Source organism: Streptomyces sp. NPDC050211 (assembly GCF_040656035.1).
GTDB lineage: Bacteria > Actinomycetota > Actinomycetes > Streptomycetales > Streptomycetaceae > Streptomyces.
In genome coordinates this window covers 1-56,969 of the sequence record NZ_JBFALC010000008.1, presented here as the reverse complement: position 1 = coordinate 56,969, position 56,969 = coordinate 1, and the positions used below count along the sequence as shown (strand labels likewise).

The 56,969-nt window shown below is 69.1% G+C and carries 53 protein-coding genes, 1 tRNA gene and 2 pseudogenes (1 of these 56 running past the window's edge); 42 read left to right on the top strand and 14 right to left on the bottom strand.

Annotated features, from left to right (window positions below; translation table 11 throughout):
• The 9 genes and pseudogenes from AB0I98_RS10860 to AB0I98_RS10820 form a co-directional block, all read left to right on the top strand.
• Positions 1-1,018 carry the 3' portion of an AAA family ATPase gene (locus AB0I98_RS10860; RefSeq protein WP_362938474.1) on the top strand. It extends 1,736 nt beyond the left edge of the window, so 1,018 of the gene's 2,754 nt are visible here — the last part of the coding sequence; its start codon lies beyond the left edge, outside the window; it ends in the stop codon at positions 1,016-1,018.
• Positions 1,019-1,272: 254 nt separating this feature from the next.
• Positions 1,273-1,791, top strand: a complete 519-nt coding sequence (locus tag AB0I98_RS10855) for a (2Fe-2S)-binding protein (RefSeq protein ID WP_362938471.1) — start codon at positions 1,273-1,275, stop codon at positions 1,789-1,791.
• 2 nt (positions 1,792-1,793) lie between these two features.
• Complete coding sequence (locus AB0I98_RS10850; protein WP_362938468.1) at positions 1,794-2,783, top strand: xanthine dehydrogenase family protein subunit M; 990 nt, start codon at positions 1,794-1,796, stop codon at positions 2,781-2,783.
• Entirely contained in the window at positions 2,780-4,990 is a 2,211-nt protein-coding gene (locus tag AB0I98_RS10845; protein WP_362938465.1) for a xanthine dehydrogenase family protein molybdopterin-binding subunit, read from the top strand. The genes AB0I98_RS10850 and AB0I98_RS10845 overlap by 4 nt, the downstream gene beginning before the upstream one ends.
• 57 nt (positions 4,991-5,047) lie before the next feature.
• Positions 5,048-6,019, top strand: coding sequence for an alpha/beta hydrolase (locus AB0I98_RS10840; RefSeq protein WP_362938462.1), 972 nt, complete (start codon positions 5,048-5,050; stop codon positions 6,017-6,019).
• A 139-nt stretch (positions 6,020-6,158) separates the two neighbouring features.
• Entirely contained in the window at positions 6,159-6,953 is a 795-nt protein-coding gene (locus AB0I98_RS10835) for an alpha/beta hydrolase (RefSeq protein WP_362938459.1), read from the top strand.
• A gap of 52 nt (positions 6,954-7,005) precedes the next feature.
• Complete coding sequence (locus AB0I98_RS10830; protein ID WP_362938456.1) at positions 7,006-8,151, top strand: XdhC family protein; 1,146 nt, start codon at positions 7,006-7,008, stop codon at positions 8,149-8,151.
• A gap of 148 nt (positions 8,152-8,299) precedes the next feature.
• The gene (locus tag AB0I98_RS10825) at positions 8,300-9,412 is read left to right on the top strand and encodes a low temperature requirement protein A (RefSeq protein WP_362938453.1); all 1,113 of its coding nucleotides are present in this window, start codon (positions 8,300-8,302) and stop codon (positions 9,410-9,412) included.
• Between the two features lie 156 nt (positions 9,413-9,568).
• Positions 9,569-9,640, top strand: a pseudogene (locus AB0I98_RS10820) (hypothetical protein); the annotation flags it as partial.
• 125 nt (positions 9,641-9,765) lie between these two features.
• Here AB0I98_RS10820 and AB0I98_RS10815 read toward each other — a convergent pair.
• The 4 genes and pseudogenes from AB0I98_RS10815 to AB0I98_RS10800 form a co-directional block, all read right to left on the bottom strand.
• A pseudogene (locus AB0I98_RS10815) lies at positions 9,766-9,864 on the bottom strand (IS5/IS1182 family transposase); the annotation flags it as partial.
• Between the two features lie 182 nt (positions 9,865-10,046).
• Complete coding sequence (locus tag AB0I98_RS10810; RefSeq protein WP_362938450.1) at positions 10,047-10,697, bottom strand: NAD(P)H-dependent oxidoreductase; 651 nt, start codon at positions 10,695-10,697, stop codon at positions 10,047-10,049.
• A gap of 91 nt (positions 10,698-10,788) precedes the next feature.
• Entirely contained in the window at positions 10,789-12,099 is a 1,311-nt protein-coding gene (locus AB0I98_RS10805; RefSeq protein WP_362938447.1) for an FAD-dependent oxidoreductase, read from the bottom strand.
• Positions 12,096-12,995 carry an LLM class flavin-dependent oxidoreductase gene (locus tag AB0I98_RS10800; protein WP_362938444.1) on the bottom strand — a complete coding sequence of 300 codons (900 nt, stop codon included), beginning with the start codon at positions 12,993-12,995 and terminating at the stop codon, positions 12,096-12,098. The genes AB0I98_RS10805 and AB0I98_RS10800 overlap by 4 nt, the downstream gene beginning before the upstream one ends.
• A 64-nt stretch (positions 12,996-13,059) precedes the next feature.
• On the opposite strand from AB0I98_RS10800, the gene AB0I98_RS10795 reads away from it, so the two are divergent.
• Positions 13,060-13,410: a helix-turn-helix domain-containing protein gene (locus tag AB0I98_RS10795; RefSeq protein WP_362938441.1), complete on the top strand. Its 351-nt coding sequence runs from the start codon at positions 13,060-13,062 to the stop codon at positions 13,408-13,410.
• Here the strand turns inward: AB0I98_RS10795 and AB0I98_RS10790 are convergent.
• The 3 genes from AB0I98_RS10790 to AB0I98_RS10780 all read right to left on the bottom strand — a co-directional run bounded on the left by AB0I98_RS10790 (position 13,299) and on the right by AB0I98_RS10780 (position 15,543).
• The gene (locus tag AB0I98_RS10790; RefSeq protein ID WP_362938438.1) at positions 13,299-13,751 is read right to left on the bottom strand and encodes an Imm7 family immunity protein; all 453 of its coding nucleotides are present in this window, start codon (positions 13,749-13,751) and stop codon (positions 13,299-13,301) included. The two genes, AB0I98_RS10795 and AB0I98_RS10790, sit on opposite strands and share 112 nt — an antisense overlap.
• Positions 13,752-14,313: 562 nt before the next feature.
• On the bottom strand, positions 14,314-15,069 hold the full coding sequence (locus AB0I98_RS10785) for a hypothetical protein (RefSeq protein WP_362938436.1): 756 nt from the start codon (positions 15,067-15,069) through the stop codon (positions 14,314-14,316).
• Positions 15,070-15,471: 402 nt separating this feature from the next.
• Positions 15,472-15,543: transfer RNA gene (locus AB0I98_RS10780), tRNA-Arg, on the bottom strand.
• 103 nt (positions 15,544-15,646) lie between these two features.
• Here AB0I98_RS10780 and AB0I98_RS10775 point away from each other — a divergent pair.
• The 26 genes from AB0I98_RS10775 (at position 15,647) to AB0I98_RS10650 (ending at position 43,533) form a co-directional block, all read left to right on the top strand.
• Positions 15,647-16,162, top strand: coding sequence for a response regulator (locus AB0I98_RS10775; protein WP_307840858.1), 516 nt, complete (start codon positions 15,647-15,649; stop codon positions 16,160-16,162).
• A 173-nt stretch (positions 16,163-16,335) separates the two neighbouring features.
• Positions 16,336-17,415 carry an ArgS-related anticodon-binding protein NrtL gene (nrtL, locus tag AB0I98_RS10770; protein WP_362938433.1) on the top strand — a complete coding sequence of 360 codons (1,080 nt, stop codon included), beginning with the start codon at positions 16,336-16,338 and terminating at the stop codon, positions 17,413-17,415.
• 13 nt (positions 17,416-17,428) lie between these two features.
• Positions 17,429-18,820 carry a diaminopimelate decarboxylase gene (lysA, locus tag AB0I98_RS10765; protein WP_362938430.1) on the top strand — a complete coding sequence of 464 codons (1,392 nt, stop codon included), beginning with the start codon at positions 17,429-17,431 and terminating at the stop codon, positions 18,818-18,820.
• Positions 18,821-18,974: 154 nt separating this feature from the next.
• The gene (locus tag AB0I98_RS10760; protein WP_362938427.1) at positions 18,975-20,267 is read left to right on the top strand and encodes a homoserine dehydrogenase; all 1,293 of its coding nucleotides are present in this window, start codon (positions 18,975-18,977) and stop codon (positions 20,265-20,267) included.
• 6 nt (positions 20,268-20,273) lie between these two features.
• Entirely contained in the window at positions 20,274-21,332 is a 1,059-nt protein-coding gene (gene thrC, locus AB0I98_RS10755) for a threonine synthase (protein ID WP_362938424.1), read from the top strand.
• Positions 21,333-21,614: 282 nt separating this feature from the next.
• A complete protein-coding gene (thrB, locus tag AB0I98_RS10750; RefSeq protein ID WP_210572561.1) occupies positions 21,615-22,532 on the top strand; it encodes a homoserine kinase in 918 nt (305 codons plus the stop codon).
• 405 nt (positions 22,533-22,937) lie between these two features.
• The gene (rho, locus tag AB0I98_RS10745) at positions 22,938-24,950 is read left to right on the top strand and encodes a transcription termination factor Rho (protein WP_362938421.1); all 2,013 of its coding nucleotides are present in this window, start codon (positions 22,938-22,940) and stop codon (positions 24,948-24,950) included.
• 146 nt (positions 24,951-25,096) lie between these two features.
• Positions 25,097-26,875: a trypsin-like serine protease gene (locus AB0I98_RS10740; RefSeq protein ID WP_362938418.1), complete on the top strand. Its 1,779-nt coding sequence runs from the start codon at positions 25,097-25,099 to the stop codon at positions 26,873-26,875.
• Positions 26,876-27,081: 206 nt separating this feature from the next.
• The gene (locus tag AB0I98_RS10735; protein WP_362938415.1) at positions 27,082-28,218 is read left to right on the top strand and encodes an LCP family protein; all 1,137 of its coding nucleotides are present in this window, start codon (positions 27,082-27,084) and stop codon (positions 28,216-28,218) included.
• Between the two features lie 140 nt (positions 28,219-28,358).
• Positions 28,359-28,580, top strand: coding sequence for a 50S ribosomal protein L31 (rpmE, locus tag AB0I98_RS10730; RefSeq protein ID WP_301984298.1), 222 nt, complete (start codon positions 28,359-28,361; stop codon positions 28,578-28,580).
• A 105-nt stretch (positions 28,581-28,685) separates the two neighbouring features.
• Positions 28,686-29,762, top strand: a complete 1,077-nt coding sequence (gene prfA / locus AB0I98_RS10725) for a peptide chain release factor 1 (protein WP_362938412.1) — start codon at positions 28,686-28,688, stop codon at positions 29,760-29,762.
• Between the two features lie 88 nt (positions 29,763-29,850).
• Positions 29,851-30,690: a peptide chain release factor N(5)-glutamine methyltransferase gene (gene prmC, locus AB0I98_RS10720; protein WP_210572573.1), complete on the top strand. Its 840-nt coding sequence runs from the start codon at positions 29,851-29,853 to the stop codon at positions 30,688-30,690.
• Between the two features lie 61 nt (positions 30,691-30,751).
• Positions 30,752-31,399, top strand: coding sequence for an L-threonylcarbamoyladenylate synthase (locus tag AB0I98_RS10715; protein WP_301984300.1), 648 nt, complete (start codon positions 30,752-30,754; stop codon positions 31,397-31,399).
• Positions 31,396-32,064, top strand: a complete 669-nt coding sequence (locus AB0I98_RS10710) for a protein-tyrosine-phosphatase (RefSeq protein ID WP_362938409.1) — start codon at positions 31,396-31,398, stop codon at positions 32,062-32,064. Before AB0I98_RS10715 ends, AB0I98_RS10710 begins: the two co-directional genes overlap by 4 nt.
• Before the next feature lie 69 nt (positions 32,065-32,133).
• On the top strand, positions 32,134-33,372 hold the full coding sequence (glyA, locus tag AB0I98_RS10705) for a serine hydroxymethyltransferase (protein ID WP_362938406.1): 1,239 nt from the start codon (positions 32,134-32,136) through the stop codon (positions 33,370-33,372).
• Between the two features lie 140 nt (positions 33,373-33,512).
• A complete protein-coding gene (locus AB0I98_RS10700) occupies positions 33,513-34,877 on the top strand; it encodes an MraY family glycosyltransferase (protein ID WP_362938403.1) in 1,365 nt (454 codons plus the stop codon).
• Positions 34,878-35,177: 300 nt separating this feature from the next.
• Positions 35,178-35,624, top strand: coding sequence for a hypothetical protein (locus AB0I98_RS10695; protein WP_301987601.1), 447 nt, complete (start codon positions 35,178-35,180; stop codon positions 35,622-35,624).
• A 210-nt stretch (positions 35,625-35,834) separates the two neighbouring features.
• On the top strand, positions 35,835-36,680 hold the full coding sequence (gene atpB / locus AB0I98_RS10690) for a F0F1 ATP synthase subunit A (RefSeq protein ID WP_301984304.1): 846 nt from the start codon (positions 35,835-35,837) through the stop codon (positions 36,678-36,680).
• Positions 36,681-36,755: 75 nt separating this feature from the next.
• A complete protein-coding gene (gene atpE / locus AB0I98_RS10685; RefSeq protein WP_004925497.1) occupies positions 36,756-36,977 on the top strand; it encodes an ATP synthase F0 subunit C in 222 nt (73 codons plus the stop codon).
• A 42-nt stretch (positions 36,978-37,019) separates the two neighbouring features.
• A complete protein-coding gene (locus AB0I98_RS10680; RefSeq protein WP_328356878.1) occupies positions 37,020-37,571 on the top strand; it encodes a F0F1 ATP synthase subunit B in 552 nt (183 codons plus the stop codon).
• A complete protein-coding gene (locus tag AB0I98_RS10675) occupies positions 37,568-38,383 on the top strand; it encodes a F0F1 ATP synthase subunit delta (RefSeq protein ID WP_362938400.1) in 816 nt (271 codons plus the stop codon). Before AB0I98_RS10680 ends, AB0I98_RS10675 begins: the two co-directional genes overlap by 4 nt.
• A 123-nt stretch (positions 38,384-38,506) precedes the next feature.
• Complete coding sequence (atpA, locus tag AB0I98_RS10670) at positions 38,507-40,099, top strand: F0F1 ATP synthase subunit alpha (RefSeq protein ID WP_362938397.1); 1,593 nt, start codon at positions 38,507-38,509, stop codon at positions 40,097-40,099.
• A 21-nt stretch (positions 40,100-40,120) separates the two neighbouring features.
• Positions 40,121-41,035 (top strand): F0F1 ATP synthase subunit gamma, encoded by a 915-nt coding sequence (locus AB0I98_RS10665; RefSeq protein WP_362938394.1) that lies wholly within the window; start codon positions 40,121-40,123, stop codon positions 41,033-41,035.
• Complete coding sequence (atpD, locus tag AB0I98_RS10660) at positions 41,035-42,471, top strand: F0F1 ATP synthase subunit beta (protein ID WP_362938391.1); 1,437 nt, start codon at positions 41,035-41,037, stop codon at positions 42,469-42,471. Before AB0I98_RS10665 ends, atpD begins: the two co-directional genes overlap by 1 nt.
• A gap of 111 nt (positions 42,472-42,582) precedes the next feature.
• Positions 42,583-42,957, top strand: coding sequence for a F0F1 ATP synthase subunit epsilon (locus AB0I98_RS10655; protein ID WP_189942660.1), 375 nt, complete (start codon positions 42,583-42,585; stop codon positions 42,955-42,957).
• Between the two features lie 129 nt (positions 42,958-43,086).
• A complete protein-coding gene (locus AB0I98_RS10650) occupies positions 43,087-43,533 on the top strand; it encodes a DUF2550 domain-containing protein (protein ID WP_301984312.1) in 447 nt (148 codons plus the stop codon).
• Between the two features lie 8 nt (positions 43,534-43,541).
• Here the strand turns inward: AB0I98_RS10650 and AB0I98_RS10645 are convergent, their stop codons facing one another.
• From AB0I98_RS10645 to AB0I98_RS10635, 3 genes are all read right to left on the bottom strand, one after another.
• A complete protein-coding gene (locus AB0I98_RS10645) occupies positions 43,542-45,368 on the bottom strand; it encodes a glycoside hydrolase family 18 chitinase (protein ID WP_362938388.1) in 1,827 nt (608 codons plus the stop codon).
• Between the two features lie 152 nt (positions 45,369-45,520).
• Positions 45,521-46,162, bottom strand: coding sequence for a response regulator transcription factor (locus tag AB0I98_RS10640; protein ID WP_362938385.1), 642 nt, complete (start codon positions 46,160-46,162; stop codon positions 45,521-45,523).
• Positions 46,159-47,355 carry a histidine kinase gene (locus AB0I98_RS10635; RefSeq protein WP_362938382.1) on the bottom strand — a complete coding sequence of 399 codons (1,197 nt, stop codon included), beginning with the start codon at positions 47,353-47,355 and terminating at the stop codon, positions 46,159-46,161. The genes AB0I98_RS10640 and AB0I98_RS10635 overlap by 4 nt, the downstream gene beginning before the upstream one ends.
• Before the next feature lie 152 nt (positions 47,356-47,507).
• Between AB0I98_RS10635 and AB0I98_RS10630 the strand changes: the two genes are divergently transcribed.
• Entirely contained in the window at positions 47,508-48,125 is a 618-nt protein-coding gene (locus tag AB0I98_RS10630) for a hypothetical protein (RefSeq protein WP_362938379.1), read from the top strand.
• On the opposite strand, the gene AB0I98_RS10625 is transcribed toward AB0I98_RS10630, so the two are convergent.
• A complete protein-coding gene (locus tag AB0I98_RS10625; protein WP_362938376.1) occupies positions 48,042-48,614 on the bottom strand; it encodes a cob(I)yrinic acid a,c-diamide adenosyltransferase in 573 nt (190 codons plus the stop codon). The genes AB0I98_RS10630 and AB0I98_RS10625 overlap by 84 nt on opposite strands.
• 163 nt (positions 48,615-48,777) lie before the next feature.
• Between AB0I98_RS10625 and AB0I98_RS10620 the strand changes: the two genes are divergently transcribed.
• The 3 genes from AB0I98_RS10620 to AB0I98_RS10610 all read left to right on the top strand — a co-directional run bounded on the left by AB0I98_RS10620 (position 48,778) and on the right by AB0I98_RS10610 (position 52,902).
• Entirely contained in the window at positions 48,778-49,626 is an 849-nt protein-coding gene (locus tag AB0I98_RS10620; RefSeq protein WP_301984318.1) for a 3-hydroxyacyl-CoA dehydrogenase family protein, read from the top strand.
• Between the two features lie 150 nt (positions 49,627-49,776).
• Positions 49,777-50,100, top strand: coding sequence for an STAS domain-containing protein (locus AB0I98_RS10615; RefSeq protein WP_155060612.1), 324 nt, complete (start codon positions 49,777-49,779; stop codon positions 50,098-50,100).
• A 258-nt stretch (positions 50,101-50,358) separates the two neighbouring features.
• Positions 50,359-52,902, top strand: coding sequence for an ATP-binding protein (locus AB0I98_RS10610; protein ID WP_362938373.1), 2,544 nt, complete (start codon positions 50,359-50,361; stop codon positions 52,900-52,902).
• Between the two features lie 69 nt (positions 52,903-52,971).
• Here AB0I98_RS10610 and nucS read toward each other — a convergent pair whose 3' ends face one another.
• On the bottom strand, positions 52,972-53,643 hold the full coding sequence (nucS, locus tag AB0I98_RS10605) for an endonuclease NucS (RefSeq protein WP_210572626.1): 672 nt from the start codon (positions 53,641-53,643) through the stop codon (positions 52,972-52,974).
• Positions 53,644-53,887: 244 nt separating this feature from the next.
• On the opposite strand from nucS, the gene AB0I98_RS10600 reads away from it, so the two are divergent.
• Positions 53,888-54,280, top strand: a complete 393-nt coding sequence (locus AB0I98_RS10600) for an SCO5389 family protein (RefSeq protein WP_210572627.1) — start codon at positions 53,888-53,890, stop codon at positions 54,278-54,280.
• An 84-nt stretch (positions 54,281-54,364) separates the two neighbouring features.
• Here AB0I98_RS10600 and AB0I98_RS10595 read toward each other — a convergent pair whose 3' ends face one another.
• Positions 54,365-55,393 (bottom strand): LLM class flavin-dependent oxidoreductase, encoded by a 1,029-nt coding sequence (locus AB0I98_RS10595; protein WP_362938370.1) that lies wholly within the window; start codon positions 55,391-55,393, stop codon positions 54,365-54,367.
• A 278-nt stretch (positions 55,394-55,671) separates the two neighbouring features.
• On the opposite strand from AB0I98_RS10595, the gene AB0I98_RS10590 reads away from it, so the two are divergent.
• A complete protein-coding gene (locus AB0I98_RS10590) occupies positions 55,672-56,004 on the top strand; it encodes an ATP/GTP-binding protein (protein ID WP_362938367.1) in 333 nt (110 codons plus the stop codon).
• A 19-nt stretch (positions 56,005-56,023) separates the two neighbouring features.
• Here the strand turns inward: AB0I98_RS10590 and AB0I98_RS10585 are convergent, their stop codons facing one another.
• The gene (locus tag AB0I98_RS10585; protein ID WP_362938364.1) at positions 56,024-56,893 is read right to left on the bottom strand and encodes an ABC transporter permease subunit; all 870 of its coding nucleotides are present in this window, start codon (positions 56,891-56,893) and stop codon (positions 56,024-56,026) included.
• Between the last annotated feature and the right edge of the window lie 76 nt (positions 56,894-56,969).

The following is a 56,969-nucleotide window of genomic DNA, read 5'->3' as shown; positions in this document are numbered from 1 at the left end:
GTGGGACCACGAGACGATGTCCCTGCTGGCTGCCCGCCATCTTGTGCTGGCCAGGGAGGCCGGGCAGGCCGCAGTGCTCCCGTTGGCACTGACCATGCGCTGCGTGGTGCATGTACTCGACGGCGAATTGACGGAAGCCGCGTCGCTGGCGGAGGAGGTACAGACCGTCTCCGAGGCGGTCGGAACGGCTGCACCGATCTACGGCGCACTCTTCGTCGCCGCCTGGCGAGGGCGCGAAGCGGAATGCCTCGAACTGAGCAAGCGTGCCGACGAAGGGGCGAGCCGTCGGGGCGAGGGAGTCGGGCCGGTGGTCAGCGGGTGGGCGAGAGCCGTGCTGTACAACAGCCTCGGCCGGTACGCGGAGGCGGCGGAGGCGGCGGACATGGCCACTCGGGATTACCGCCTCCTGGAGATGGGCATCCCGATCTGGTCCCTTGTCGAGTCCATCGAGGCAGCCGTCCGGCAAGGCACACCCGACCCCGCGCTCGCCGCCCTGGACCGCCTCGTCGAGGTGACCCAGCCGAGCGGCACGGACTGGGCCGCGGGCATCGAAGCCCGCTCCCGTGCCCTCCTCAGCGAAGGTGCAGAGGCCGAAAGCCACTACCTGAACGCGATCGACCGGCTCAGTCGCACCAGCATCCGTGGAGAACTGGCCCGCGCCCACCTCCTCTACGGTGAATGGCTACGCCGCAGCAGACGCCGTCAGGCGGCACGCGAACAGCTACGCATGGCCCATGAACTCTTCGCCGCGATGGGTATGGAGGGCTTCACTCAGCGAGCGGCACGTGAGCTGGCCGCTACCGGTGAAAACGTCAGGAAACGGACCGTCAGTACTAAGAGCGAGCTCACTCCCCACGAGACTCAGATCGTCAGATTCGTTCGTGAAGGTCTCACCAATCCAGAAATCGCAGCCCGGCTTTTCATCAGCCCGCGCACTGTCGAATGGCATATGCGTAAGATTTTTACAAAGCTCGGGATAACTTCCCGTAGGCAACTACAAGCGCATGCCCCGTCGTAGTAGGCATGGTCCCCCGTCGAACGGTGCGGCTTGGTCCTCGTGCCTGCTCCGGCCGTTGCCGCGACCGGTGACGGCCTCCACCCCCAGGGACTCGACCAGTGTCCCACCCGGGTTCGACTGGCCGTCCCGCTCAGGAATAGTTGTCGGCGTCCCAGCGGCAACCGAGATCCTGGGAATGCATGCAATAGCCGCCGGACTTTTGGGTTCTTCTCTCTGTCGTCGACGATGTCTCCTGGATTCAGAATCGAGGCGCTATGAAGCAGAAAGAAACTGAGATACGCCTATCTGGCCAGTCTTCCTCTGAGCCGCCGCAAGTCGATATCACGCTGAATGTCAACGGCATCTCCCGCTCCCTCCGCATCGACGCACGCGTCACGCTGCTCGACGCATTGCGTGACCGCCTGGGCCTCACCGGCGCGAAGAAGGGGTGTGACCAGGGCGCGTGTGGTGCGTGCACGGTGATGGCCGACGGGAAGCGCGTGGTGTCGTGTCTCGCACTGGCCGCCCAGTACGAAGGGCGAGAGATCACCACCGTCGAAGCCCTGGCCGCCGACGGCGAGTTGCACCCCGTCCAAGCGGCCTTCGCCCGACACGACGCGTTCCAGTGCGGCTACTGCACCCCCGGGCAGATCATGTCCGCTGTCTGCCTCATCCGGGAGGGGCGTGCGACCTCTGATGAAGAGATCCGCGAGTTCATGAGCGGCAACATCTGCCGCTGCGGCGCCTACCCGAACATCCGTGCAGCCATTCGCGACGTGACAGCGGAGAGTTGACGATGCAGCCCTTCGAATACGCCCGGGCCACCGATGCCGACCAGGCCGTGGCCGTTGTAACCGCCGATCCGCACACGTCATTCCTCGCCGGCGGCACCACACAGTTGGACCTCATGAAGGACGGGGTTCTCCACCCCGAGCGGCTCGTCGACATCACGGGTCTCCCGCTCGGCGGCATCACGCACACCGACTCGGCCGTCCAGGTCGGCGCATTGACGACGATGGAGGAACTCGCTGCGGATCCCACCGTCGGGGAACGGCTTCCCTTCGTGCGCGAGGCCCTGCTGCTCGGTGCCTCGACGCAACTGCGGAACATGGCCACCATCGGCGGCAACCTGCTCCAGCGCGCACGGTGCCGGTACTTCAGAGACCCCACCGTCGGTGCCTGCAACAAGCGCGATCCGGGCTCAGGGTGTGCGGCCATCACGGGCATACACCGCATGCACGCGATCCTGGGCACGAGCGAGAACTGCATCGCTCTGCACGCCTCGGACGTCGCGGTGCCCTTCACGGCGCTCGACGCGACCGTCCACGTCCAGGGCGCGGACGGCACCCGGTCGATTCCCCTGACCCAGTTCTACCTGCCGCCAGGCGACACGCCGCACGTCGAGAACGTGCTGCAGCACGGTGAGCTGATCACTGCCGTCGAGATCCCGTTCCTTCCCGCGAACGCGCGGTCGCACTATCTGAAAGTCCGGGACCGCGTCTCCTACGAGTTCGCGCTGACCTCGGCCGGTGCGGCACTGGTGATCGAGAACGGTGTCATCCAGGAAGCGCATGTGGCCCTGGGCGGAGTCGGCACCGTCCCCTGGCGGTGCTGGGACGCGGAGGATGTCCTGCGTGGGGCCCAAGCCGGTTCCGCCGTCTTCCGTGCGGCAGCCGAGGCAGCCTTGGAGGGCGCCCGGCCCCTGCCCGGTACCGCGTTCAAGGTGGAGCTGGCCAAGCGCACCCTGGTGCGTACTCTCGAGATCGTTGCAGGAGCGTCGTCATGACCACCCTTGAAACCGGCGGAATCGTTGGTGCGGGCCTCGACCGTGTGGACGCGCCGCTGAAGGTGACCGGATCGGCTCACTACCCCAACGACTTTTCCGTCCCCGGCATGGTGCACGCAGCCCTGGTCGGCAGCACCATCGCCGCGGGGCGCATCACCGAAATCGACGTCTCCCAGGTTCTGGCGGCGCCGGGCGTGCTGGACGTCATCACGCATCTGACCGCGCCGAAGCTGGAGCGCGGCCCGATGACGCTGTTGGGCGGGTCACCTCCGGCTCCGCTGCAGGACGACCGCGTCCTGCACTACGGGCAGCACATCGGGATCGTCGTCGCCGAGAGCGCAGAGCAGGCCAGGCACGCCGCCCGGCTGGTACGGGTCGAATACGAGATGGGCAAGGCAGTGCTCGACGTGGACGACCCCCGGGCAGAGATCGTCGAAAACCCCTGGGGGCTGGACACCGAGCGCGGTGATGTGAAGGCCGGATTCGCCCAGTCCGACGTGGTCGTCGAGGGCACTTACACCACCCCCGACAACACCAACAATCCACTCGGCCTGATGGCCACGCTCGCCTCCTGGCACGGCGACGCGCTCACCGTGCACGACTCCACGCAGTGGCCGCACAACGTGCGTACCTCACTGGCCACGATCTTCAAGGTTCCCGAGAGCGGCATCCGAGTACTCGCCCCCTTCGTCGGCGGCGGCTTCGGCGCCGGCCTCAGGGTGTGGTCCCACGTCATCCTCACCGTGCTGGCCGCCCGCCGGACACGGCGGCCCGTCAAACTGGTCCTGACCCGGCCCGAGATGTTCTCCTCCGTGGGACATCGGCCCAACAGCGTCCAGCAGATCAAGATCGGCGCCACTCGCGACGGGGACCTCGTCGCCATCGAGCACCACGGCATCTCGTCCGTGGCGATGGAGGACGACGACTACGAACCGGTCTCCTACGGATCGGCGTTCTCGTACGCCTGCCCCAACGTGCTGACCCGTGACCGGCAGGCACGCCTGAACATCCCCTGCCCGGGCTCCATGCGCGCGCCGGCCGAGGGCCAGGGCAACTTCGCCCTGGAGTCCGCGATCGACGACGTCGCGTACGCGGTGGGTATGGACCCCCTCGACATCCGCCTGCGCAACTACGCGGAAGTGCACCCGATCCTGGGCCTGCCCTGGTCGAGCAAGGCCCTGAGGGAGTGCTACGTCGAGGGCGCCGAGCGGTTCGGCTGGTCGCGCCGCACACCGGAGCCGGGCTCCATGCGTGACGGCCGCTGGCTCGTCGGCTACGGCCTGGCCGGTGTCTCCTACCCCTTCTACCAGGTGCCGTGTCAGGCACGGGCCTCCGTGCGTCGTGACGGCTCGGCATACGTACGCAGCGCAGCCACCGACATCGGCACTGGCACCTACACGGTCATGACCCAACTGGCGGCAGAGCTGCTCGGCCTCGACGTCACCCGCGTGCGGTTCGACCTCGGCGACTCCGACATGCCGTACTCGCCCCAAGCCGGCGGATCCGGCCTCACCGGTGCCCTCGGCAACGCCGTGCACACCTCCTGCCGGCGCCTGGTGCAGGAATTCCTCGACGTGGTGGGCAACGACATCCAGTCTCCCCTGCGCGGAGCCCTGCTCGATGACGTGACGGTCGTCGACGGGCGCATCCACCGCATTGCGGACCCCGAACAGGGCGAGTCCTACGTCGACATCCTGGCCCGGCACGGCTTGGAGGAACTCAGCGCCGACGGCAGAAGCACACCGCCTCAAGGCGACGAGCTGGGGGTGGCCATCGCCGGCGCTTTCGGCGCGAAGTTCGTCGAGGTCCGCGTCGACCCCGACCTGGGGCTGCTGCGGGTGGCACGGGTGGTGTCCGCCATCGACGGCGGGCGCATCCTCAACGAGAAGACCGCCACCAGCCAGATCGTCGGCGGCACGGTGGGCGGCATCAGCCAGGCGATGTTCGAGGAAACGGCCACCGACCGGGGCACCGGCCGCATCGCCAACGCGACGTTCGGCGACTATCTCATGCCCGTCAACGCGGACGTTCCGGACATGGAGGTGCTCTTCGTCGGCGGTCCCGACCGGGCAACTGCCGTCGGCAGCAAGGGAGTCGGTGAGGTCGGACTGGTCGGCCTGGCCGCTGCCGTCGGCAACGCGGTCTTCCACGCCACAGGACGCCGCATCCGCTCCCTGCCCATCACCATCGACCAGCTGATGCTCTGAACGCCCGAGGGAGGACAACGCGCTGAGCCTAGATGTCGTCACGAGAGGAAGACAGGCATGCCCGAGAAGCACATCCCGACAAGACCCGTTCTGGAGCCGGCCGCGCGGGCCTTCGCCGAGGCCACCGCGAACCCGCCGTACCTGTTCGACCTCGGCCCGGTGGAGGGCCGTAAGACCGTCGACGAGGTGCAGTCCGGTGAGATCGCCAAGCCGGCCGTCGACGAGGAATGGATCACTGTGCCAGGCGGACCCACCGGACAGGTCCGCACCCGCATCGTCCGCCCCGCCGGCGCCACCGGCACCCTGCCCGTGATCCTCTACATCCACGGGGCCGGCTGGGTGTTCGGCAACGCCCACACCCACGACCGCCTCGTCCGTGAACTCGCCGTCGGCGCACACGCCGCCGTGGTCTTCCCCGAGTACGACCTCTCGCCCGAGGCCCGCTACCCGGTCGCCGTCGAGCAGAACTACGCGGTCGCCCGCTGGGTCGTCACCGATGGCACGGACAAGGGACTCAGCACCACCCGCATCGCCGTGGCCGGCGACTCGGTGGGCGGCAACATGAGCGCGGCCCTGACCCTGATGGCCAAGGAACGCGGTGACGTCGCTCTGTGCCTGCAGGTCCTCTTCTACCCCGTCACCGACGCGAACTTCGACACCGACTCCTACCACCAGTTCGCGGAGGGCTACTTCCTGCGCCGCGACGCCATGCAGTGGTTCTGGGACCAGTACACGACCGACGAGAAGCAGCGTGCCGAGGTCACCGCCTCGCCGTTGCGTGCCACCACCGAGCAGCTTGCAGGTCTGCCCCCGGCCCTGGTCATCACCGGCGAGGCCGACGTCCTGCGCGACGAGGGCGAGGCGTACGCGAACAAGCTGCGCGAGGCCGGCGTCCCGGTCACCTCGGTTCGCTTCCAGGGCATCATCCACGACTTCGTGATGCTCAACGCCCTGCGGGAGACCCATGCCGCCGAAGCCGCCATCACCTTGGCCATCGGCGCCCTGCGCGCCGCTCTGCTCAGCAGCTGAGAGCTCCACATCCCGGCAAGCCACGTCCTGCCGCAATCGCCAGCTCGTCTGTCCGGACACGAGTGAAACCTCTGCCTCGAAAGGGCCCCTCATGAACCGTCGTTCGCCTCTCCGACGTGCCCGCACCCCTCTCTCCCTGATGGCAACCGTCGCGGTCGCCGCCGGCCTCCTCGCGGCGTCGGTCGGTCCGGCGAGCGCCGGCAAGGCCACTTCCTCACAGCACCGCAAGCCGACCGTCGTACTCGTCCATGGCGCGTTCGCCGACTCCACCAGCTGGAACGACGTCGTCAAGAAGCTGAAGCGGGACGGCTATCCGGTGGTGGCCGCGGCCAATCCGCTGCGCGGACTGAGCAGCGACGCCGCTTACCTCAAGGATCTCCTGGCGAGCATCGACGGCCCGGTTGTGCTTGCCGGGCACTCCTACGGCGGAGCGGTCATCAGCAACGCCGCCCACGGCGCCGGCAACGTCAAGGCGCTCGTGTACATCGCCGCCTTCATCCCGGAGAAGGGCGAGAGCGCGGTTGAGTTGTCGGGCAAGTTCCCGGGCAGCACCCTCGGCGAAACCCTGCATCCGGTTCCGGTCTCCCTGCCGGACGGCTCACAGGGGACGGACCTCTACATCGAGCAGAGCAAGTTCCACGACCAGTTCGCCGCGGATGTCCCCAAGGCCATCACGGACCTCATGGCGGTCACCCAGCGCCCGGTGACCAGCACTGCCCTGGAGGAGGGTGCCTCCGAGCCGGCCTGGAAGACCATCCCGTCCTGGGTCCTGGTGGCCACCGAGGACCTCAACATTCCGCCGCAGGCGCAGAGGTTCATGGCCGAGCGTGCCAAGGCTCGCACAGTGGAGGTCCGGGCCTCGCACGCCGTGAGCGTGTCCCGTCCCAACGACGTCGCCGACATCATCGAGAAGGCGGCACGGACGGTCCGCTGACCGGCGCAATCAACAGGGGGCGCGGCGGCGAAGACCTCAGACCTGGAGAAACATGCTGGATATCGCTGAAGAGCTGCAGCGGTGGATGGAGCAGGGACGTGACTTCGCCGTCGCAACGGTTGTTGCGGTCAGGGGCAGCGCGCCCCGTTCGCCTGGCGCCGCGCTCGCCGTGAACGACGAGGGGACGGCCATCGGTTCGGTCTCCGGCGGCTGCGTGGAGGGCGCGGTGTACGAACTGTGCCGGCACGCCCTGAAAGACGGCGAAGCCGTTCTGGAGCGTTTTGGTTACAGCGACGAAGATGCCTTCGCCGTCGGTCTGACCTGTGGCGGCGTCATTGACGTTCTCATCACTCCGGTCCGTATCAGTGATCCCGGACGGGAGGTTCTCGCCGCCGCTTTGTCAGCCGCCTGCTCCGGAGAGGCGGCTGCCCTGGCCCGTGTCACTGACGGGCCGGCCGAGCTGATGGGGCGTGGACTGGTAGTCCGGCTCGACGGCTCGTTTGAGGGGACCCTGGGCGATCAGGCTCAGCTGAACCGCGCTGTGGCGGTCGAAGCCCGGGCCATGCTGGAGGTGGGGCGCACCGGGACAATCGTCATCGGCACGGACCGGGCATACTGCCCTCGCCCGCTCGCGCTGCTGGTCGAATCGTGCGTCCCGCCCCCACGCATGATCGTCTTCGGCGCGATCGACTTTGCGGTGGCGCTGGTGCGGCTCGGCAAATACCTCGGTTACCACGTGACCGTGTGCGACGCGCGACCGGTATTCGCCACCCCGGCTCGCTTCCCGGAGGCGGACGAGATCAACGTCGACTGGCCTCACCGCTACCTGGAGACCACGCACGTCGACAACCGAACGGTACTGTGCGTGCTGACGCACGATGTCAAATTCGACGTGCCACTGCTGGAACGCGCGCTGAAGCTGCCGGTCGCCTACGTCGGCGCCATGGGATCCCGGCGCACGCATGAGGACCGCATGTGGCGCTTGCGTCAGTCGGGCGTGACGGATCAGGAACTGGCACGACTGCGCTCACCGATCGGCCTCGACCTCGGCGCGCGCACTCCTGAGGAAACCGCGCTGTCGATCGTCGCCGAACTCGTCGCAGATCGCCGCGGCGGTACCGGCGTACCACTCACAGATATACACACACCCATCCACCACGACAATCCGACTCCACACGGTGTGTCGCGCTGCCCGTGAGCATTCACGCGCGCCGTCAAAGTGTTCATACCGAGGGTCAGTCTCACAAGCGTTTTAGGGGAAGCGATCAGTCATGAGTGGGACCGGAAGGACTGAGGCTTCCTCCGTTCGTCGGAGGCTGTGGCTTTCGGAGAGCAGCCGCGGCCGGGTGACGCCGGCCGAGCTCTTCTTCGATCTGGTATTCGTCTTCGTCATCACCCAGGTGACCCACGCGGTGGAGACGCACCCCGGGTGGGAGGGCCTCCTCAAGGGCCTGTTCCCAATGGTCGTCGTGTGGTGGATGTTCAGTGGGTTCGGGTGGCTCACCAATGCCGTACGGCCCGACGCCGTGCCGGTGCGCCTGCTGCTGACGCTCGCCATGATGGGCTTCTTCATCATGGGTCTCGACGTGCCCTACGCCTTCGAGCCCGAGGGCTGGGCGTTCCCCCTGGCATATCTGGCCGTGGTCGCCATCCACGGTCTGCTCTATCTGACGGCCGATGCCCCGTCGGCCCGGCAGGCCATCCTTCGCAACATGCCGTTCAACGCCGCCGCCGGCGTCCTCGTGCTCGTGGCCCCTCACCTGCCGGACGCGTGGGGCTGGGTGTGCTGGGTCGCCGCGGTGCTCATCCTGTACCTCTCGCCCTTCCTAGGACGTATCCGCGGCTTCGTCATCGAGCCGCACCACTTCGTGGAGCGACATGCACTGCTCCTTCTCGTGGCGCTGGGCGAGTCGGTGGTGGCCATCGGGATCGGCGCCGAAAGCTCGGAGAGCCACGCGGTGGACGCCCCGCTGGCGCTCGGCGTGGCGCTGGGCGTCGCCGTCGCGACGGGAGTCTGGTGGGTGTACTTCGACGGGGACGAGGCGCGGGCCGAGGCGGAGTTCGAGAAGGCCGCCGCGCGTCGGCGGCAGATGCTGGCCTACTACGCGTTCACCGGCGCGCACCTCGTGATGATCATCGGAGTCGTCCTGATCGCCGCGGGCATCACTGACGCCATCCATCACCTGGGTGCCCACACGAACCGCTGGTGGCTGGGCTGTGGCACCGCGACCTTCCTGACCGGGCACGCGATCTACCGGGGCTTGCTCGGCAGCGGCCGGATCGCCGATCGCTTGGTCGGCGCGCTGTGCGCGGTGCCGTTGGGGATCGCCGCGTCCGTCGCCGGCTGGGTCGGCATGACGGTAGTCGTGGTGATCCTGGCGACGGTCGCCACCATCGACCACTCCCTGGCGTTGCGCGGCACTGTCACTGGCATTGACGGCGACACAGCAGCCGACTGACCGGTCTGTCGGTCAAAGGCCACGTGGGTGGGGTTGCTCACCCCACCACTCGCCTCGGCTTCGGGGCGATGCAGCTGACCGGCATCGGTGCTTGGAGCGGCCCCAAGGCCCCGATGAGGCCGTCCGCCTGCTGCGTCGCGCGAGGTCGACTTGGGCGTGAACTTCATTGACACGGCCGACTCCTATGGCCCGTTCACGGCCGAACTCCTGATCAAGAAGGCCCTGAACCTGCACGCCGACGACCTGGTCATCGCCACGCAGGCCGAACTGAGCCGTCAGGGGCCGGACTCCGGACACCGATCGGACGTCCCGAGTACCTGCGCCGGCAGGCCGAAATGGCGGTGGAGCGGGGCCTCGCCCGTCTCGCGACGGTGGGGGATGGCCACGCCGGTACTCCGGCAGCCGCCGTCCTCGATGACTGCGGCCCGGCCGACGGCGTACTCGGTGCCGGACTGCCCCTGACTTTGCGCTCGTTGTGGTCGCCGACACCACCGACCGACCGAGCGGCGGCGATGTGCCGGGTGCCGGCGTCGAAGACGGCCTTCATTCGCGTGGACGCCGGTGGGCGAATCCGGAACGCCGTGCGCCGTCCTGGTGGCAGGGACGCACACGGCGTTCTCGTGATGTCGGCCGCTTACGCGGCGAGGCGTTCGGCGAGGGCCTTGGCCTTGGTGGCCGCGTCCTGCAGGGCGCGCTCGCGGGAGGTTTCGAAGAGCGGGACCAGTTGGGTCATGGCCGGATTGTGCGGGGCCATCGTGAGTTCCGGGACGATGAAGTCGACGTCGAGGGCGAGCATGTCGGCGAGGGTAGCCGTCAGGTAGTTCTGGACGTATTCGAAGGGCTCCTTCGGGGTGCCGGGCGCGTAGGAGCCGCCGCGGCTGGCGACGACGGTGACCGGGGTGCCCTTGGCGGAGGGGGTCTCGCCCGACGTGCGGCCGAAGAGGATCACGTTGTCCAGCCAGGCCTTGAGGGTCGAGGGGATCGTGTAGTTGTACATCGGCGCCCCGATCAGTACCGCGTCCGCCCGCTCCAACTCCTCGATCAGCTTGAGGCGTTCGGCGAAGGCGGCGGCCTGCTCGGGCGTGTGGGCGTCCGGATCGGCGAAGCCCGCGGTGTGTGCGTCGGCGGTGATGTGCGGGACGGGGTCGGCGGAGAGGTCGCGGTAGATCACCGTGCCCTGCGGGTGCTGCTCCTCCCAGGTCTTGCGGAAGGTCTCGGTCACGGCGCGGGAGGCGGAGGCGCCGCCCGGGAACACGGACGAGTCGATGTGCAGCAACGTGGCCATGGAATATCTCCAGTAAGGGTGACATGAACGGGCGGGCTCCCGCGGCGGGTGCCGCGGGGCTCGTGGTCGGTGAGGTTGATGGGGCCGGTGGTCAGGCCGGCGGCCGGGGGCGCAGAACGCTGTCGGGGTCGTAGCGCTTCCACAGGTCGGTGACGCGGGTGCCGGTCGGTCCCGGGTAGGCGCGGGTGAACGTCGCCTCGTCGGGGGCGCTCTCGAAGTTCACGTACGCGCCGTCGGTGTGCGGGGCGAGCGGCGTCCAAGCGGCGGCCAGGGTGGCGGGGGCGTCCGGCGGGAACGCCGAGGCGACGACGAGGGTGTTCTGGTGGCGGTGGGCGAACGCGGTGGCCGAGGGGGCAGGGTCGTGGGTCGCGCCGCCGAGCGAACGCAGCTGGATCAGGACCGGGTGGGGGGCGGCCGACGCGGTGACCAGTGCGCGGGCGGCGTCCGCGGTCATGTCGGTGAGCAGTCCGTTGGTCGTGCTGGACGGCATCTGACCGGAGTTGGCGTGCAGATGGTGCGGTGGGACCAGCTCCGTGTAGGGGACGACGTGGGTCTGCTGGGCCATCACGTCGCCGATGCCGAGCAGCGGTTCGACGGCGTCGCGGATGACGGACGGGCTGTCCGAGGCCACGACCGCGGTGATGAACGCCGCGCTGGTGGCGCCCTGCGAGGACAGCATCACCGCCGTCGACAGCTCGCGCGGCGCCCGCGCCATGACGTCGGCCCAGCGCCGCAGCGTCTCACCGGCCGGGTCGACTGCCGCGACCAGCTGTGCGTAGCCGACATCACGGAGTTCCATGGCCTCGATCTCGAAGGCCACCGCGATTCCGGCGCCCGCGCCGGCCCCGCGCATCACCCACAGCAGGTCGGGGTCGGTTGCGGCATCGGCGCGTACGTACGTCCCGTCGGGCAGGACGACCTCGACGGCACGGATGTGGTCGACGGTGAGCCCGTACCGGCGAACGAGCCAGCCGACGCCGCCCCCGGTGGCGATGCCGCCGACGCCGACGTTGCCGTGGTCGCCCGAGCTGATGGCAAGCCCGTGCGGGGCGAGCGCCTGGGCGACCTGGGCCCAGCGGGCGCCCGCCTCGACGCGGACCAGCCGGGAGCCCCGGTCGAGGACGTCGATGCGGTGCAGTGTGCTCAGGTCGATGACGAGCCCGCCGTCGTTGGTGCCGCTGCCGGACAGGCCGTGCCCGCCGCTGCGGACGGCCACCCGGAGCCCCGTCTCCCGTGCGAGCCGCAGCGCTGCCGCGACGTCGCCCGCGGATTCGGGCAGGACCACGGCGGCCGGGCGGCCGACGGTAGTGTAGGTGGAGCGCAGCAGCCGATAGCGCCGGTCGTCGGGTGTGACCACCTTGCCGGCGAGTTCGGCCGGCAAGGTGCCGAGGATGGTGTTCATCGCCCGCTCCGCATGGCGTCGACGCGCTCGCGCACCGCGGGCACGACCTCGCCGGCGAAGAGCGTGAGCTGCCGCTCGGGGTCGGTGGCGGGCCAGAAGACAAAGGTGTCGAAGCCGAGTTCGACGGTCCACTCGGTGAGGGTGTCCACCCACCGCCGCACGCCGCCGACGAGCCCGGGCCCCTCTCCGTGGTCGCCGATCGTGCCGATCACGTTGTAGACGCGCCGCAGCGTGGCCGGGTCGCGGCCCGCTTCGGCGGCCGCCTGGTCGATGATCCGCTGGCGCGAGGGCACCTCCTGCGGCGGCACGTAGATGTTCAGCGGAGAGATCCAGCCGTCGGCCACCCGGCCGGTGACGGCGAGCATCCGGGGCTTCTGGGCGCCGAGCCAGAGCTCGACGGGCTTCGGGGGCACCGGTCCGGCGCGGTAGCCGTCGACGGAGTGGTACGGGCTGTGCAGCTGTACGACACCTCCGGACAGGGCCGTGCGCAGGAGCCCCAGGGACTCCTCGGCGTACGCCACCATGTCCTGGCCGCGTCGCGCCGGGCCGCCCATCGAGGCGATGGCATCGGGGATGCCGCCCCCGCCGACACCGAGCTGGATCCGTCCGTCGGTGAGCACGCTCAGAGAGGCGGCGGCCTTGGCGAGCATCACCGGCGGGCGCAGCTGCAGGTCCGCGACGTCGGTCAGGAAGGAGATGCGGTGGGTGAGCGCGGACAGGTGGGCGATCAGGGTCCAGGTGTCGAGGTGGCCTGGCTGGTAGGGGTGGTCCTGGACGGCCAGATGGTCCAGGCCGAGGTCCTCCGCTGTCTGCGCGAGGCGCTGGGTCTGCTCCCAGGCCCCGGCGGTGGGGTCGAGGCTCACTCCGAAGGAGAGCGGGCGTCCGTAGTCGGTCATGCGTCCACGGTGCGCCGAACCGCGCCATCGGCAAAACGACGGGTAAGGTGCTAATCTTTTGTAAGTGGACTCCATTCATGATGACACCTGCCCGAGCTTCGAGGGCACCCTCGAACTGATCGGACGCCGCTGGACGGGTTCGATACTGCAGGCCGCCGACCGGGGTGCCCGGCGCTTCGGCGAGTACCGGGCGATGATCGACGGCATCTCCGACCGGCTGCTCTCCCAGCGCCTGAAGGAACTCGAGGCCGCGGGCCTCATCGAGCGCACCGTCATTCCCACGACGCCCGTACAGATCCGCTATCACCTGGCCCCGGACGGCCAGGCACTGGTGGACGCCCTCGCGCCGCTCGCCCAGTGGAGCATGCACCGCTCGGGCCCCAGAGGCGCGGGGCGGGTTCCGTCGTCGACGTAGCCTCCGGATACGCGCGTCCAGGAGGCGCGCGTACTCACTCCGTCCCTATTCTCGTAGCCCGGGCCTTCGTCATCGCGAATATGGCGGAGTCCGTAGGAGCCAGGGGCAACCGCTGCCACATGCTCGAAGAAACCGACGGCATCAGGCGACGAGCGGTGATTGGAATGACCTCCCAGGTGGATGAACGGCTCGCCGTTGATCCACCTGGGATCAAGGAGGTAAGGGCTGGCCATCTGGGAGATGCGAAGCCGAAGCTCATCGACGATCTGCCGCAGCCGGACTTCATCGTCGTCATCAACTGCAGTCTCCCTGACCGTGATCCAGCCGTGGTACTCGAACACACCTCGATCCTGATGAGTTCAGTCGTGCATCACTTGCGGCCTGCCTCCTGGGCCTGCCCGGCGGATCTTGCCCGGGATGCGGCGGCCTGGCACGTACACCTGACCACCGCAAACCAGCTCCGGCAGATGCACAGCCTGGCTGCAGACCACGGGGGAGGGGGGCATAGCTGCCTCACGACGGGAGGCCGTCTGCCAAGCGGTCGCGTACGAAGCCGCCAGAAGGGCACGTGCGTCCTGAACAGGCCGTGTTGCAGAGCGTGACGGAAGTGCTTGCTCCCGGCAACCCCCTGTGGTTCGAACCCGTGCAGGTCGCCAGGCGCGGCCCATCACCGCTGGAGTGTGCCTCTCACCTGCGGCAATGCCATCTGCGGCATGCGAAGAGTGAGAAGTGATCTCCTTGGGCGGCTGACTTTGCACGCACCATCGGTAGTCTCGCAGGTAGGGCCAATATAGGCCCTGACCTGCAAGAACACGGAATGCGATCTGGTGCCCCCCGGCAGGATTCGAACCTGCGCAGACGGCTCCGGCGCCCCTGTCGCCCCGGCGTCCTCGCCCCAGGGAGTCAGAGAGACTCTGTGGGGAGGGTGCCATCCATGTAGAACGAATGGAACTCCTGGTATTCGCGACGGTTGTGCAGTGGCGGGAGACCAGCGGCCACGCTCATGTACCAAACTGCTTCCACCATGAGGCTGGCGGCCTCGTGCCACTGCTCGTCTCCACTGAACCTGACGGCAGATGCGGCGGCCATGGTGCGCGCGGCTTGACGAGCGGCCACGGCGAAAGACGTCTCGGGACCGGAGAGGGAGATGGCGGTCTCGTAGGTGAAGGGAGCGCGGCCGCGGGTGCGAATGACGTCGGAGCACCACAGCGGGTCCGGGCTGATGACGCTGAGCGCAGCGCGCGCGAGATGCCGGCCGTCATGGACAGTTCCAGCTTTCGACAGGCAAAGGAACGCGGCGTGGTACACCTCCGCGTCCGTGTCGAACGAGTGCATCTCGAACCCCGCACGGTTCAGGGCTGCCTCGGCTGCGTCCCAGCACACTGTGCGTGCCCTCTCAACCTTTGCGTAGTCGGTGTCGTAGTACGCGTTCTCGATCGCGCCATACGCTTCGTGCCAAGCTCCGGCCTCGGCGCAGACATGGGCGACGTTGGTCAGGGATGTGGCTGCGTCGGCGAGGCGCACCGTACGAAGTGCGTCGGCAAGGGCCAGCCAGCTCCATGTCGGAGCACACATCTTCAGAACGTCGGTGTATCGGAGGCCAGTGGCGTCCTGGATCTGGCGGGCCAGTTTGGCTGCTCGGGACTGGCGCTTGGGCATCGTGGTCTCGCAGTCCGGCGGGCTCTGCCCACGCCGTACCCGCCCCATTGCTCGATGCACACTCAGTTGAGGGGAACGCGGGCCCTCTGGGACCTTGACCCGTGATCGCCTGCTGCGTGGGAACTGACGACGGGTGGCAGTACGCGCCTTGCCGACCGGCAGAATATCAGTAGGACTTCGCAACGGTCTCGCCTCTGCCAGACCTTGTTTTGGGGTGCGTGAGGACGGCAGTGGACTAACTGGCATGGGCCAGCGATCCACTGGATTTGTGGGTGTGTCGGAGGTGTGTCGCGAACGCTGAGAGACAACGAAAAAGAGCGGGAGTCAGTGAGGCTGACTCCCGCTCTTTCGTGTCGGCATCCGTCCAGGTCACATACCAATTTTGGGAGGTGATCTGGCGAGTGCCCCCGGCAGGATTCGAACCTGCGCACACGGCTCCGGAGGCCGTTGCTCTATCCCCTGAGCTACGGGGGCGTGTCGGGCGCGTTGCGCGGTGACGGGTAGAACCCTACCAGCTCCTTCGGGGTGTTCATGAACGGTTTCTGTGGGGGTAGGACGTCGCCCGCACGGGGTGGAAGTGGGGAAAACCCGGACGCGGTGGCCGGTCCCGACCTACTCTCGAGTTGTGCCAGGCGCGTCGGGCCGGGTGCTTGTTGTCGACGACAACAAGGTCATCCGGCAGCTGATCAGGGTCAATCTCGAGCTGGAGGGCCTCGAGGTCGTGACCGCGGCCGACGGTGCCGAGTGTCTGGATGTCATTCATCAGGTGCGGCCCGATGTGGTCACCCTGGATGTCGTCATGCCGCGACTCGACGGGCTGCGGACCGCCGCACGGCTGCGTGCCGATCCGCGGACCCGTGATCTGCCGCTGGCCATCGTCAGCGCCTGTACACAGTACGAGGTCGACGGCGGCCTCGATATCGGCGTCGACGCCTTCCTTGCCAAACCCTTCGAACCCGCCGAACTCGTAGCGCTCGTACGTCAGTTGATCGAGCGGAAGCGGAGCGGGCGAGCGCAGGGGGAGGACGGGCCCCTGTTCGGGAACGTCCTCGGTATGGGGGAGACCGAGCGGGCCGGGCGGGCCGGCGGCTGATCGAAGGGGCGGCAGGTGGCTCTCGGCTCCGTCTCGACGCCGGCCAACTCCGTCCCGACGCCGGTTCAACGCCGGCAAACTCTGTCCCACCTCCGTCTCAACCCCGTCCACATCCCGGACCCTCCCCTAAACCGCCTCGCATACCCACCCCCCTCCTCCCATACGCTTGTCCCGTGACCCCCGTCGAGCTCTCCCGCACCGTGCTGCGCGCAGTGCGTCGTGCTGTCGATGAGGGGGAACTGAGCGTGACCGTGCCGGAGCGGGCTGTCGTGACGGCTCCCGGGGCCGGTGGCTGTGGTGACTACGCCACCAACATCGCCCTTCAGCTCGCCCGCCCGGCCGGGCAGCCGCCGCTGCGGGTCGCGGAGATCCTTCGGCCGTACCTCATCGATACGGCCGCCGTCTCCGATGTCGTCGTCACCGGGCCCGGGTTTCTCAACATCAGCCTGCGCAGTGCCGCGCCCGTGGCCCTCGTCGAGGAGATCCTGCGGCGCGGGCAGCGGTACGGGCACGCCGAGGGGCCTGACCATCAGCCACTCGTGCCGCTGCACGCCCCGCACGAGGTCCGTGCCGTCGTCGTCATGGACGCCACCGCCCGCATCCTCCGTTCGCAGGGTGCTGTCGTCCGCACCAGCTGCGATGCCCCTCCCGAGCCCGAGTGGACCGACACCCTCGGCGTACGCCTCGACGCCGTCGGCAGCCCCGGGTCACCGGCCTACTTGGTACGCCCCATCCCCGCCCCCGCCAACCCCCTCCCCCTCGGCCCCGACGCCGCCCGCTGGGCGCTGCTGTACCCCGCCGCCCACGACCGGCCCCGGATCACCGACGAGCATCTGGTCCAGCGTGAGGGCAACCCCCTCTTCCGGGTCCGTTACGCGCACGCCCGCACCCGGGCGCTCAGCCGCAACGCCGCCGACCTCGGGTTCAGCGCCGAAGCCGGGCGGACCTCCGGCGTCGGCCTGCCCCAAGTCCTGTCCCAAGCCCCAGGCGACTCCACCCACCTCCTCCGCACGCTCGCGGACCACCCCCGCATCCTCGCCGCAGCCGCCGAGGACCGTGCCCCCGACCGTCTTGCCCGGCACCTCGTCACCGTCGCCGATGCCGTCCTCGCCTTTGTGCCCACCGTGCTGCCGATCGGCGAGGAGAAACCCTCGGCCGCCCACCGTGCCCGGCTCGCGCTTGCCGAAGCCGCCGGGGCGGTGCTGGCCGGCGGCCTGTCCCTGCTCGGTATCGACGCACCCGACCACCTCTGAAAGAACACGCGACATGAGCCGTTCCGCACACCCCGCCGGGCCCCGTCACGCCGACGTCTTCCCCGAGGGCCACTACACCGCGCCGCCCACCGACCTGAACGCCCTCGACTCCAAGGTGTGGGCACAGACCGTCGGACGTAACGCCGAAGGCACCGTCACCGTCGGCGGCATCGATGTGAAGACCCTCGCCGAACAGCACGGCACCCCCGCCTACATCCTCGACGAGGCCGACTTCCGCGCACGCGCGCGTGCCTGGCGTACCGCCTTCGGCCATGACGCCGACGTCTTCTACGCCGGTAAGGCCTTCCTGTCCCGGGCCGTCGTGCGCTGGCTGCACGAGGAGGGGCTCAACCTCGACGTCTGCTCCGGCGGAGAGCTCGCCACGGCCCTCTCCGCCGGCATGCCCGCCGACCGCATCGCCTTCCACGGGAACAACAAGTCCACGGACGAGATCCGCCGGTCCATCGAGGCAGGTGTCGGCCGTATCGTCCTCGACTCCTTCCAGGAGATCGTCCGCGTCGCCCACATCGCGCAGGAACTCGGCAAGCGGCAGCGCGTGCAGATCCGTATCACCGTCGGCGTGGAAGCGCACACGCACGAGTTCATCGCCACCGCACATGAGGACCAGAAGTTCGGGATTCCGCTCGCGGGCGGGCAGGCCGCCGAGGCCGTACGGCGTGCCCTTCAGCTCGACGGGCTCGAACTCATCGGGATTCACAGCCACATCGGGTCGCAGATCTTCGACATGTCCGGCTTCGAGGTCGCCGCGCACCGGGTGGTCGGGCTGCTCAAGGACATTCGTGACGAGCACGGGGTCGAGCTTCCCGAGATCGACCTTGGGGGCGGCCTCGGTATCGCCTACACCAGCGACGACGATCCCCGCGAACCCCACGAGATCGCCAAGGCCCTCACCGAGATCGTCACCCGTGAGTGCGAGGCCGCCCGCCTCAGCACCCCCCGTATCTCCGTCGAGCCCGGGCGGGCCATCGTCGGGCCCACCGCCTTCACGCTCTACGAGGTCGGCACCATCAAGCCCCTCGACAACCTTCGCACCTACGTCTCCGTCGACGGTGGCATGTCCGACAACATCCGTACGGCGCTGTACGACGCGGAGTACAGCGTCGCCCTGGTCTCCCGCACGAGCGACGCCGCGCCCATGCTCGCCCGCGTCGTCGGCAAGCACTGCGAGAGCGGCGACATCGTCGTGAAGGACGCGTTCCTGCCGTCCGATCTGGCACCGGGTGACCTGATCGCCGTACCGGCGACGGGTGCCTACTGCCGGTCCATGGCCAGCAACTACAACCATGTGCTGCGGCCGCCGGTCGTCGCCGTGCAGGACGGGGAGGCCCGGGTGATCGTCCGCCGGGAGACGGAGGAGGACCTCCTGCGTCTCGATGTCGGATGACGGATGACCCGTACACCCCCAGGGGCGGAAGATCTCCTGTCTCCCGCCCCCGCAGAAATGAAATAGACGTCTCAGGATCCGGACGATGGATAGAAACTCCAGTCCGGTGAGTGAGACTGGTCCCACCGAAGACGGTATGAGGAAACGAGGTCGGATGATGCGTACGCGTCCGCTGAAGGTGGCGCTGCTGGGCTGTGGAGTGGTCGGCTCAGAGGTGGCGCGCATCATGACGACGCACGCCGACGACCTCGCCGCCCGCATCGGAGCCCCGGTGGAGCTGGCGGGAGTCGCTGTACGGCGGCCCTCGAAGGTCCGTGAGGGCATCCCCGCCGAGCTGATCACCACGGACGCCACCGCCCTCGTCAAACGCGGGGACATTGATGTCGTCGTCGAGGTGATCGGCGGGATCGAGCCCGCCCGCAGCCTCATCACCACCGCCTTCGAGCACGGTGCCTCCGTCGTCTCCGCCAACAAGGCCCTCCTCGCCCAGGACGGCGCCGACCTGCACGCCGCGGCGGAGGCGAACAACAAGGACCTCTACTACGAGGCCGCCGTCGCCGGTGCCATCCCGCTGATCCGCCCGCTGCGCGAGTCCCTCGCCGGCGACAAGGTCAACCGCGTGCTCGGGATCGTCAACGGCACGACCAACTTCATCCTCGACAAGATGGACTCCACGGGGGCCGGCTATCAGGAGGCCCTCGACGAGGCCACCGCCCTCGGGTACGCCGAGGCCGACCCGACCGCCGACGTCGAGGGCTTCGACGCCGCCGCCAAGGCCGCCATCCTCGCCGGAATCGCCTTCCACACGCGCGTGCGCCTCGACGACGTCTACCGCGAGGGCATGACCGAGGTCACCGCCACCGACTTCGCCGCCGCCAAGCAGATCGGCTGCACCATCAAGCTGCTCGCCATCTGCGAGCGGGCCGCGGACGGCGGCTCGGTCACCGCGCGCGTGCACCCCGCGATGATCCCGCTGACCCACCCGCTCGCCTCCGTGCGCGGCGCGTACAACGCCGTGTTCGTCGAGTCCGACGCCGCCGGGCAGTTGATGTTCTACGGCCCCGGCGCCGGCGGCTCCCCGACCGCCTCCGCCGTCCTCGGCGACCTCGTCGCCGTCTGCCGCAACCGGATCAACGGCGCCACCGGGCCCGGCGAGTCGGCGTACGCGGCACTGCCCGTGTCGTCCATGGGCGAGGTCGTCACGCGCTACCACATCAGCCTCGACGTCGCCGACAAACCGGGTGTTCTCGCCCAGGTGGCCACCGTGTTCGCCGAGCACGGGGTATCGATCGATACGGTTCGGCAGCAGGGGAAGGACGGCGAGGCCTCTCTCGTCGTCGTCACGCACCGTGCGTCCGACGCGGCCCTCGGCGGCACCGTCGAGGCGTTGCGCAAGCTCGACACCGTGCGGGGTGTCGCCAGCATCATGCGGGTTGAAGGAGAGTAACCAGCAATGACCCACCAGTGGCGCGGCATCATCGAGGAGTACCGGGACCGTCTCCCGGTGTCCGACACCACGCCGGTCGTGACGCTCCGTGAGGGCGGCACGCCCCTCGTGCCCGCGCAGGTGCTCTCCGAGCGCACCGGCTGCGAGGTCCACCTCAAGGTGGAGGGCGCGAACCCCACCGGGTCCTTCAAGGACCGCGGTATGACCATGGCCATCAGCAAGGCCAAGGAGGAGGGCGCGAAGGCCGTCATCTGCGCCTCCACGGGCAATACGTCCGCCTCCGCGGCCGCGTACGCCGTACGGGCGGGGATGGTGTCGGCCGTTCTCGTGCCCCAAGGGAAGATCGCGCTCGGCAAGATGGGCCAGGCGCTCGTCCACGGCGCGAAGATCCTCCAGGTCGACGGCAACTTCGACGACTGCTTGACGCTCGCTCGAGCGCTGAGCGAGAACTACCCGGTGGCGCTGGTCAATTCGGTCAACCCGGTGCGGATCGAGGGGCAGAAGACGGCCTCGTTCGAGATCGTGGACATGCTGGGCGACGCCCCCGACATCCACGTCCTGCCGGTGGGCAACGCGGGCAACATCACCGCGTACTGGAAGGGCTACAAGGAGTACGCCGCCGACGGTGTCTCGCGGCGGACCCCGCGCATGTGGGGCTTCCAGGCCTCCGGCTCCGCGCCCATCGTGCGCGGCGAGATCGTCAAGGACCCCTCGACCATCGCCACCGCGATCCGCATCGGCAACCCCGCGTCCTGGCAGTACGCCCTGGCCGCGCGGGACGAGTCGGGCGGGTTCATCGACGAGGTGACGGATCGTGAAATCCTGCGCGCCTACCGGCTGTTGGCCGCTCAGGAGGGCGTTTTCGTCGAGCCCGCCTCGGCCGCGTCCGTGGCCGGCCTGCTGAAGGCGGCAGAGCAGGGCAAGGTCGACCCGGGGCAGACGATCGTCTGCACGGTCACCGGCAACGGTCTGAAGGACCCCGACTGGGCCGTTGCCGGCGCCCCGCAGCCCGTCACCGTCCCGGTCGACGCGGTGGCGGCGGCCGAGCGCCTCGGTCTCGCCTGATCAGCACCCGAAGGGGTAACCCGACAGGGGGTGCACAAGGGGCTTACGACACGCATCGTGCGCCTCCTGTGCGCCCTATGTCGCCACAGAACCTTCCTTCGATAGGCTGTACTGAACCCGCCTGCCGCATATGCCGCCCACCGGCACGGTGCCGCGCCGTCTCCGCGGTCCGACAGCGGCGTCGGAAGCGTCCGTCCGTGAGGCCGGGAGCAGCCCGCAGGGTTCCTCGTACGTCATCGAATGTCTTCGACAATCACGCAGCTCAAGGAGAGTCATCGAGCGATGGCCGGTCCAGCCTTCCGCGCCGCCGCTGTCAGGGTGCGCGTCCCCGCCACCAGCGCCAACCTCGGCCCGGGCTTCGATGCCCTCGGCCTGTCGCTGGGGCTCTATGACGACGTCGTCGTCCGGGTGGCCGACTCCGGGCTGCACATCGACATCGCGGGCGAGGGCGGCGAGACGCTCCCGCGTGACGAGAACCACCTTCTCGTACGGTCCCTGCGCACGGCCTTCGATCTGCTCGGCGGGCAGCCGCGCGGTCTGGAGATCGTCTGCGCCAACCGCATTCCGCACGGCCGTGGCCTGGGCTCCTCGTCGGCCGCCATCTGCGCCGGCATCGTCGCCGCACGCGCCGTGACCATAGGCGGGGACTCCAAGCTCGACGACCCGGCCCTCCTGGAACTCGCCACCGAGATCGAGGGTCACCCCGACAATGTGGCCGCCTGTCTGCTCGGCGGATTCACGCTCTCCTGGATGGAGGCGGGATCCGCGCGCGCGATCAGGATGGAGCCCGCCGATTCCATCGTTCCGGTGGTTTTCGTGCCCGGTAAGCCGGTCCTCACCGAGACCGCGCGCGGCCTGCTCCCGCGCACCGTGCCGCACGTCGACGCCGCCACCAACGCGGGCCGAGCGGCCCTGCTCGTCGAGGCCCTGACCAGGCGCCCCGAGCTGCTGCTGCCCGCCACCGAGGACCGCCTCCACCAGGAGTACCGCGCACCGGCCATGCCGGAGAGCGCGGCGCTGGTGGAGCGGCTGCGGGCCGATGGGATCCCCGCGGTGATCTCCGGAGCGGGCCCCACCGTGCTGGCGCTGGCCGATGACGACAGCGCCGACAAGGTGGCCGATCTGGCAGGCGAGGGCTGGGCCGCGAACCGGCTGGAGCTCGACGCCCAGGGAGCGAGCGTGCTGCCGCTTGCGACCTGACACACGGTTGCCGGATTTCGAGAGGGGGAATGTTTGTTGGATCCGGTAGTGTTAACCTCAAGTCTGCACCCGACCCCACCATGGCGAGGTGCTTCGTGTCCCCGTCCGGGACAGACATCCTTCCGGGAGCCTCCCAAGCCGCACTGTGTTCCGTACGACGTACGCGGGCCGTACCTCGTACGCGGGCACTGAGCGACTGGCCGGGCACGCTCCGGAATAGGTGCGACCAAGCCTTGTGACACCGACACTCAGTGCCACAGCTGCGGGAAGCGCCATCACCCATTTCCTCCGCCTCTTTGGCGGACCACCGCCCCGGCACGGTCCACACAGCAAGGACCGAAGCCGGACAGCACAACCGGTCGCCGAGCCAGACAGGCCGACGTCCGCTCCAGGGAAGGACCCTTCGTGAGCGACACCACCGATCTGATGGGCGCACGTGTCGAGGAGACCGCTGCCGCGCCCGCCACGGACGCCTCCGCGCCTGCCAGCGGTGCCGGCTCCCGGCGGCGCCGCGGTACCGGCCTCGAGGGCATGGTGCTGGCCGAGCTGCAGCAGGTCGCATCCGGCCTCGGTATCAGGGGCACAGGGCGCATGCGCAAGAGCCAGCTGATCGAGGTCATCAAGGAGGCGCAGGCGGGTGGGGGTGCCCCGGCCAAGTCCGCCGAGGCAGCCACCGAGACCAAGCCCAAGCGCCGCGCCACCTCGAAGGCGCGTACCGGCGATGACTCAGCTCCCGCCGAGAAGGCCGAGAAGAAGGCCGAGGCCGCGGCCGAGAAGGCCGTGGCCCAGCAGCAGATCGAGATTCCCGGCCAGCCGGCCGGGGGCACCGCCCGCGCCGAAGCCGAGCGCGGGGCAGAGGAAGCCCCCGAGCGCCGCCGTCGCCGTGCCACCGCCGAGGCCGGGAGCCCCGAGACGGTCGCCGCCGAGGCGAAGAGCGAGCCCAAGGCCGAGACGCCCGCCCCGCAGGCGCAGGGCGACGCCAAGTCCGACGCCGACGGTGGCGAGGGCCGCCGCCGCGACCGCCGGGACCGCGGCCGTGACCGCGACCGCCGCGGCAAGGGCGACGACCAGCAGGGCCAGGGGGGCCAGCGGCAGCAGGGCCAGCAGCAGGGCGGCGGCCGTCAGGACCGCCAGGACCGCCAGCAGCGGGACAACGGCCCGCAGGACGACGACGACTTCGAGGGCGGACGCCGTGGCCGGCGCGGGCGCTACCGCGACCGCCGGGGCCGTCGTGGCCGCGACGAGATGGGCGGCCAGGAGCCGCAGATCACCGAGGACGACGTCCTGATCCCGGTCGCCGGCATCCTGGACATCCTCGACAACTACGCCTTCATCCGTACGTCGGGCTACCTGCCGGGTCCGAACGACGTGTACGTCTCCCTCGCCCAGGTCCGCAAGAACGGCCTGCGCAAGGGCGACCACGTCACCGGTGCGGTCCGTCAGCCGAAGGACGGCGAGCGCCGCGAGAAGTTCAACGCGCTGGTCCGGCTCGACTCCGTGAACGGCATGGCGCCCGAATCCGGGCGCGGCCGCCCGGAGTTCAACAAGCTGACGCCGCTGTACCCGCAGGACCGCCTCCGTCTGGAGACGGACCCGGGCATCCTCACCACCCGCATCATCGACCTCGTCGCGCCGATCGGTAAGGGCCAGCGCGGTCTGATCGTGGCCCCGCCGAAGACCGGCAAGACCATGATCATGCAGGCGATCGCCAACGCGATCACGCACAACAACCCCGAGTGCCACCTGATGGTCGTCCTGGTCGACGAGCGTCCGGAAGAGGTCACCGACATGCAGCGCTCGGTCAAGGGCGAGGTCATCTCCTCGACCTTCGACCGGCCGGCCGAGGACCACACGACGGTCGCGGAGCTGGCGATCGAGCGGGCCAAGCGGCTCGTCGAGCTCGGCCATGACGTGGTCGTGCTGCTCGACTCCATCACGCGTCTGGGCCGTGCGTACAACCTGGCCGCGCCGGCCTCCGGCCGCATCCTCTCCGGTGGTGTCGACTCGACCGCGCTGTACCCGCCGAAGCGCTTCTTCGGTGCGGCCCGGAACATCGAGGACGGTGGCTCGCTCACCATCCTCGCGACGGCTCTCGTCGACACCGGGTCCCGCATGGACGAGGTGATCTTCGAGGAGTTCAAGGGCACGGGCAACGCCGAGCTGAAGCTCGACCGGAAGCTCGCGGACAAGCGCATCTTCCCGGCGGTGGACGTGGACGCGTCCGGTACCCGTAAGGAAGAGATCCTGCTCGCCAACGACGAGCTGGCCATCGTATGGAAGCTGCGGAGGGTGCTGCACGCCCTTGACCAGCAGCAGGCGGTGGAGCTGCTCCTCGACAAGATGAAGCAGACGAAGTCGAACGCCGAGTTCCTGATGCAGATTCAGAAGACGACGCCGACGCCCGGTAACGGCGACTGACGTCAGCTGCTGGCAGAGGGCCACCCCCGTGACGGGGGTGGCCCTCTGTGCTGTGCGGGACGGTGTACGATCACGCGGCTCGGACTGTTTTTCGAATCTGTGGTCCGAACTTCTGATCCCGAGGGGGGACTTGAGTGGGTACATCCATGTCTGGGGGCGGTCGGCACAGACGCCGGCTGCGGATCGCTCTTCCGTTCACGGCGGCCGGTGTGGCCGCGGCCGTCGCCGCCGCGTTGCTGACGAGCTCCGCCGACGCCGCCACGGCGCTTCCGAAGCCGACGGTCAAGCCCGCCATCGCCACGGCCTCGCTCGCCGAGCTGGAGAAGCGGGTCGCCGGCGCGGTCGCCGGTGACGACATGGCGGGGGAGAGCACCAGCAAGTCGTCGCTGAGCGCCGGGACCAGCAGCGGCCCCATCGACGCCAAGATCATCGGTGGGTCCACCACGACGATCACCTCGGCGCCGTGGATGGCCCAGCTCTGGTACTCCGACGAGGCCAACGACCTCGGCTTCTTCTGCGGCGGCGCCGTCGTCTCGCCGACGAAGATCCTGACCGCCGCGCACTGCGTCAAGGGCTACAACTGGGCCGCCCACGGTGCGGTGGTGACCGGGACCACGACGATGCCCGACGAGTCGGGCAACACCAACGGCACGGTCTCGCAGCCGCTGCGCCAGTGGAGCCACGCGTCGTACAGCGCGCGGACCATCGACAACGACATCGCGGTCCTCACCCTGGCGACGCCGGTCAAGGCGACGCCGATCCGCATGACGACGTCCGCCGACACCGCCTCGTACACCGCCGGGACCAATGCCAAGGTCTACGGCTGGGGCCGTACGAGCTCCACCACCCAGGCCGTCTCCGAGACGCTGAAGACGGCCACGCTGCCGATCCAGTCGGACACGACCTGCGCGAGCTACTACGGCGCCGACTTCGTCAAGGGCCACATGGTCTGCGCGGGCAAGCCCGCCAGCGGCAGCGACAGCGGTACGACGTCCGCCTGCAACGGCGACTCCGGTGGCCCGCTCGTCGTCAACAACCGCATCGTGGGCGTCGTGTCCTGGGGTGTCGTGAACTGCGTCGCGAAGGGCGCGTACAGCGTCTTCGCGAAGGTGAAGACGTACGCCGGTGCCGCCTACCCGCAGGTCGACGACGCCAACATGAGCTACACCGACGGCAGGGCCGACCTCTTCGTGCGCAACGCGTCCACGAAGACGGGCTACGAGAAGGACTCCACGGGCACGTCGTTCGGCGCCCGGCAGAGCCTCGGCAACTGGAGCGGCGTCAACGTCGTCCTGCAGACCGATCTCGACCGGGACGGCGTCCAGGACTTCGTGTACCGGGTCGCCTCCACCGGTGACGTCTACTGGACGCACTACGTGCGCTCCACGGAGACCTGGACCGAGAAGCAGATCTTCGACAACTGGACGACCCGCACCCGGATCGTCACCCCGGGCGACCTGACCGGCGACTATCTGCCCGACCTGCTGTCCGTGGACTCCGGCGGCAAGCTGTGGCTCTACCCGGGTCAGGGCAACGGCTCCTTCTCGGCCCGTACGCAGGTCGGCTCGGGCACGGGCTGGAACCAGTACAACACCATGCGCGGCAAGGGCGACTTCAACGCCGACGGCAAGGCCGACGTGATCGTGCGCAACCGGAGCACCGGTGCCGTCTACCTGTACAAGGGAACCGGCAGGGCCTCGAGCCCCTTCGCGGCCCGGGTCAAGGTGCGCACCTGGAGCAACACGACGTACAACGCCTTCGACGCCATCGGTGACGTCAACGGCGACAGCAAGGCCGACTTCCTGGCCCGTACGCCCGGCGGCACGCTCTACCTGTACAAGGGCACCGGAAAGGCCACGAGCGAGATCTTTGCCACAAGGGTCTCGGTCGGGACGGACTTCAAGCAGTACGACATCTTCGGCTGAAACAGCAGGTGAACGGGGTGCGTCCAGCACCACACGTCACACACTGTGCCCACCGCTCCCACGCGGTGGGCACAGTGCGTTGTGCAACCCTTTCCCGGGTTTCCCCGTCTGACCGGTCGGGGCGAAGATGGAGCGATACATGTCGCTTCGCCCGGGCCTGACCCTGAACGCGAGGGGTAACCGACCCGACGAGAACCGAGGAGCACATGTCTGCCGAGAGCACACCGGACCCCGGCATACCGGGTGAGTCCGGGACCACGGGTCCGCGCCACCGCGCCAAGGGCCGCCGCCGCAAGCCCCGCGGCAACCGCCGCAAGGGACTGCTCGTCACGGCCTGGGTGGCCGGCGGCATCGTGGTGCTGGGCGGCACCGGCGTCGGGTACGTGTACTTCAAGCTCAACGGCAACCTCAAGAGCGTCGACATCGACCAGGCGCTCGGCACCGACCGGCCGACCAAGGCCGACAACGGCTCCGAGAACATCCTCGTCCTGGGCTCCGACACCCGCTCCGGCTCCAACCAGAAGCTCGGCGGCGGCGCCGACGACGGCAGCGCCCGCTCCGACACGGCGATGATCGTGCACGTCTACAAGGGCCACAAGAAGGCCAGCGTGGTGTCCATCCCGCGCGACACCCTCATCGACCGCCCCGAGTGCACCGACACCAACGGCGACACCCACGACGCCGCGACCGACGTCATGTTCAACTCGGCGTACACCACCGGCGGCGCGGCCTGCGCGGTGAAGACCGTCGAGTCGCTCACCGACCTGCGCATGGACCACTACCTCGAGGTCGACTTCAGCGGCTTCCAGAAGCTCATCGACGAGCTCGGCGGCGTCAAGGTCACCACCAGCCGGGCCATCAGCGACCCCGACAGCCACCTGGACCTGGCGGCCGGCACCCACCAGCTCACCGGTGAGCAGGCGCTCGGCCTGGTCCGCACCCGGCACGGCGTCGGCGACGGCTCCGACCTCGGCCGTATCCAGCTCCAGCAGGCCTTCATCAAGGCGCTCGTCGAGCAGATCAAGGACGTCGGCCTCTTCACCAACCCGAAGAAGCTGTACGACCTCGCCGACACCGCCACCAACGCCGTCACCACCGACTCCGACCTCGGCTCGGTCAACTCCCTCATGTCGTTCGCGAGCGGCCTCAAGAGCATCAGCGCGAAGAACATGCACATGGTCACGATGCCGGTCCAGTACGACGCCGCCGACGCCAACCGCGTCCTCGTCGACGACACCAAGGCCCAGCAGGTCTGGACGGCCCTGAAGAACGACAAGCCGATCCCGAAGTCGGCGACGAAGGGCACGGCGACAGGCCAGGCGAACGGCGTGGTGACCTCGTAGCGCGCCGCCGGGAATAGATCACGGTGACCCCTCGTTTTGGGGGATGGCCCCAGTCCTGGCAGACTGGTACGTCGGCCCCGGTTCACGCCTCCGCACCCCGCGGCTGCGACCCGGAGCCCTCCCGAAACTAGGAGACACCCTTGAAGCGCGACATCCACCCCGAGTACGTCGAGACGCAGGTCAGCTGCACCTGTGGCGCGTCGTTCACCACCCGGTCCACGATCTCCAGCGGTTCCATCCGCGCCGAGGTCTGCTCCGAGTGCCACCCGTTCTACACGGGCAAGCAGAAGATCCTCGACACCGGTGGCCGTGTGGCCCGCTTCGAGGCCCGCTTCGGCAAGGCTGCCGGCTCCAAGAAGTAGCGAGCCCCATTTCGCCGGTCCACGGCCGCGCCCCTCTTCGGCGTGCCGGGACCGGCGTTTTTGGTCGTCCGCCCTTCACCCACGTACGTACAACAGGAGCCAGAGATGTTCGAGGCCGTCGAGGAGCTCGTCGTCGAGCACGCCGACCTGGAGAAGAAGCTCGCCGACCCGTCGGTCCACTCCGACCAGGCCAACGCGCGCAAGCTGAACAAGCGCTACGCCGAGCTCACCCCGATCGTCGCCACGTACCGCTCCTGGAAGCAGATGGGCGGCGACATCGAGACGGCCCGTGAACTCGGCGCCGACGACCCGGAGTTCGCCGCCGAGGTGAAGGAGCTGGAGAAGCAGCGTGAGGAGCTGACGGAGAAGCTGCGGCTGCTCCTCGTCCCGCGCGACCCCAGCGACGACAAGGACGTGATCCTCGAGATCAAGGCGGGCGCGGGCGGCGACGAGTCCGCGCTGTTCGCCGGTGACCTGCTGCGGATGTATCTGCGGTACGCCGAGCGGGTCGGCTGGAAGACCGAGATCATCGACGCCACCGAGTCCGAGCTGGGCGGTTACAAGGACGTCCAGGTCGCCGTGAAGACCAAGGGCGGCCAGGGCGCCACCGAGCCGGGTCAGGGTGTCTGGGCGCGGCTGAAGTACGAGGGCGGCGTGCACCGCGTACAGCGTGTGCCGGCCACCGAGTCCCAGGGCCGTATCCACACCTCCGCGGCCGGTGTGCTGGTGACGCCCGAGGCCGAGGAGGTCGACGTCGAGATCAACCCGAACGACCTGCGGATCGACGTCTACCGCTCCTCCGGACCCGGCGGCCAGTCCGTCAACACGACCGACTCCGCCGTGCGCATCACGCACGTTCCCACCGGAGTGGTCGCCTCCTGCCAGAACGAGAAGAGCCAGCTGCAGAACAAGGAGCAGGCACTGCGTATCCTGCGCTCCAGGCTGCTCGCCGCGGCGCAGGAGGAGGCGGAGAAGAATGCCGCCGACGCCCGCCGCAGCCAGGTCCGCACCGTCGATCGCTCCGAGAAGATCCGTACGTACAACTTCCCGGAGAATCGCATCTCGGACCACCGCGTCGGCTTCAAGGCGTACAACCTGGACCAGGTCCTGGACGGTGAACTCGACGCGGTGATCCAGGCCTGCGTCGACGCGGACTCGGCCGCCAAGCTCGCAGCCGCGTAGAGCCGTGTAAGGGACGTACGAGAAGGACCAGTACCGGAGGACATGCGTGCAGCCATCATTTGGGGGGCGACCCTCAAGTCCCCGCAGCGTGCTGCTCGCTGAGGTAGCTCAGGCCACCCAGCGGCTGGCCGACGCCGGCGTGCCCTCGCCGCGCAACGACGCGGAGGAGCTCGCCGCGTTCGTGCACGGCGTGAAGCGGGGCGAGCTGCACACCGTCAAGGACGCCGACTTCGACGCCCGGTACTGGGAGGTCATCGCCCGCCGTGAGCAACGCGAGCCGCTCCAGCACATCACCGGCCGCGCCTACTTCCGCTACCTCGAACTCCAAGTCGGGCCCGGGGTGTTCGTCCCGCGCCCCGAGACCGAGTCGGTCGTCGGCTGGGCCATAGACGCGGTACGCGCCATGGACGTCGTAGAGCCGCTCATCGTGGACCTGTGCACCGGCTCCGGCGCCATCGCGCTCGCCCTCGCCCAGGAGGTCCCGCGCTCCCGTGTGCACGCCGTGGAGCTGTCCGAGGACGCCCTTCAGTGGACCCGCAAGAACGTGGCGGGGTCCAGGGTCGACCTGCGTCAGGGCGACGCCCTCACCGCCTTCCCGGACCTCGACGGCCAGGTCGACCTGGTGATCTCCAATCCGCCGTACATCCCGCTGACGGAATGGGAGTACGTCAATCCCGAGGCGAGGGACTACGATCCCGAACTCGCCCTGTTCTCCGGCGAGGACGGCCTCGACCTCATCCGCGGCCTGGAACGGACCGCACACCGGCTCCTGCGCCCCGGCGGGGTCGTCGTCATCGAGCACGCCGACACTCAGGGCGGCCAGGTGCCGTGGATCTTCACCGAGGAGCGGGGCTGGGCCGACGCGGCCGACCACCCGGACCTCAACAACCGCCCCCGGTTCGCGACGGCCCGCAAGGCGCTGCCGTGACCGGCCCGCAGACTGTTGTCCCGAAGTACGTGAAGTACGTGTACGAGGAGGCCCGCTAGATATGGCACGGCGATACGACACCAATGACGCGACCGACCGCACCACCGGTCTGCGTGAGGCCGCGTCCGCCGTCCGCCGTGGCGAGCTCGTGGTCCTGCCCACCGACACGGTGTACGGCATCGGCGCCGACGCGTTCTCCTCGGAAGCCGTCACCGACCTGCTCGAGGCCAAGGGGCGGGGCCGGAACATGCCCACCCCGGTCCTCATCGGCTCCCCGAACACCCTGCACGGCCTGGTCACGGACTTCTCCGAGATGGCCTGGGAACTGGTCGACGCCTTCTGGCCGGGCGCGCTGACGCTGGTCGCCAAGCACCAGCCGTCCCTGCAGTGGGACTTGGGGGACACCCGGGGGACGGTCGCCGTGCGCATGCCGCTGCACCCGGTCGCCATCGAACTGCTCACCGAGGTCGGCCCCATGGCCGTGTCGTCGGCGAACCTCACCGGCCATCCGGCGCCGGAGGACTGTGACGCCGCGCAGGGCATGCTGGGCGACTCGGTCTCCGTCTACCTCGACGGCGGGCCCACGCCCGGCAACGTGCCCTCCTCCATCGTCGACGTCACCCGCGAGGTGCCGCTGCTGCTGCGTGCGGGCGCTCTCTCGGCGGAGGAGCTGCGCAAGGTCGTACCCGACCTCGAGGTGGCCAATTGACAGCCCCTGACGCGGGGCGTGGCATATGGAACGGGGAAGAGACGGGGACCTTCGGGCTTCCACTGGACAGCTTCCGCATCCTCCACGTCAGCACTGGCAACGTGTGCCGCTCGCCGATCACCGAGCGGCTGACCCGTCATGCCCTGGCGGACCGGCTCGGCGACCCGCTGTGGGGCGGGTTGATCGTGGAGAGCGCGGGCACCTGGGGCCATGAGGGCGCGCCCATGGAGGCCAACGCGGAGACCGTGCTGGCCGACTTCGGCGCGGACGCCTCCGGCTTCACCGGGCGGGAACTGCTGGACGACCACGTGATCCGCGCCGACCTGGTGCTCACCGCCACCCGCGACCACCGGGCCCAGGTCATCTCCATGGGGCACTCCGCCGGCCTGCGCACCTTCACCCTCAAGGAGTTCACCCGCCTGGTGAAGGCGATCGACCCGGCGACACTCCCTCCCCTGGAGGACGGCATGGTCGCCCGGGCACGCGCCCTGGTCCGCGCCGCAGCAGCTCTACGCGGGTGGCTCCTGGCCCCCACAGCGGAAGCGGACGAGGTCTACGACCCCTACGGCGCCCCGCTGACGTTCTTCCGCTCCATCGGCGACGAAATAAACCAGGCGCTGGACCCGGTCGTCACCGCGCTCACCGGTGTACCCGCCAGGACGTGACAACCGAGCGTCCCTGGGGTCCCGGGCCTACATTGGTGCTACGTCAGTGTCGACGCCCGGGAGCCCACCATGACGGTCACCCATACCCTCGAGGCCGATGTGCTGCGCCGCCAGGACCCGGAGCTGGCCGGGATCCTGCTGGGGGAGCTGGAACGGCAGTCGACGACACTGCAGTTGATCGCCGCCGAGAACTTCACGTCACCGGCGGTGCTGTCGGCGCTCGGGTCGCCGCTCGCCAACAAGTACGCGGAGGGCTATCCCGGGGCCCGGCACCACGGCGGCTGCGAGATCGTCGACGTCGCCGAGCGCATCGCCGTCGACCGGGCCAAGGCGCTGTTCGGGGCGGAGCACGCCAATGTGCAGTCCCACTCCGGATCGTCGGCCGTCCTTGCCGCGTACGCCGCCCTGCTGCGGCCCGGCGACACCGTCCTCGCCCTGGGCCTGCCGCACGGCGGCCACCTCACCCACGGTTCGCCCGCGAACTTCTCCGGCCGCTGGTTCGACTTCGTCGGCTACGGCGTGGACGCGGAGACCGGGCTCATCGACCACGACCAGGTGCGCACCCTCGCCCGTACCCATCGGCCCAAGGCGATCGTGTGCGGGTCCATCGCCTACCCGCGGCACATCGACTACGCCCTGTTCCGCGAGGTCGCCGACGAGGTGGGCGCCTATCTGATCGCCGACGCCGCGCACCCGATCGGCCTGGTCGCCGGGGGAGCGGCGCCCAGCCCGGTGCCGTACGCCGATGTCGTCTGTGCCACCACGCACAAGGTGCTGCGGGGTCCGCGCGGCGGGATGATCCTGTGCGGCCACGAACTGGCCGAACGGGTCGACCGGGCCGTGTTCCCCTTCACCCAGGGCGGCGCCCAGATGCACACCATCGCCGCCAAGGCGGTCGCCTTCGGCGAGGCCGCGACTCCCGCCTTCACCGTGTACGCCCATCAGGTCGTCGCCAACGCGAGGGTCCTCGCGGCGGGACTGGCCGCCGAGGGGTTCGTCGTCACCACGGGCGGGACGGACACGCATCTCATCACCGCCGACCCGTCGCCCCTCGGCGTCGACGGACGGACCGCGCGGGGCCGGCTCGCCGCCGCCGGGATGGTCATGGACTGCTGTGCGCTACCGCACGGCGACGCCCGTGGCCTGCGGCTGGGCACGGCGGCGGTGACCACTCAAGGCATGGGGGAGGAGGAGATGGGATCCATCGCCGCCCTGTTCGTGGGGGTGCTGCGCGGTACGGTCGAGAGCCAGCGGGCGCGTGAAGAAGTGCGGGAGCTGGCCGGTAGATTTCCGCCCTATCCCGGCTGAGCGGGGGTAGGAGCGACCGAGAGCACAGCCACACGTGCAACCATCGTCGCTACCCGGTAGTCCCCACACATATGCGTTCCGTATGAGACCGTCGCTAGGGTGTGGGGCTGAGATGGCCAGCGAGACCTGTGGGGAAGCCCGTGCGTGAATACCTGCTGACGCTCTGCATCACGGCCGCGGTGACGTACCTGCTGACAGGGCCGGTACGGAAATTCGCGATCGTGGCCGGAGCGATGCCGCAGATCCGGGCACGTGACGTGCACCGGGAACCCACTCCGCGGCTCGGCGGGATCGCGATGTTCTTCGGCCTGTGCGCGGGCCTGCTGGTCGCCGACCACCTCACCAACCTGAACGAGGTCTTCGCCGAGTCCAACGAACCGCGCGCCCTGCTCTCCGGCGCGGCCCTGATCTGGCTGATCGGCGTCCTGGACGACAAGTTCGAGATCGACGCCCTGATCAAGCTGGGCGGCCAGATGATCGCCGCCGGCGTCATGGTCATGCAGGGTCTGACGATCCTGTGGCTGCCGATCCCGGGCGTCGGAAACGTCGCGCTGACCCAGTGGCAGGGCACCCTGCTGACGGTTGCGCTCGTCGTCATCACCATCAACGCGGTGAACTTCGTCGACGGCCTCGACGGCCTCGCGGCGGGCATGGTGGGCATCGCGTCGACCGCGTTCTTCCTCTACGCCTACCGGGTCTGGGTGTCGTACGGCATCGAGGCCGCCGCCCCGGCCACGCTGTTCGCGGCGATCCTGATGGGCATGTGCCTGGGCTTCCTGCCGCACAACATGCACCCCGCGCGGATCTTCATGGGCGACTCCGGCTCGATGCTCATCGGGCTGGTGCTGGCGGCGGGCGCGATCTCCATCACGGGACAGGTCGACCCGGACGCGCTGAAGCTGTTCGCGGGCTCCGAGAAGGCGGCCGTGCATCAGACGGTGCCGGTCTACATCCCGCTGCTGCTGCCGCTGACGATCATCGCGATCCCGGCCGCCGACCTGGTCCTGGCGATCGTGCGCCGCACCTGGCGCGGTCAGTCGCCGTTCGCCGCCGACCGCGGTCATCTGCACCACCGTCTCCTGGAGATCGGCCACTCGCACAGCCGCGCGGTGCTGATCATGTACTTCTGGTCGGCACTGATCGCGTTCGGCGCGCTCGCCTACTCGGTGAACTCGGCGTCGATGTGGATCGTGCTCGGCATCGTCTTCCTGAGCTTCATCGGGCTGGTCCTGCTCCTGCTGCCCCGCTTCACCCCGCGCGCCCCGCGCTGGGCGGAGGCCTTCGTGCCGCCGCGCTACCGCCGCAAGGCGGTCGTGGAGCCGGAACCGGAGGCGGCGCAGGACGACGGGGAGGCGGACGAGGACGAGGCGGCCGTCCCGGTCGTCGAGGAGCCCCGCACCCCGGTGGCCGCGGGCGTCTCCCGGGTCAACGGAGTCAACGGTTCGACCGCTCTCGGCGCCCGTCCGCGCTTCCTGGATCGGCGCAAGGCCGGTACCTCGCGCTGACGCTCAAGGTAAGAATCTGACTAGAGCATTGCCAACTCGTGGGGGAACGAAGATCCCCAATACCAGACAAAGCGGTGCTGGAACTGCACAGACGCGCAGTGTCACTCTCATGTGTGACACCCAGCACAGCCACTAGGTAAAGACCTCATCAAATAGTTTGTGATACGGTTCACGAGAACCCCGGGACACAGTCGAAGGGCCGCAGTGCGACGGCCCATTGGCGTGAGGACCACTCCCCACCCGGGGCTACGCTCGTCCATGACGACACCCCTGCCCCCCTGCGAAAGCGGAGTTGCCGCCATGCCGTCCAATGACGTCCGGATCCTGCTCCAGGCCGCTGTGCCCACAGCTGCCGTCGGCGCGATTGCCGCCGTCGTCAGCGGTGTGGTCGCCGGCGGCGAAGGGGCGGTCGGGGCCGTCGTCGCGACGCTGGTGGTGATCCTCTTCATGGGGATCGGTCTCTACGTTCTGCAGCGCACTGCCAAATCGCTTCCGCACCTTTTCCAGGCGATGGGCCTGATGCTCTACGCGGCACAGATTCTTCTGCTGTTCATCTTCCTCGCCGCGTTCAAGAACACCACCCTGTTCAACCCCCGGGCCTTCGCCCTCACGCTCGTCGCCGGCACCCTCGCCTGGATCGCCGCGCAGACGCGTGCCCATATGAAAGCCAAGATTCTCTACGTCGAACCGGACTCGTCCGCCCCCAAGAACGGCGACAAGCCCGAGAAGACGGGGCACTCGTCGTGAGGGGTAGGGCCGGGATAAAGGCGCATGAGAGACCCTGCTATCGTCCGGTGCCAACTGCGGCATCGCGGGCGCGGGCATCTGAGCTGACGCCTGCTCACACGCAGGGCGAGATGCCCCACAGCCGCCCCCACATCCGTAACACCAGTCCCGTGCCGAACCGCGGCTGCGCGCCGCGCCGACACAACGAGGTTGCCGTACCTATGCGCCACGATGAAGGAGCCCGCGGTGAGTGCTGACCCGACGCAGGCCCTCGCCTTCGACACGAACTGCCACCTCTTCGACGGATGTGGCTTCGACACTGTCGCTCCGGGCCTGCACTCGTTCCTGTTCGAGCCGCTCATGGGCGACGCGGACGGCAACGCCTTCTACTTCAACAAGCCGATGCTGCTCGCCCTGCTGGGTTCGATCATCGTGGTGGGCTTCTTCTGGGCCGCGTTCGCCCGGCCGAAGGTCGTCCCCGGCAAGCTCCAGATGATCGCCGAAGCCGGCTACGACTTCGTACGCCGCGGCATCGTCTACGAGACGATCGGCAAGAAGGAGGGCGAGAAGTACGTTCCGCTCGCCGTCTCCCTCTTCTTCTTCATCTGGATGATGAACCTCTGGTCCATCGTCCCGGTCGCCGCCTTCCCGGTGACGTCGATCATCGCCTACCCGCTGGTCCTGGCGCTGATCGTCTACATCCTGTGGGTCTCGCTGACCTTCAAGCGGCACGGCTTCGTCGGAGCCTTCAAGAACTTCTCCGGCTACGACAAGTCGCTGGGCGCGGTGCTCCCGCTGTCCATGACCATCGAGCTCGCCTCGAACCTGCTGGTCCGTCCGTTCACGCACGCGGTCCGACTCTTCGCGAACATGTTCGCGGGGCACACGCTGCTGCTGCTGTTCACGATCGCCAGCTGGTACATGCTCAACGGCATCGGTATCGCCTACTCAGGTGTCTCGTTCGTGATGGTCATCGTGATGACCGCCTTCGAGCTCTTCATCCAGGCGGTTCAGGCGTACGTCTTCGTCCTCCTGACCTGCACCTTCATCCAGGGCGCGCTCGCCGAGCACCACTGAGCACCGCCCCGCAACACCCCCATAGCCGTCCGGTGGCCAACCCCCACCGGTCCGTAAAGAGAAGGAAGAACTGGCATGTCCAACCTTGCTGCTGTCACCGGTGACCTCGGTTCCGTCGGTTACGGTCTTGCGGCCATCGGCCCCGGCGTCGGCGTTGGCATCATCTTCGGTAACGGCACCCAGGCCCTCGCCCGCCAGCCCGAGGCGGCCGGTCTGATCCGCGCCAACCAGATCCTCGGCTTCGCCTTCTGTGAGGCGCTCGCCCTGATCGGTCTCGTCATGCCGTTCGTCTACTAAGACGAGCGCTGACGACCGACCCTGTCGACGAAAGGCACTGATGTGAACTCCGCCCTGGTTTTGCTGGCGGCTGAGGGTGAGAAGGAGAACCCCCTCATCCCGCCGTGGCCGGAAGTTGTCATCGGCCTCATCGCTTTCGTCATCGTCTTCGGCTTCCTCGCCAAGAAGCTCCTCCCGACCATCAACAAGGTTCTGGAAGAGCGTCGCGAGGCCATCGAGGGCGGTATCGAAAAGGCCGAGGCCGCGCAGACCGAGGCCCAGAGCGTCCTTGAGCAGTACAAGGCCCAGCTCGCCGAGGCCCGGCACGAGGCCGCGCGACTGCGCCAGGAGGCGCAGGAGCAGGGCGCCACGCTCATCGCCGAGATGCGCGCGGAGGGCCAGCGGCAGCGTGAGGAGATCATCGCCGCCGGTCACGCCCAGATCGAGGCCGACCGCAAGGCCGCCTCGTCGGCGCTGCGCCAGGACGTCGGCAAGATCGCCACCGACCTGGCCGGCAAGCTCGTCGGCGAGTCCCTCGAGGACCACGCCCGGCAGAGCCGTGTGATCGACCGCTTCCTCGACGAGCTCGAGGAGAAGGCCGAGGCCACCCGATGAACGGAGCGAGCCGCGAGGCCCTGGCAGCCGCACGCGAGCGTCTCGACGCGCTGACGGACAACACGTCCGTGAACGCCGGCTCGCTCGCCGACGAGCTGGCCTCCCTCACCGCGCTGCTGCACCGCGAGGTGTCGCTGCGTCGGGTCCTGACCGACCCGGCGCAGTCCGGCGAGGCCAAGGCCGACCTGGCCCAGCGCCTCATCGGCGGCCAGGTCAGCGGCGAGGTCGCCGACCTGCTGTCCGGCATGGTGCGCTCCCGCTGGTCGCAGTCGCGCGACCTGGTGGACGCACTGGAGGAGCTGGCCAACGTCGCCGACTTCACCGCCGCCCAGAAGGCGGGCACGCTCGACGACGTCGAGGACGAGCTGTTCCGGTTCGGCCGGATCATCTCCTCCAACACCGAGCTGCGCGCCGCGCTCACCAACCGGTCCGCGACGACCTCCGCCAAGAGCGAGCTGCTGCGCAGCCTGCTCGGTGGCCGGTCCGCCGCGACCACCGAGCGTCTGGTGACGCGCCTTGTGACCGTGCCGCGGGGACGTAGCCTGGAAGCGGGACTGGAGTCCCTCTCCAAGCTCGCCGCCGAGCGCCGCGACCGGATGGTGGCCGTGGTCACCTCGGCGGTACCGCTGAGCGACGGGCAGAAGCGGCGCCTGGGCGACGCCCTGGCGAAGCTCTACGGCCGTCCGATGCACCTCAACCTGGACGTGGACCCCGAGGTCCTCGGCGGGATCCGGGTGCAGGTCGGTGACGAGGTCATCAACGGCTCGATCGCGGACCGCATCGAGGACGCCGGCCGCCGCCTGGCGAGCTAGCAGCAACTTCATAAGCAGTACGTGTACCTACGGCCCGGTTGGGCCGTGCAGAGGATTCCTGGGGGTCGCCCCCAGACCCCCAAGTTGAAACTTCGGGCCCAACAAGGAGAGCAGGGAACCCAGATGGCGGAGCTCACGATCCGGCCGGAGGAGATCCGGGACGCGCTGGAGACGTTTGTCCAGTCGTACAAGCCGGACGCGGCCTCGCGCGAGGAGGTCGGTACGGTCACCCTTGCCGGCGACGGCATCGCGAAGGTCGAGGGTCTTCCCTCGGCCATGGCCAACGAACTGCTGAAGTTCGAGGACGGCACCCTCGGCCTCGCGCTCAACCTGGAAGAGCGCGAGATCGGCGCCATCGTCCTCGGTGAGTTCAGCGGTATCGAGGAGGGCCAGCCGGTCTCCCGTACCGGCGAGGTCCTGTCCGTGGCCGTCGGCGAGGGCTACCTCGGCCGCGTCGTCGACCCGCTCGGCGCCCCGATCGACGGCCTCGGCGAGATCGAGACCGACAGCCGCCGCGCCCTCGAGCTGCAGGCCCCGGGCGTCATGGTCCGTAAGTCGGTGCACGAGCCGATGGAGACCGGCTACAAGGCCGTCGACACGATGACCCCGATCGGCCGTGGTCAGCGTCAGCTGATCATCGGCGACCGGCAGACCGGCAAGACCGCTCTGGCCGTCGACACGATCATCAACCAGCGCGACAACTGGCGCTCCGGCGACCCGAACAAGCAGGTCCGCTGCATCTACGTCGCCATCGGTCAGAAGGGTTCGACCATCGCCTCCGTGCGTGGTGCCCTCGAAGAGGCCGGCGCGCTGGAGTACACGACCATCGTCGCCGCCCCGGCGTCCGACCCGGCCGGCTTCAAGTACCTGGCGCCGTACACCGGTTCGGCCATCGGCCAGCACTGGATGTACCAGGGCAAGCACGTCCTGATCATCTTCGACGACCTCTCCAAGCAGGCCGACGCCTACCGCGCCGTGTCCCTGCTGCTGCGCCGCCCGCCGGGCCGTGAGGCCTACCCGGGTGACGTCTTCTACCTGCACTCCCGTCTGCTGGAGCGCTGCGCGAAGCTCTCCGACGAGATGGGCGCCGGTTCGATGACCGGTCTGCCGATCGTCGAGACGAAGGCCAACGACGTCTCGGCGTTCATCCCGACCAACGTCATCTCCATCACCGACGGCCAGTGCTTCCTGGAGTCCGACCTGTTCAACGCCGGTCAGCGTCCGGCTCTGAACGTCGGTATCTCGGTCTCCCGAGTCGGTGGCTCCGCCCAGCACAAGGCGATCCGCCAGGTCTCCGGCCGTCTGCGCGTGGACCTCGCCCAGTTCCGTGAGCTGGAGGCGTTCGCCGCCTTCGGTTCCGACCTGGACGCCGCGTCGAAGGCGCAGCTGGAGCGCGGTCAGCGCATGGTCGAGCTGCTCAAGCAGCCGCAGTACCAGCCGATGGCCACCGAGGACCAGGTCGTCTCCATCTGGGCCGGCACCACCGGCAAGATGGACGAGGTGCCGGTGAACGACATCCGCCGCTTCGAGAAGGAGCTGCTGGAGTACCTGCACCGCAAGGAGCAGGGCCTGCTCACCTCCATCCGAGAGGGCGGCAAGATGTCCGACGACACGCTGCAGGCCCTGGCCGACGGGGTGGCGGAGTTCAAGAAGCAGTTCGAGACCTCGGACGGCAAGCTGCTCGGCGAGGAATCGGCCGTCAGCGTCTCCAAGTGACGTAAGGAAGGGACCTGACTCATGGGAGCCCAGCTCCGGGTCTACAAGCGTCGCATCCGATCCGTCACCGCGACCAAGAAGATCACCAAGGCGATGGAGATGATCGCCGCCTCGCGCGTCGTCAAGGCGCAGCGCAAGGTGGCGGCATCCACGCCGTACGCGCGGGAACTGACCCGCGCGGTCACGGCGGTCGGTACCGGCTCGAACACCAAGCACCCGCTGACCACCCAGGCCGACACGGTCACCCGGTCCGCGGTGCTGCTCCTGACGAGCGACCGTGGTCTCGCCGGTGCCTTCAACTCCAACGCCATCAAGGCTGCGGAGCAGCTGACCGAGCGCCTGGAGCGCGAGGGCAAGCAGGTCGACGTCTACATCGTCGGCCGGCGCGGTGTCGCCCACTACAACTTCCGTGAGCGCAAGATCACGGAGTCGTGGACCGGGTTCACGGACCAGCCGTCGTACGCGGACGCCAAGAAGGTCGCGGCTCCGCTGATCGAGGCCATCGAGACGGAGACGGCCGAGGGCGGCGTGGACGAGCTCCACATCGTCTACACCGAGTTCGTGTCGATGATGACGCAGACGGCGCAGGACGCGCGCCTGCTGCCGCTCAGCCTCGAAGAGGTCGCACAGGAGGCGCCGAAGGGCGAGATCCTCCCCCTGTACGACTTCGAGCCCTCGGCGGAGGACGTCCTCGACGCCCTGCTGCCGCGGTACGTGGAAAGCCGTATCTACAACGCGCTGCTCCAGTCGGCCGCTTCGAAGCACGCCGCCACGCGGCGCGCGATGAAGTCGGCCACCGACAACGCCGGCGATCTCATCGAGAACCTCACCCGGCTTGCCAACCAGGCCCGCCAGGCCGAAATCACCCAGGAAATCAGCGAGATCGTCGGAGGCGCGAGCGCCCTGGCCGACGCGACCGCGGGGAGTGACTACTAATGACCACCACTGTTGAGACCGCGACGGCTACGGGCCGCGTCGCCCGGGTCATCGGCCCGGTCGTCGACGTGGAGTTCCCCGTCGACGCGATGCCGGAGATCTACAACGCCCTCCACGTCGAGGTCTCCGACCCGGCGAACGCCGGCGAGAAGAAGCTGCTGACCCTCGAGGTCGCCCAGCACCTGGGCGACGGCCTGGTCCGCGCCATCTCCATGCAGCCCACCGACGGCCTGGTCCGCCAGGCCCCGGTGACCGACACGGGCAAGGGCATCACCGTCCCGGTCGGCGACTTCACCAAGGGCAAGGTGTTCAACACCCTCGGTGAGGTGCTGAACACCGACGAGCAGTACGAGGGCGAGCGCTGGTCCATCCACCGCAAGGCCCCCGCCTTCGACCAGCTCGAGTCCAAGACCGAGATGTTCGAGACCGGCCTGAAGGTCGTCGACCTGCTGACCCCGTACGTCAAGGGCGGCAAGATCGGTCTGTTCGGTGGTGCCGGTGTCGGCAAGACCGTGCTGATCCAGGAAATGATCATGCGTGTCGCCAACCTCCACGAGGGCGTCTCCGTCTTCGCGGGCGTCGGTGAGCGCACCCGTGAGGGCAACGACCTCATCGCGGAGATGGAAGAGTCCGGCGTTCTGGACAAGACCGCGCTGGTCTTCGGTCAGATGGACGAGCCCCCGGGCACCCGTCTGCGCGTGGCCCTGGCCGGTCTGACCATGGCGGAGTACTTCCGCGATGTGCAGAAGCAGGACGTGCTGTTCTTCATCGACAACATCTTCCGCTTCACCCAGGCCGGTTCCGAGGTGTCCACCCTGCTCGGCCGTATGCCGTCCGCGGTGGGTTACCAGCCGAACCTGGCGGACGAGATGGGTCAGCTCCAGGAGCGGATCACCTCGACGCGTGGTCACTCGATCACCTCGATGCAGGCGATCTACGTCCCCGCGGACGACCTGACCGACCCGGCCCCGGCCACCACGTTCGCCCACCTCGACGCGACGACGGTTCTTTCCCGTCCGATCTCCGAGAAGGGCATCTACCCGGCCGTGGACCCGCTGGACTCCACGTCCCGCATCCTGGACCCGCGGTACATCGCGCAGGACCACTACGACGCCGCCATGCGCGTCAAGACGATCCTGCAGAAGTACAAGGACCTCCAGGACATCATCGCGATCCTCGGTATCGACGAGCTGGGCGAGGAGGACAAGCTCGTCGTCCACCGTGCCCGTCGCGTGGAGCGCTTCCTGTCCCAGAACACCCACGCCGCCAAGCAGTTCACCGGCGTGGACGGTTCGGACGTGCCGCTGGAGGAGTCGATCGCCGCGTTCAACTCGATCTGCGACGGTGAGTACGACCACTTCCCGGAGCAGGCGTTCTTCATGTGCGGTGGTCTCGAGGACCTGCGCAAGAACGCGAAGGAGCTGGGCGTCTCCTGAGCTCGCGCTCTTGACCGAGGGGGCGGGCACGTCCCGCCCCCTCAGTCACGCCCACTAGACTTGTATCCAACACCCGGCGAGAGAGCCGGGTGGTGACCCGAGGAGCCACCCTTGGCTGCTGAGCTGCACGTCGCGCTGGTCGCGGCCGACCGAGAGGTCTGGTCCGGCGAGGCCACCCTGGTCGTCGCGCGCACCACGTCCGGCGACATCGGCGTCATGCCCGGTCACCAGCCGCTGCTCGGTGTGCTGGAGTCGGGCCCGGTGACCATCCGTACGAGTGATGGCGGGACGGTCGTCGCCGCGGTGCACGGCGGTTTCATCTCGTTCGCGGACAACAAGCTGTCGTTGCTGGCCGAGATCGCCGAGCTGTCGGACGAGATCGATGTCCAGCGCGCCGAGCGAGAGCTCGAACGCGCGAAGGCGGAGGGCGATGCCACCGCCGAGCGGCGCGCAGACGTACGACTGCGTGCGGCGGCGGCGAGCTGATACCGCTCACCGTGTGATGACGTCACTCAGCCGCGGCTGGAACCGGAGCGATCCGGTACCAGCCGCGGCTGAGGCGAATATGGGTGTTTTTTCCATTCCGTTACCGAGGAGACGAGGAGGTCGGTGCCGATGGTCCTCGCTCTGACTGTGTGCGGAATTGTCGTCGCCCTCGTGGTCGTGGGGCTGTTCGTCTTCGGCCTGCGCCGCAGGCTCATCCAGCGCTCCGGCGGCACCTTCGACTGCTCCCTGCGCTGGGACGTCCCGGAGAAGACCGACACCAGCGGCAAGGGCTGGAGCTACGGCGTCGCCCGCTACAACGGCGACCGCGTCGAGTGGTACCGCGTCTTCTCGTACGCCTACCGCCCCCGCCGCATCCTGGAGCGCGCCGCGATCGAGGTGGCCGGCCGCCGTCTTCCCGAGGGCGAGGAGGAGCTGGCGCTGCTCTCCGACGCGGTGATCCTCACCTGTCTGCACCGGGGCACGCGCCTGGAACTCGCGATGAGCGAAGACGCGCTGACCGGTTTCCTCGCGTGGCTTGAGGCAGCCCCGCCCGGTCAGCGCGTCAATGTTGCTTAACGGGTGGTCTACTTCAGCCCGTTGTTGATCGAGGTCAGCAGCTCGCCATTGCTGGTGTCACCGCTGAATTCCCAGAAGAACGCGCCGCCGAGGCCCTGGTTCTTGGCCCAGGTCATCTTTCCGGCGATCGTCGACGGGGTGTCGTAGGACCACCAGTTGTTCCCACAGTGCGCGTAGGCGGTGCCGGCGATGGTGCCGGTTGCGGGGCAGGAGTTCTTGAGCACCTTGTAGTCCTCGATGCCCGCCTCGTACGTGCCGGGGGCCGCGCCGGTCGCCGTGCCGCCGGGGGCGGACTGGGTGACGCCGGTCCAGCCGCGGCCGTAGAAGCCGATGCCGAGGAGCAGCTTGGCTGAGGGGACGCCCTTGGCCTTGAGCTTGGCGATCGCGTCGGCGGAGTTGAAGCCCGCGGCCGGGATGCCGGAGTACGAGGTCAGGGGCGAGTGCGGAGCGGTCGGGCCGTCCGCGTCGAAGGCGCCGAAGTAGTCGTACGTCATCACGTTGTACCAGTCGAGCGAGGCCGCGGCGCCGCCGTAGTCGGCCACGTCGAGCTTGCCGCCGGAGGAGCCGTCGCCGGTGATGGCGGCGGTGACGAGATAGTTGGAGCCGAACTCCGTGCGCAGCGCCGACATGAGGTTCTTGAAGGCCGCCGGTCCGCTGGTGTCGCAGGTCAGGCCGCAGGCGTTCGGGTACTCCCAGTCCATGTCGATGCCGTCGAAGACGTCGGCCCAGCGCGGGTCCTCCACGACGGCCTTGCAGGACTTGGCGAACGCGGCCGGGTTCTGTGCGGCCTGGCCGAAGCCGCCGGAGTAGGTCCAGCCGCCGAAGGAGTACAGCACCTTGATGTGCGGGTACTTGGTCTTGAGCTGGCGGAGCTGGTTGAAGTTGCCGCGCAGCGGCTGGTCCCAGGTGTCGGCGGTGCCGCTGACGGACTGGTCGGCGGTGTAGGCCTTGTCGTAGGCGGCGTAGGTGTCGTCGACGGTGCACTGGCCGTTCTTGACGTTGCCGAAGGCGTAGTTGATGTGCGTGATCTTCGACGCCGAACCCGAGGTCACCAGGTTCTTGACGTGGTAGTTGCGGCCGTAGACACCCCACTCGGTGAAGTAGCCGAGCTTGACCTTGTCGCCGGTCGGCGGGGGTTCGGTGGTGCCGCCCGTGGTGCGGACCGCGCGGGCGCCGGAGACCGGGCCGGTCTGGTCGGCGGTGTCACGGGCCTGGACGGTGTAGGAGTAGTCGGTGCCGGCGCTCAGGCCGGTGTCGGTGTACGACGTCGAGGTCACCGTCGCGACCTTGGTGCCGCCGCGCAGGACGTCGTAGTTCTTGATGCCCTTGTCGTCGGTGGCCGCGCTCCAGCTCAGTCTCACCGAGGTGTTGGTGATGTCGGAGGCGGTCGGGGTGCCGGGGGCGGACGGCGGTTTGTCGCCGGGGACCGTGGGGCCGCCGTCACAACTGCCGCCGTTCAGCTTGCAGTTGGCGGGGGCGCCGGAGCCGGTGCCGTTGAAGCCGAAGGAGATGGAGGCGCCGGGGGAGAGGGTGCCGTTCCAGGACTTGTTCTTGGCGGTCCAGTGGGTGCCGGAGGAGGTGACGTCGGCGTCCCAGGCCGAGGTGACGGACGTGCCGGAGGGGAAGTCCCACTCGACGGTCCAGGAGTTGATGGTGGTGTCGCCGGTGTTCTTGACGGTCCACTTGCCCTCGAAGCCGGTGCCCCAGTCCTGGGTCTTGGCGTAGGTGGCGGTGGCGGAGGTGGCCGCCTGGGCCGGACTGGCGAGGCCGACCAGTCCGGCGAGAGGGAGCAGCAGGGTCGCGAACCCTGCCACGACTCTGTGTCTGAAGCGCATCGTGCGCCTCCTCAGGGGGTGTTGGGGGCGGGACTGAGCCTTCACGCCCACGGTGCCGCGAGAATAGAAAGGTCTGGACCACAGGTCAATAGGTCCAGACCAGTTGCTCTTGAACGGCTCGTGCGCGGCTCCTGCCCGGCGGCCCGGTTCCGCTAGATCCCCAACTCCTGCGCCAGCACCGCCGCTTGCACCCGGCTGCGCAGCTCCAGCTTCCCCAGCAGCCTGCTGACGTGCGTCTTCACGGTCGCCTCCGCCATGTCGAGGCGGTCGGCGATCTCGGCGTTCGACAGTCCCTCGCCGAGACAGGACAGTACCTCGCGCTCGCGCCGGGTGAGTGTGTCCAGCGCCGCCGGTTCGGGCTTCGGCTCCCGTGCGGGGCGGGCGGCGAACTCGGCGATCAGGCGCCGGGTGACGGCCGGGGCGACGATGCCCTCGCCGCGCGCGACCGTCCGTACCGCTTCCAGCAGATCCTTGGCGTCGGTGTTCTTGAGCAGGAAGCCGGACGCGCCCGCCCGCAGCGCTCCGAAGACATACTCGTCGAGGTCGAAGGTGGTCAGGACCAGCACATCCGCCAGCCCCTCCGCCACGACCTGCCGGGTCGCCGACACCCCGTCCAGGCGCGGCATCTGAACGTCCATCAGCACCAGATCCGGCCGCAGTTCACGGGCCCGCGCCACCGCCTGCTCGCCGTCCGCCGCCTCGCCGACCACCTCGATGTCGGACGCGCTGCGCAGGATGAGGACGAGACCGGCACGCACGGCGGACTGGTCCTCGGCGACGAGCACACGGATCATTCGGGGTCTCCTTGCGGATGGTCGGTGACGGGGAGCGTGACGCGTACGGCCCAGATCTTGCCGTCCGCGGAGTCCTCGGGGCCCGCCTCGAACGTGCCGCCCAGCAGGGCCGTCCGCTCCCGCATGCCGACGAGTCCGGCGCCGGAGCCGGGGGCACGGGGGCCGTCCTGACGGCCGTACGAGCTGATCACGCCGATCGCCAGCGAGCCGTCCCGCTGCTTCAGGGTGACCGTGACCCGGCCGGGCCCTGCGTGCTTGAGGGCGTTGGTCAGGCACTCCTGGACGATGCGGTACGCCGCCAGCTCCACCGGGGCGGGGAGGGAGTCGGCGTGCTCGGTGTCGAGGCCGACGTCGAGGCCGTTGGCGCGGGCGCCCTCGACCAGCGCGCCGAGCCCGTCGAGCGTCGGGGCCGCGGCGGGTTCCAGGTCGCCGCTGTCGTCGCGCAGGATGCCGATCAGCCGCCGCATCTCGGCGAGCCCCTCGACGCTGTTCTCGCGGATCACGGCCAGGGCGTCCTGGGTGGTCTTCGGGTCGTCCAGGGAGAGCGCGGCGGTGGAGTGGATGGCGATCGCGGAGAGATGGTTGGCGACCATGTCGTGCAGCTCACGGGCCATCCGGGCACGCTCGGCGGTGACCGCCTGGGTGCGGTCCATCTCGGCGAGCAGCGCGGTCTGCTCGGCACGCAGCCGGGCGGCCTCGGCGGCGTCGCGGTGGTTGCGGACGATCCAGCCGGTGGCCGCGGGGGTGTACGCCACCAGGCCGACGACCACGCCGACCAGCAGCGCCTCCGGCTTGCGCCAGGCAGCGAGGGGCACCACTGTCCCGACCACTGTCATCACGCCGGTGGTCCACAGCACGCGGCGGGCGGCGACGGGTGGGCTGTACAGGACGGCCGCGTAGACCAGGTCCGTGAACATCACCCAGGTGACCAGGTTGCCCTGGGTGATGGTGTCGACGGTGAGTGCGGCGACGCCGATCAGCAGGCTCGTACGGGGACAGGTGCGGCGCAGCAGCTCGCAGCCCGCCATCACGACGAGCGGCACCAGGATGGGCCAGCGTCCGTCCCAGAGGATGATCGGATCCCTGGGCCCCCGGACGCCGAGGCCCACGCCCCAGAGCAGCAGCCCGCCGAGCAGACCGGCGCAGGCGATGCGCACGTCGTCCGGGTGCGGGCGGGGGAGCGGGGCGGCCATGACTCTATCCAACACGGCGCCGCGCTCCGGCGCCTGATCCCCGGGAACGGTCCGGCACTGCATCTTTCGATGTACGGGGAGTTCGTCACCGACGACGACGAAACGGCCCTCGCCCGCCGCGAGCCTTGAAGGGTGACCGAAGGGAGTGAGCCGTGGTCGTCGCGTTGATCATCGCCTGTGAGGTCGGGTTCTGGGTGCTCCTCGCCCTGGGCCTGGCCGTCCGCTATCTGCTGAAGTGGCGCCGTACGAGCGTGGTGCTGTTGCTGTGCGAGCCCGTGCTGGAGGTGGTCCTGTTCATCGCGACGGCGATCGACCTGAAGAACGGCGCCGAACCCAGCTGGGAACACGGCCTGGCGGCGCTCTACATCGGCTACACCGTCGCGTTCGGCCACTACACGATCCGCTGGCTCGACGGCCACGCCGCCCATCGCCTGGGCGGCGGCCCGCCCCCGCCGAAGCCGCCGCGCTACGGCCGCGCCCGCGCCCGGCACGAGGCGAAGCTGTGGCTGCGAGCGGTGTTCGGCGGCGCGGTGGCCCTGGCGCTCCTCCAACTCGCCGTCTGGTACGTCGGCGACTCCGGGGACGTCAGCTCCCTGCGCAGCTTCCAGTGGGTGGCCGTGCGCACGATCGGCATCTACGGCCTGATCGCCCTGTCCTACACGGTCTGGCCCCGGAAGGAACCGGCGTCAGCGCTCCCCGCCCGGGACCCACAGCACGTCCCCGACGGCCTTGTTGGCCGTCCGGGCAAGGATGAAGAGCAGGTCCGATAGCCGGTTGAGGTAGGTCGCGGTCAGCGGGTTCATCACCTCTCCGTGCACCTCCAGCGCGGCCCACGTCGACCGCTCCGCCCGCCGTACGACCGTGCAGGCCTGGTGGAGCAGGGCCGCGCCCGGGGTACCGCCGGGGAGGATGAAGGACCGCAGCTTCTCCAGCCGCTCGTTGAAGCGGTCGCAGTCCGCCTCCAGCTTGTCGATGTAGAACTGCTCGACCCTGAGCGGCGGGAACTCGGGCTTTTCCACCACCGGTGTCGACAGGTCCGCCCCCACGTCGAACAGGTCGTTCTGCACGCGGGTGAGGACCTTGACGATCTCCTCGTCCAGACCGCCCAGCGCGATCGCCGTCCCGATCACGGCATTCGCCTCATTGGCGTCCGCGTACGCCGAGATCCGCAGATCCGTCTTGGCGACCCGGCTCATGTCACCGAGGGCGGTGGTGCCCTGGTCGCCGGTCCTGGTGTAAATGCGCGTCAGATTGACCATATGGCCAGCGTAGTTACATGTCGGCGGTAATCCACGGTGTGATGTGCGTCAGTAGACACGTGACGCGCGTTACTAACCGATCACACAGTGCCCTCACTGCCGCTAAGGTCCGCCCGAGAGGCATAAATAAAGAGGCTGTGAGTATTCAAAGGGGAGTCGCACAGTGGCACGGAAGCTTGCCGTCATCGGCGCCGGATTGATGGGTTCCGGTATCGCCCAGGTCTCCGCGCAGGCGGGCTGGGACGTCGTTCTGCGCGACGTCACCGATGAGGCGCTGAAGCGGGGCACCGACGGGATCAAGGCGTCGTACGACAAGTTCGTGAGCAAGGGCAAGCTGGAGGCGCACGACGCCGACGCGGCCCTCGCCCGGATCACCGCGACCACCGATCTGGACGCCGCCGCCGACGCGGACATCGTCGTCGAGGCCGTCTTCGAGAAGCTGGAAGTCAAGCACGAGATCTTCCGTGCGCTCGACAAGCTGGTGAAGGACGATGCTGTCCTCGCCTCCAACACCTCCGCCATCCCGATCACCAAGATCGCGGCCGTGACGGAGCGCCCGGAGCGGGTCGTCGGTACGCACTTCTTCTCGCCGGTACCGATGATGCAGCTGTGCGAGCTGGTCCGCGGGTACAAGACGAGCGACGAAACCCTCGCCACCGCGCGGGAGTTCGCCGAGTCCGTCGGCAAGACCTGCATCGTCGTCAACCGGGACGTCGCCGGGTTCGTGACCACCCGTCTCATCTCCGCCCTCGTCGTCGAGGCCGCGAAGTTGTACGAGTCGGGCGTCGCGACCGCCGAGGACATCGACCTCGCCTGCAAGCTGGGCTTCGGCCACGCGATGGGACCGCTGGCCACCGCCGACCTGACGGGCGTCGACATCCTGCTGCACGCCACCAGCAACATCTACACCGAGTCCCAGGACGAGAAGTTCGCTCCGCCCGAGCTGATGCGCCGGATGGTTGACGCCGGTGACATCGGGCGCAAGAGCGGGCAGGGCTTCTACAAGCACTGAAACCGCACATGCCCCTGGAGCATCACTCCGTGGGGTGAATTCGGTATCGGTTCGCTTACAGATGGCAACCTCCGACCGCTTCTCGCAGTCAGAGGTTGCATCACCGGGCATCACCACGCGGAGACATCAGACGCACCACGGGGAGCGCATATGTTCATCAGGGGCGACCACGCCGAGCTGGTCGTCGGGGGCCGCCTCGACGTCCGCAGCGCGGCGGACGCCCGTACGGTCCTGCACTCGGCCGTCGACGACGGAGTCGGCGATCTGGTACTGGACCTGTCCGAGCTGGACTCCTGGGACGCCACCGGACTCGGTGTGATCATGGGGGCCCACCGACGGGCCGGCCGCTGCGGCCGGCGCCTGGTGCTGCGCGACGTACCGCCGCAGATGCAGCGCCTGCTGGTGGCGACCCGGCTGCACCGGATCCTGGCGATCGAGGGCGGCATCGGGGTGGAGTCGCTGCCCCGCGTGTGACACCCGGCGCGAGTGGGACGCAGCGGGTCGGACGTTGCGATTGGGACACGTACGACGCGCACAATCCTCACGAGACTGCGACGTCTCGGACGGCGCGGTACCCCGGGCTGTCGTAGATACTGTGCGAAGGTTTAGGGTTCGGTCGCCCGCTGCCAGACATCCCTTCGAGCGGGCCCGGACCAGAAGCGACAGCGCGGTGTGCAACAGGCCGGGAGGGGCCGGTGCCGGCACACGACGCTTTTGGGGGGCTTGGAACCTATGGACTCGAACAACCGGGGACCCGAGGAGTACGGCCGCGACGATGGGGGTACCTCCCGCTCGAGCGAATTCGAGAGTGGGGGAGGCGACACGCCGCCCCAGCGCCAGCCCAGGGAATCCCTCTCACCAGACTTCGGACAGCACTCACCCGCACTCGCCCGCACCGTGCAACTCGTGTCGGGCGACTTCCTGCTCACCGTCAATCCCGTCGACGGCAGCGAGATCGAGGCCTGCCCGCCGGGCGAGCGGCCGGGACGGCCCGCCAAGTTCACGGCGGCCGAGCGTGCCGAGGTGGACCGCGCGGCCAAGCCGCCCGTACCGCCCGGTCCCAGCCGGCCCGCACTGCCGCTGCTGGCCCGCCAGGAGGAACGCGAGCGGCTCGTACGGCTGCTCGCCCGCGGCCGCTCCGTACGGCTCACCGGCGCCGCCGGCTCCGGCCGCACCGCCCTCCTCGACGTGGTCGCCGAGGACTGCGCGGACCTCGCCCCCGACGGCGTCGTCCGCCTCAACGGCAACCACCGCACGTCGAGCGACCTGCTCCACGACCTCTTCTACGCCGTCTACAACGCGCCGCTGCACCGACCCGACCGGGACGAACTGCGCGAACTCCTCCGGGAGATCGGCGCGGTCGTCGTCCTGGACGACATCGAGTTCGGCGGTGCCGCGCTCGACGAACTGCTGGACGCGACCCCGGAGTGCGCCTTCCTGATCGGCGCCACCCCGGACGTGCCCGCGCCCTCCGCCGACTCGGCCGTCGAAGAGGTCTTCCTCAGCGGCCTCGACCGTGCGGGCGGGGTGGAACTGCTCGAGCAGGCCGTCGGCCGCGTGCTCACCGAGGACGAGGCGAACTGGGCCGGCGACCTCTGGTTCGAGTCCGAGGGGCTGCCGCTGCGCTTCGTCCAGGCCGGTGCCCTGCTGCGCCAGCGCGACCGGCTGCGGTCCAGCGCCGACGCCTTCGACGAGTTCGGTGTCTTCCAGGACGCCCCGGTTGACGCGCCCTTCGAGGCCGGCGACGGTCACGACGTACCGCTGCCGTCGCTCGCCGAGGGAGCCGCGCCCGCCGCGCTGCTCGCCTCCCGGCTGAGCGAATCGGCGCGGGCCACCCTGCGGTTCGCCGTCGCGCTCGGCGGCGAGGTGCCGCACCAGGCGCATCTGCCCGCCCTGGTCGGCGACACCCACGCGGACGCCGCCCTCGGCGAGCTGCTGAGCTGCGCGCTGGTCTCCCCGCTCGGCTCCCGCTACCGGCTGGCCGCCGGGGTGCAGACGCAGTTGGAGGCCGTCGGCTACGGCGACGACGTACCGGCCCGCGCCCTCACCGCCGCCCAGCACTACGCCTGGTGGGCCGGACATCCCTCGGTCACCCCGGAGCGGGTGTGCGCCGAGGCGGACGCCGTGCTCGCCGCCCTCGGCGTCCTCGCGCCGGTGACCACACCCCCGGCGGAGGGGGAGGAGAGCGTCACCGTGCAGCTGGCCCGCACGGCCGCGCCCGCGTTCGCCGCGGGGCTGCACTGGAGCGCCTGGGAGCGGGCCCTGCGCTACGGCTCCGAGGCCTCCCGGCTCACCGGCGAGGTGTCCGAACAGGCCTACTTCCACCACGAGTTGGGCGTCATCGCACTCTGCGCGGGACAGCTCGACCGGGCCCGCGCCGAGCTGGAGGCCTCCATCGGCCTGCGCGGAGCGGTCGCCGACAAGCGCGGCACCGTTGCGGGACGCCGCGCCCTCGCCCTGGTCGCGGACCGCTCCGGCACGCCGATCGGTGTCGCCGCCACGGCCGGGGAGGAGGTGCCGGACGCCCGCTACGAGGAGTCGCAGTCACCGCCCGGCGGCACCCCGGCGGCGTTCCCTCCGCTCCAGCCGCCCGCCTCCGACCCCGCGACGCTCGTCACCCACCGCTCCACATCCGGCCCCGCGGCGCACAAGGGCCGCGGCGGCCTCCGTGGCCTCGCCCGGCGCAACCTCGTGGCCGCCGGCGCGGGCGCCCTCCTCGCGGCCGTCCTCGGCACGGTGGTGACCCTCGGCGCCACGTCCGACAACGACCCGACCACCCCGTCCAACGAGGTCGGCCCCAACCCGTCCGCCAGCCAGGGCACCGGCGACGACAGCCTCGGCGCCGACAAGGCGGACGACGGCGACGACAACGAAGACTCCGGTGACGTCGGCGCGGCGACCAGCAGCCCGACCGACCCGGGCCCGGACGGTACGTACGGCACGTCCGACGACCCGACACCGACGGACACGGACGAGCCTTCGGACGACCCGAGCGGGACGAAGAACCCGGGAGGCGGCGGCAACACGTCGCCGTCGCCGACGAAGACGCCGTCGGACACGCCTACGACGAAGCCGCCTACGTCTTCGAAGCCGCCGTCTCAGACTCCGTCTCAGACGCCGTCCGAAACCCCGTCGGTGACCCCGTCCGTGACCCCGCCGTCCGAAACCCCGCCCACCTCCAACTCCGCCAGCGGCCCTGCCGAGACCACCAGCTCGGCCAGCGCCCCGGAAACCAGCGAGGCAAGCAGCCCCAGTAGTTCGGTCGACGGCATCTGACGTCCCGCGCAGCACAAAAAGGGCCGGGTCCGTTTCACACGGACCCGGCCCTCGTCGTCGTAGAAACCCTTAGAACAGCCGCAGTTTGTCGTCCTCGATGCCTCGCATCGCGTCGTAGTCCAGGACCTGGCAGCCGATGCCGCGGTCGGTGGCGAGGACGCGGGCCTGGGGCTTGATCTCCTGGGCGGCGAAGATGCCGCGGACCGGGGCGAGATGGGGGTCGCGGTTGAGGAGTTCCAGGTAGCGGGTGAGCTGTTCCACGCCGTCGATCTCGCCGCGCCGCTTGATCTCGACCGCGACGGTCTGGCCGTCGGCGTCGCGGCAGAGGATGTCGACGGGGCCGATGGCCGTCATGTACTCGCGGCGGATCAGGGTGTAGCCCTCGCCGAGGGTGTCGATGCGGTCGGCGAGCAGTTCCTGGAGGTGTGCTTCCACGCCGTCCTTGATCAGGCCGGGATCCACGCCCAGTTCGTGCGAGGAGTCATGCAGGACCTCCTCCATGGTGATGATGAGCTTCTCGCCCGCCTTGTTGATGACGGTCCAGACGCCTTCGTCGTCGCCCTCGCCCTCCTTCAGGGTGCAGGGTGGCGACATCCAGTTCAGAGGCTTGTAGGCCCGGTCGTCCGCGTGAATCGAGACGCTGCCGTCCGCCTTCACCAGGATCAGGCGGGGCGCCGAGGGGAGATGAGCGGTGAGCCGGCCCGCGTAGTCGACGGAGCACCGGGCGATGACGAGACGCATGGTCGGCAACGCTACTCGACGGGCGCGGGTGCACGCGATTCGCCCGGGTAACCCCCTGTTCGTTTGTGGCCGATTGTGCGCCTATTGAGACCGCTCCATGTACGCAATCTGCTGGTGCCGTCACCGTACGTTGCTTACCGTATTAAACGGGAGGTCGCGGTGTGTGTACTCAGCGTGTTCGGTATCGCGAACTCCCTGCCCTGTCCGGCAACCCCTGTGATCCGGGGGTGCGAGAGGAGAACCCATGTCGCTCGACGTCTCACCGGCCCTACTCGAACAGGCCGAGCGAGGCGAGGTCGACGAAGCAGAATTCGTCGACTGCGTCCGGACCTCCCTGCCCTACGCGTGGGAGATGATCAGCTCCCTGGTGGCCCAGCTGAAGGTGGACGGCGGTGCGTTCGCCGACAACCAGACGCCCCCGCCGGACGAGCAGGCACGCGGCCAGCTGCTGCGTGCGCTTGCCAGTGACGCGATCCGCGGCGCGCTGCAACGGCACTTCGGTGTCCGGCTGGCTTTCCAGAACTGCCACCGGGTGGCCGTGTTCCCGCTCGACTCATCGGTCGACGAGAAGCTGGCCCGCTTCACCTCGGTCCGCAGTCAGCTGCTCAATCAGTCACCGGAGTTCCGGGACTGCTGAGGAGCGAGCCGCTTTGCTTGCCGCTCCGTACGCGGGAGGTGCATTCAGTACTGGAGCGGCAAGCTCCCCGCCGGGCAGGCCCGTTCACCCGAGGTGCGGGAGCACTTCGGCACCGAGCCGACGGACGTTCTCCTCGGTGGCCGCGAGGTCGCCCGAGCCTTCGACGAGCAGTGCGAAGCGGGTGATACCGGTCCGCTCACTGGTCGCCGCGAGGCGGTCGGCGCACAGCCGCGGGGTGCCCACCGGGTGCAGTCCGCAGAGGAGTTCGGTGTAGGCCAGCGGGTCGCGCATCTGCCGCGGTCGGCCGTCGACCGTGACATGGGCGTCCAGGCCCTGCTTCAGCCAGCCCGGCATCGCCTTCAGCAGCGTCTCCACCGCTTCGGTACGCCGGTCGGCGATCTGGCAGATGCCGGCGGAGACATGGGCCGCGCCGAGGATCTCGTCCGCCGGCCGCCCGCACGCGCGCGCGTGCCCCCGCCACAGGGCGATCATCTCGGCCTTCTCCTCGTCCCCGACATGCATCCCGAGCAGCATCGGCAGCCCGCGCTCGGCGGCCAGCCGCACGCTCGCCGGTGAGGTGCACGCGAGGACGACCTCGGGGCCCGGGGCGCCGGTCAGGGACTCCGACGGCCTGGGGACGACGGCCACTTCACGGAAGGCGAAGCGGTCCCCGTCCGCCGCCACCGAGGGTTCGCTGAGCCAGCGCAACAGCAGATCGAGTGATTCCGGGTACGCCTTCTCGTACGCCTCCAGACCCGAGCCGAACACCTCCAGGTCGACCCAGGGCCCGCCGCGCCCGACGCCCAGCGAGAAGCGCCCGCCGCTCGTCATGTGCAGCAGCGCGGCCTGCTCGCCGAGGGCGACGGGGTGGACGGTGGGCAGCACGCTGACCGCCGTACCGACCCTGAGGCGGCGGGTGCGGCCGAGCAGTAACGCGGCCAGCGTGATCGCCGAAGGGCAGGTGCCGTACGGCACGAAGTGGTGCTCGGCCAGCCATACCGCGTCGAGCCCCGCCTCCTCCGCCACCTCGGCCGAGCGGACCGCGCGGTGCAGCGCCTCCCCCTGGCCCTGGCCCGGGAACTGGGCCGCCAACACGAAACTTCCTACGCGCATTGCTTTTCCTGCTTCCTTGGCTCCGACACGGAGCTCCCCCACCGGGCATAACCGTCTGACACGTGCCGAGGACACGGCTTGGCGAAGAGATTTGCGGATTGTCTGGAGAACGGATCAAGAAACGGGTCGAGTAGAGATCGGTAGGGGATCGGAAGGGGGTCGGGAAGGGACGGGCCTGGAGGGGGACTTGCGGTGATTGGCGCTCTACGCGTACCCCTGACTGCGCCGCGTAGGCTGTTTATGGCCCGTGCTTCCTGTATAGCCCCGTGAGGTGTTCTGTGTCCCCGCGTCGCAACCGACCCAAGGGCAGTGAGTCGTCCGGCCGGAGCGCCGAGGACGACCGGTCGGGCCGGTACGGCGGCTGGGAGTCGAGGGAGAGCTGGCGGGGCGAGGAGTGGAACGTGCGGCACGTGGCGGGGGCCAGTGCGCAGGGCAAGATGTACCGCTGCCCCGGCTGTGACCAGCTGATCCCCTCCGGTGTCCCGCACGTCGTCGCCTGGCCGGACCACTCGGGCGTCGACGACCGCCGCCACTGGCACAAGGCCTGCTGGAACGCGAAGGACCGCCGCACCACACGGGTGCAGCGGTCCAGGAACGCGCCGAAGTTCTGACGGACGCTTCTGACGGGACTCAGACGTCCCGCTGCTCCAGCAGGGCGTAGGCGCCGACGAAGGCCACGGCCGTCACGCCGAGGGCGATCCACAGCGGGTCCCAGCCGGACGGGCCGGTCTCGGTGAGGGAGTTGGAGTAGAAGGCGCTGAGCTGGTTCGGGATCGAGTACTCGAACAGGGCTTCCTGCAGCTCCCGCAGCGACTCCGAGAACATGAACAGCGCGATGACCAGCGGGGCCAGCACGACGCCGATCATGACGGTGATGGCGCCGGCCGAATGCCGGATGATCGAGCCGATGATGAGCGAGAGCAGCCCGAGCAGCGCGACGTAGAGGGACACACCGAGCGTGCCCTTCAGCCATTCTCCGCTGGACGGATCCCGCGCGTCGGTCACCATGCCCACCTGGGCGACGGCCACGAACGTGGTCGCCACCAGCGTCACCACGAACGCCACGGTGAAGAACACGATCGCCTTCGCCGCCATCACCCGCCCGCGCGAGGGGCACGCGGTCATCGTCGTACGGATCATGCCCGTGCCGTACTCCGAGGCCGTCGTCATCACGCCGAGGGTGATGATGCACATGACGCCGAGAAGCAGTCCGAAGAAGCCCAGGGCCAGCGGGTTCTCGTCGCCCAGACCGGCCTCGGACGAGTTGGCGGCGACCAGTGCGCCGGCCGCCAGCCCGATGCCGACGACGAGCAGCACGAACACGCCCAGCGTCCACATCGTGGAGCGCACCGACCGGATCTTGGTCCACTCCGAGGCGAGGGCGTGCCCGAGGTGCGTCCGGACCACGGGGATCGGCGAGGTGTACGTCGGGTACGGCGAACCGGGGGCAGCCTGCCACGCGGGCGCGGCCTGCTGCGTCGGGGGCTGGGGCGTGCTCATCGGGCGTCCTCGGGCTTGGTCGGGGCGGCGGCGGGCTGCGCGGGGGCGGCGGGGGGCTGGGCGGGCGCGGCAGCGG

What these genes read in the sequence shown, in the direction of transcription:
- AB0I98_RS10645 (WP_362938388.1), bottom strand. Translation starts at nt 45,368, where the DNA reads ATGCGCTTCAGACACAGAGTCGTGGCAGGGTTCGCGACCCTGCTGCTC.
- AB0I98_RS10835 (WP_362938459.1), top strand. Translation starts at nt 6,159, where the DNA reads ATGGCAACCGTCGCGGTCGCCGCCGGCCTCCTCGCGGCGTCGGTCGGT.
- AB0I98_RS10845 (WP_362938465.1), top strand. Translation starts at nt 2,780, where the DNA reads ATGACCACCCTTGAAACCGGCGGAATCGTTGGTGCGGGCCTCGACCGT.
- thrC (WP_362938424.1), top strand. Translation starts at nt 20,274, where the DNA reads ATGACCCACCAGTGGCGCGGCATCATCGAGGAGTACCGGGACCGTCTC.
- AB0I98_RS10805 (WP_362938447.1), bottom strand. Translation starts at nt 12,099, where the DNA reads ATGAACACCATCCTCGGCACCTTGCCGGCCGAACTCGCCGGCAAGGTG.
- nucS (WP_210572626.1), bottom strand. Translation starts at nt 53,643, where the DNA reads ATGCGTCTCGTCATCGCCCGGTGCTCCGTCGACTACGCGGGCCGGCTC.
- AB0I98_RS10810 (WP_362938450.1), bottom strand. Translation starts at nt 10,697, where the DNA reads ATGGCCACGTTGCTGCACATCGACTCGTCCGTGTTCCCGGGCGGCGCC.
- prfA (WP_362938412.1), top strand. Translation starts at nt 28,686, where the DNA reads ATGTTCGAGGCCGTCGAGGAGCTCGTCGTCGAGCACGCCGACCTGGAG.
- AB0I98_RS10800 (WP_362938444.1), bottom strand. Translation starts at nt 12,995, where the DNA reads ATGACCGACTACGGACGCCCGCTCTCCTTCGGAGTGAGCCTCGACCCC.
- AB0I98_RS10850 (WP_362938468.1), top strand. Translation starts at nt 1,794, where the DNA reads ATGCAGCCCTTCGAATACGCCCGGGCCACCGATGCCGACCAGGCCGTG.
- lysA (WP_362938430.1), top strand. Translation starts at nt 17,429, where the DNA reads ATGAGCCGTTCCGCACACCCCGCCGGGCCCCGTCACGCCGACGTCTTC.
- atpB (WP_301984304.1), top strand. Translation starts at nt 35,835, where the DNA reads ATGAAGGAGCCCGCGGTGAGTGCTGACCCGACGCAGGCCCTCGCCTTC.
- glyA (WP_362938406.1), top strand. Translation starts at nt 32,134, where the DNA reads ATGACGGTCACCCATACCCTCGAGGCCGATGTGCTGCGCCGCCAGGAC.
- AB0I98_RS10600 (WP_210572627.1), top strand. Translation starts at nt 53,888, where the DNA reads ATGTCGCTCGACGTCTCACCGGCCCTACTCGAACAGGCCGAGCGAGGC.
- AB0I98_RS10840 (WP_362938462.1), top strand. Translation starts at nt 5,048, where the DNA reads ATGCCCGAGAAGCACATCCCGACAAGACCCGTTCTGGAGCCGGCCGCG.
- AB0I98_RS10760 (WP_362938427.1), top strand. Translation starts at nt 18,975, where the DNA reads ATGATGCGTACGCGTCCGCTGAAGGTGGCGCTGCTGGGCTGTGGAGTG.
- AB0I98_RS10640 (WP_362938385.1), bottom strand. Translation starts at nt 46,162, where the DNA reads ATGATCCGTGTGCTCGTCGCCGAGGACCAGTCCGCCGTGCGTGCCGGT.
- AB0I98_RS10715 (WP_301984300.1), top strand. Translation starts at nt 30,752, where the DNA reads ATGGCACGGCGATACGACACCAATGACGCGACCGACCGCACCACCGGT.
- AB0I98_RS10635 (WP_362938382.1), bottom strand. Translation starts at nt 47,355, where the DNA reads ATGGCCGCCCCGCTCCCCCGCCCGCACCCGGACGACGTGCGCATCGCC.
- AB0I98_RS10785 (WP_362938436.1), bottom strand. Translation starts at nt 15,069, where the DNA reads ATGCCCAAGCGCCAGTCCCGAGCAGCCAAACTGGCCCGCCAGATCCAG.
- AB0I98_RS10595 (WP_362938370.1), bottom strand. Translation starts at nt 55,393, where the DNA reads ATGCGCGTAGGAAGTTTCGTGTTGGCGGCCCAGTTCCCGGGCCAGGGC.
- AB0I98_RS10695 (WP_301987601.1), top strand. Translation starts at nt 35,178, where the DNA reads ATGCCGTCCAATGACGTCCGGATCCTGCTCCAGGCCGCTGTGCCCACA.
- AB0I98_RS10650 (WP_301984312.1), top strand. Translation starts at nt 43,087, where the DNA reads ATGGTCCTCGCTCTGACTGTGTGCGGAATTGTCGTCGCCCTCGTGGTC.
- thrB (WP_210572561.1), top strand. Translation starts at nt 21,615, where the DNA reads ATGGCCGGTCCAGCCTTCCGCGCCGCCGCTGTCAGGGTGCGCGTCCCC.
- AB0I98_RS10585 (WP_362938364.1), bottom strand. Translation starts at nt 56,893, where the DNA reads ATGAGCACGCCCCAGCCCCCGACGCAGCAGGCCGCGCCCGCGTGGCAG.
- AB0I98_RS10740 (WP_362938418.1), top strand. Translation starts at nt 25,097, where the DNA reads ATGTCTGGGGGCGGTCGGCACAGACGCCGGCTGCGGATCGCTCTTCCG.
- AB0I98_RS10665 (WP_362938394.1), top strand. Translation starts at nt 40,121, where the DNA reads ATGGGAGCCCAGCTCCGGGTCTACAAGCGTCGCATCCGATCCGTCACC.
- AB0I98_RS10855 (WP_362938471.1), top strand. Translation starts at nt 1,273, where the DNA reads ATGAAGCAGAAAGAAACTGAGATACGCCTATCTGGCCAGTCTTCCTCT.
- AB0I98_RS10830 (WP_362938456.1), top strand. Translation starts at nt 7,006, where the DNA reads ATGCTGGATATCGCTGAAGAGCTGCAGCGGTGGATGGAGCAGGGACGT.
- AB0I98_RS10615 (WP_155060612.1), top strand. Translation starts at nt 49,777, where the DNA reads ATGTTCATCAGGGGCGACCACGCCGAGCTGGTCGTCGGGGGCCGCCTC.
- AB0I98_RS10625 (WP_362938376.1), bottom strand. Translation starts at nt 48,614, where the DNA reads ATGGTCAATCTGACGCGCATTTACACCAGGACCGGCGACCAGGGCACC.
- atpA (WP_362938397.1), top strand. Translation starts at nt 38,507, where the DNA reads ATGGCGGAGCTCACGATCCGGCCGGAGGAGATCCGGGACGCGCTGGAG.
- AB0I98_RS10735 (WP_362938415.1), top strand. Translation starts at nt 27,082, where the DNA reads ATGTCTGCCGAGAGCACACCGGACCCCGGCATACCGGGTGAGTCCGGG.
- AB0I98_RS10610 (WP_362938373.1), top strand. Translation starts at nt 50,359, where the DNA reads ATGGACTCGAACAACCGGGGACCCGAGGAGTACGGCCGCGACGATGGG.
- atpE (WP_004925497.1), top strand. Translation starts at nt 36,756, where the DNA reads ATGTCCAACCTTGCTGCTGTCACCGGTGACCTCGGTTCCGTCGGTTAC.
- atpD (WP_362938391.1), top strand. Translation starts at nt 41,035, where the DNA reads ATGACCACCACTGTTGAGACCGCGACGGCTACGGGCCGCGTCGCCCGG.
- AB0I98_RS10675 (WP_362938400.1), top strand. Translation starts at nt 37,568, where the DNA reads ATGAACGGAGCGAGCCGCGAGGCCCTGGCAGCCGCACGCGAGCGTCTC.